The sequence below is a fragment of the Acinetobacter rudis genome (assembly GCF_031157835.1).
In the GTDB taxonomy this organism is placed as follows: Bacteria; Pseudomonadota; Gammaproteobacteria; order Pseudomonadales; family Moraxellaceae; genus Acinetobacter; species Acinetobacter rudis_A.
Window position 1 is genome coordinate 230,685 of the sequence record NZ_JAVIDR010000003.1, and the last position, 57,671, is coordinate 288,355.

Annotated in this window: 50 protein-coding genes (2 of these 50 cut by a window edge); 18 read left to right on the top strand and 32 right to left on the bottom strand. The window is 37.9% G+C overall.

Translation table 11 applies throughout. From position 1 onward, the window contains the following. The 3 genes from miaA to tsaE all read right to left on the bottom strand — a co-directional run. Window positions 1-270 carry the start of a tRNA (adenosine(37)-N6)-dimethylallyltransferase MiaA gene (gene miaA / locus RFH42_RS05015; RefSeq protein ID WP_308974489.1) on the bottom strand. The gene continues 675 nt to the left of window position 1, outside the view, so the window shows 270 of its 945 coding nt (coding positions 1-270); the start codon lies at window positions 268-270; its stop codon lies off the left edge, out of view. Window positions 271-276: 6 nt separating this feature from the next. Further along, window positions 277-2,244, bottom strand: coding sequence for a DNA mismatch repair endonuclease MutL (mutL, locus tag RFH42_RS05020; RefSeq protein WP_308974490.1), 1,968 nt, complete (start codon window positions 2,242-2,244; stop codon window positions 277-279). A gap of 61 nt (window positions 2,245-2,305) precedes the next feature. Beyond that, window positions 2,306-2,773: a tRNA (adenosine(37)-N6)-threonylcarbamoyltransferase complex ATPase subunit type 1 TsaE gene (gene tsaE, locus RFH42_RS05025; protein ID WP_308974491.1), complete on the bottom strand. Its 468-nt coding sequence runs from the start codon at window positions 2,771-2,773 to the stop codon at window positions 2,306-2,308. A 132-nt stretch (window positions 2,774-2,905) separates the two neighbouring features. On the opposite strand from tsaE, the gene RFH42_RS05030 reads away from it, so the two are divergent. From RFH42_RS05030 to RFH42_RS05040, 3 genes are all read left to right on the top strand, one after another. Further along, on the top strand, window positions 2,906-3,820 hold the full coding sequence (locus tag RFH42_RS05030; protein WP_308974492.1) for a pseudouridine synthase: 915 nt from the start codon (window positions 2,906-2,908) through the stop codon (window positions 3,818-3,820). Between the two features lie 110 nt (window positions 3,821-3,930). Continuing rightward, on the top strand, window positions 3,931-4,245 hold the full coding sequence (locus RFH42_RS05035; RefSeq protein ID WP_308974493.1) for a type II toxin-antitoxin system RelB/DinJ family antitoxin: 315 nt from the start codon (window positions 3,931-3,933) through the stop codon (window positions 4,243-4,245). Between the two features lie 144 nt (window positions 4,246-4,389). After that, the gene (locus RFH42_RS05040; protein WP_308974494.1) at window positions 4,390-4,869 is read left to right on the top strand and encodes a GNAT family N-acetyltransferase; all 480 of its coding nucleotides are present in this window, start codon (window positions 4,390-4,392) and stop codon (window positions 4,867-4,869) included. A gap of 4 nt (window positions 4,870-4,873) precedes the next feature. On the opposite strand, the gene RFH42_RS05045 is transcribed toward RFH42_RS05040, so the two are convergent. Beyond that, window positions 4,874-5,593 carry a pseudouridine synthase gene (locus RFH42_RS05045; RefSeq protein WP_308974495.1) on the bottom strand — a complete coding sequence of 240 codons (720 nt, stop codon included), beginning with the start codon at window positions 5,591-5,593 and terminating at the stop codon, window positions 4,874-4,876. A 187-nt stretch (window positions 5,594-5,780) separates the two neighbouring features. Between RFH42_RS05045 and RFH42_RS05050 the strand changes: the two genes are divergently transcribed. Further along, a complete protein-coding gene (locus RFH42_RS05050) occupies window positions 5,781-6,239 on the top strand; it encodes a DUF441 domain-containing protein (protein ID WP_308974496.1) in 459 nt (152 codons plus the stop codon). On the opposite strand, the gene RFH42_RS05055 is transcribed toward RFH42_RS05050, so the two are convergent. Beyond that, the gene (locus RFH42_RS05055; protein ID WP_308974629.1) at window positions 6,236-7,156 is read right to left on the bottom strand and encodes a LysR family transcriptional regulator; all 921 of its coding nucleotides are present in this window, start codon (window positions 7,154-7,156) and stop codon (window positions 6,236-6,238) included. The two genes, RFH42_RS05050 and RFH42_RS05055, sit on opposite strands and share 4 nt — an antisense overlap. A gap of 139 nt (window positions 7,157-7,295) precedes the next feature. Continuing rightward, window positions 7,296-8,303, bottom strand: coding sequence for an ion transporter (locus tag RFH42_RS05060; RefSeq protein ID WP_308974497.1), 1,008 nt, complete (start codon window positions 8,301-8,303; stop codon window positions 7,296-7,298). Window positions 8,304-8,545: 242 nt separating this feature from the next. Between RFH42_RS05060 and RFH42_RS05065 the strand changes: the two genes are divergently transcribed. Both RFH42_RS05065 and RFH42_RS05070 read left to right on the top strand, forming a co-directional pair. After that, entirely contained in the window at window positions 8,546-9,901 is a 1,356-nt protein-coding gene (locus RFH42_RS05065; protein ID WP_308974498.1) for an amino acid permease, read from the top strand. Between the two features lie 426 nt (window positions 9,902-10,327). Beyond that, entirely contained in the window at window positions 10,328-11,209 is an 882-nt protein-coding gene (locus RFH42_RS05070; protein ID WP_308974499.1) for a hypothetical protein, read from the top strand. A 200-nt stretch (window positions 11,210-11,409) separates the two neighbouring features. Here the strand turns inward: RFH42_RS05070 and RFH42_RS05075 are convergent, their stop codons facing one another. The 3 genes from RFH42_RS05075 to RFH42_RS05085 all read right to left on the bottom strand — a co-directional run bounded on the left by RFH42_RS05075 (window position 11,410) and on the right by RFH42_RS05085 (window position 14,636). Then, window positions 11,410-11,604 carry a heavy-metal-associated domain-containing protein gene (locus tag RFH42_RS05075; protein WP_308974500.1) on the bottom strand — a complete coding sequence of 65 codons (195 nt, stop codon included), beginning with the start codon at window positions 11,602-11,604 and terminating at the stop codon, window positions 11,410-11,412. Between the two features lie 118 nt (window positions 11,605-11,722). Continuing rightward, the gene (gene cueR / locus RFH42_RS05080; RefSeq protein WP_308974501.1) at window positions 11,723-12,121 is read right to left on the bottom strand and encodes a Cu(I)-responsive transcriptional regulator; all 399 of its coding nucleotides are present in this window, start codon (window positions 12,119-12,121) and stop codon (window positions 11,723-11,725) included. Between the two features lie 37 nt (window positions 12,122-12,158). Then, window positions 12,159-14,636 (bottom strand): heavy metal translocating P-type ATPase, encoded by a 2,478-nt coding sequence (locus RFH42_RS05085; RefSeq protein WP_308974502.1) that lies wholly within the window; start codon window positions 14,634-14,636, stop codon window positions 12,159-12,161. A 260-nt stretch (window positions 14,637-14,896) separates the two neighbouring features. Here RFH42_RS05085 and RFH42_RS05090 point away from each other — a divergent pair, with 260 nt between their 5' ends. Continuing rightward, window positions 14,897-15,274 (top strand): copper resistance CopC family protein, encoded by a 378-nt coding sequence (locus RFH42_RS05090; RefSeq protein ID WP_308974503.1) that lies wholly within the window; start codon window positions 14,897-14,899, stop codon window positions 15,272-15,274. 81 nt (window positions 15,275-15,355) lie between these two features. On the opposite strand, the gene RFH42_RS05095 is transcribed toward RFH42_RS05090, so the two are convergent. The 3 genes from RFH42_RS05095 to RFH42_RS05105 all read right to left on the bottom strand — a co-directional run bounded on the left by RFH42_RS05095 (window position 15,356) and on the right by RFH42_RS05105 (window position 17,359). Beyond that, window positions 15,356-16,039, bottom strand: a complete 684-nt coding sequence (locus tag RFH42_RS05095) for an LrgB family protein (RefSeq protein WP_308974504.1) — start codon at window positions 16,037-16,039, stop codon at window positions 15,356-15,358. Then, entirely contained in the window at window positions 16,036-16,419 is a 384-nt protein-coding gene (locus RFH42_RS05100) for a CidA/LrgA family protein (RefSeq protein ID WP_308974505.1), read from the bottom strand. The genes RFH42_RS05095 and RFH42_RS05100 overlap by 4 nt, the downstream gene beginning before the upstream one ends. Before the next feature lie 112 nt (window positions 16,420-16,531). Next, window positions 16,532-17,359 (bottom strand): hypothetical protein, encoded by an 828-nt coding sequence (locus tag RFH42_RS05105; protein WP_308974506.1) that lies wholly within the window; start codon window positions 17,357-17,359, stop codon window positions 16,532-16,534. Between the two features lie 330 nt (window positions 17,360-17,689). Between RFH42_RS05105 and RFH42_RS05110 the strand changes: the two genes are divergently transcribed. The 5 genes from RFH42_RS05110 to yddG all read left to right on the top strand — a co-directional run bounded on the left by RFH42_RS05110 (window position 17,690) and on the right by yddG (window position 22,796). After that, complete coding sequence (locus RFH42_RS05110; RefSeq protein ID WP_308974507.1) at window positions 17,690-19,144, top strand: cytochrome ubiquinol oxidase subunit I; 1,455 nt, start codon at window positions 17,690-17,692, stop codon at window positions 19,142-19,144. Further along, a complete protein-coding gene (gene cydB, locus RFH42_RS05115; protein WP_308974508.1) occupies window positions 19,137-20,141 on the top strand; it encodes a cytochrome d ubiquinol oxidase subunit II in 1,005 nt (334 codons plus the stop codon). The genes RFH42_RS05110 and cydB overlap by 8 nt, the downstream gene beginning before the upstream one ends. A 32-nt stretch (window positions 20,142-20,173) precedes the next feature. Continuing rightward, window positions 20,174-20,299, top strand: coding sequence for a DUF2474 domain-containing protein (locus RFH42_RS05120; protein ID WP_308974509.1), 126 nt, complete (start codon window positions 20,174-20,176; stop codon window positions 20,297-20,299). 67 nt (window positions 20,300-20,366) lie between these two features. Then, window positions 20,367-21,761, top strand: a complete 1,395-nt coding sequence (locus RFH42_RS05125) for an aminotransferase-like domain-containing protein (protein WP_308974510.1) — start codon at window positions 20,367-20,369, stop codon at window positions 21,759-21,761. Window positions 21,762-21,911: 150 nt separating this feature from the next. Continuing rightward, complete coding sequence (yddG, locus tag RFH42_RS05130) at window positions 21,912-22,796, top strand: aromatic amino acid DMT transporter YddG (RefSeq protein WP_308974511.1); 885 nt, start codon at window positions 21,912-21,914, stop codon at window positions 22,794-22,796. Window positions 22,797-22,895: 99 nt separating this feature from the next. Here the strand turns inward: yddG and RFH42_RS05135 are convergent, their stop codons facing one another. Next, the gene (locus RFH42_RS05135) at window positions 22,896-24,737 is read right to left on the bottom strand and encodes a glycerophosphodiester phosphodiesterase (protein WP_308974512.1); all 1,842 of its coding nucleotides are present in this window, start codon (window positions 24,735-24,737) and stop codon (window positions 22,896-22,898) included. A gap of 279 nt (window positions 24,738-25,016) precedes the next feature. After that, entirely contained in the window at window positions 25,017-27,446 is a 2,430-nt protein-coding gene (locus RFH42_RS05140) for a glycerophosphodiester phosphodiesterase family protein (protein WP_308974513.1), read from the bottom strand. Between the two features lie 353 nt (window positions 27,447-27,799). Between RFH42_RS05140 and RFH42_RS05145 the strand changes: the two genes are divergently transcribed. From RFH42_RS05145 to RFH42_RS05160, 4 genes are all read left to right on the top strand, one after another. Beyond that, window positions 27,800-28,309 carry a sigma-70 family RNA polymerase sigma factor gene (locus RFH42_RS05145; RefSeq protein ID WP_308974514.1) on the top strand — a complete coding sequence of 170 codons (510 nt, stop codon included), beginning with the start codon at window positions 27,800-27,802 and terminating at the stop codon, window positions 28,307-28,309. A 37-nt stretch (window positions 28,310-28,346) separates the two neighbouring features. After that, window positions 28,347-29,315 carry a FecR domain-containing protein gene (locus RFH42_RS05150; RefSeq protein WP_308974515.1) on the top strand — a complete coding sequence of 323 codons (969 nt, stop codon included), beginning with the start codon at window positions 28,347-28,349 and terminating at the stop codon, window positions 29,313-29,315. 174 nt (window positions 29,316-29,489) lie between these two features. Next, on the top strand, window positions 29,490-29,657 hold the full coding sequence (locus RFH42_RS05155; RefSeq protein WP_308974516.1) for a hypothetical protein: 168 nt from the start codon (window positions 29,490-29,492) through the stop codon (window positions 29,655-29,657). 170 nt (window positions 29,658-29,827) lie between these two features. Beyond that, window positions 29,828-30,490: an epoxyqueuosine reductase QueH gene (locus RFH42_RS05160; RefSeq protein ID WP_308974517.1), complete on the top strand. Its 663-nt coding sequence runs from the start codon at window positions 29,828-29,830 to the stop codon at window positions 30,488-30,490. A gap of 57 nt (window positions 30,491-30,547) precedes the next feature. Here the strand turns inward: RFH42_RS05160 and RFH42_RS05165 are convergent, their stop codons facing one another. From RFH42_RS05165 to RFH42_RS05200, 8 genes are all read right to left on the bottom strand, one after another. Further along, window positions 30,548-31,948, bottom strand: coding sequence for a methylenetetrahydrofolate reductase C-terminal domain-containing protein (locus RFH42_RS05165; protein ID WP_308974518.1), 1,401 nt, complete (start codon window positions 31,946-31,948; stop codon window positions 30,548-30,550). 158 nt (window positions 31,949-32,106) lie between these two features. Next, a complete protein-coding gene (locus tag RFH42_RS05170; protein ID WP_308974519.1) occupies window positions 32,107-34,323 on the bottom strand; it encodes a TonB-dependent receptor in 2,217 nt (738 codons plus the stop codon). A 154-nt stretch (window positions 34,324-34,477) separates the two neighbouring features. Beyond that, window positions 34,478-35,449, bottom strand: a complete 972-nt coding sequence (locus RFH42_RS05175) for a siderophore ABC transporter substrate-binding protein (protein ID WP_374990815.1) — start codon at window positions 35,447-35,449, stop codon at window positions 34,478-34,480. A 15-nt stretch (window positions 35,450-35,464) separates the two neighbouring features. Then, window positions 35,465-36,223, bottom strand: a complete 759-nt coding sequence (locus tag RFH42_RS05180; RefSeq protein WP_308974520.1) for an iron ABC transporter ATP-binding protein — start codon at window positions 36,221-36,223, stop codon at window positions 35,465-35,467. Beyond that, entirely contained in the window at window positions 36,220-37,212 is a 993-nt protein-coding gene (locus tag RFH42_RS05185; protein ID WP_308974521.1) for an iron chelate uptake ABC transporter family permease subunit, read from the bottom strand. Before RFH42_RS05185 ends, RFH42_RS05180 begins: the two co-directional genes overlap by 4 nt. Then, window positions 37,209-38,153 (bottom strand): ABC transporter permease, encoded by a 945-nt coding sequence (locus RFH42_RS05190; protein ID WP_308974522.1) that lies wholly within the window; start codon window positions 38,151-38,153, stop codon window positions 37,209-37,211. Before RFH42_RS05190 ends, RFH42_RS05185 begins: the two co-directional genes overlap by 4 nt. After that, complete coding sequence (locus tag RFH42_RS05195) at window positions 38,153-39,919, bottom strand: ABC transporter ATP-binding protein (protein ID WP_308974523.1); 1,767 nt, start codon at window positions 39,917-39,919, stop codon at window positions 38,153-38,155. Before RFH42_RS05195 ends, RFH42_RS05190 begins: the two co-directional genes overlap by 1 nt. Beyond that, window positions 39,912-41,693, bottom strand: coding sequence for an ABC transporter ATP-binding protein (locus RFH42_RS05200; protein WP_308974524.1), 1,782 nt, complete (start codon window positions 41,691-41,693; stop codon window positions 39,912-39,914). Before RFH42_RS05200 ends, RFH42_RS05195 begins: the two co-directional genes overlap by 8 nt. Before the next feature lie 214 nt (window positions 41,694-41,907). Between RFH42_RS05200 and RFH42_RS05205 the strand changes: the two genes are divergently transcribed. Then, a complete protein-coding gene (locus tag RFH42_RS05205) occupies window positions 41,908-42,531 on the top strand; it encodes a TetR/AcrR family transcriptional regulator (protein WP_308974525.1) in 624 nt (207 codons plus the stop codon). 93 nt (window positions 42,532-42,624) lie between these two features. Here RFH42_RS05205 and RFH42_RS05210 read toward each other — a convergent pair whose 3' ends face one another. The 8 genes from RFH42_RS05210 to RFH42_RS05245 all read right to left on the bottom strand — a co-directional run bounded on the left by RFH42_RS05210 (window position 42,625) and on the right by RFH42_RS05245 (window position 53,249). Further along, a complete protein-coding gene (locus RFH42_RS05210; protein ID WP_308974631.1) occupies window positions 42,625-43,083 on the bottom strand; it encodes a GNAT family N-acetyltransferase in 459 nt (152 codons plus the stop codon). A gap of 172 nt (window positions 43,084-43,255) precedes the next feature. After that, window positions 43,256-44,089, bottom strand: coding sequence for a siderophore-interacting protein (locus RFH42_RS05215; RefSeq protein WP_308974526.1), 834 nt, complete (start codon window positions 44,087-44,089; stop codon window positions 43,256-43,258). Between the two features lie 392 nt (window positions 44,090-44,481). Continuing rightward, complete coding sequence (locus tag RFH42_RS05220) at window positions 44,482-46,083, bottom strand: Na/Pi cotransporter family protein (RefSeq protein WP_308974527.1); 1,602 nt, start codon at window positions 46,081-46,083, stop codon at window positions 44,482-44,484. A gap of 86 nt (window positions 46,084-46,169) precedes the next feature. Beyond that, window positions 46,170-47,294 (bottom strand): ABC transporter permease, encoded by a 1,125-nt coding sequence (locus RFH42_RS05225; protein ID WP_445596578.1) that lies wholly within the window; start codon window positions 47,292-47,294, stop codon window positions 46,170-46,172. A 4-nt stretch (window positions 47,295-47,298) separates the two neighbouring features. Then, window positions 47,299-50,055, bottom strand: a complete 2,757-nt coding sequence (gene rbbA, locus RFH42_RS05230) for a ribosome-associated ATPase/putative transporter RbbA (RefSeq protein WP_308974529.1) — start codon at window positions 50,053-50,055, stop codon at window positions 47,299-47,301. After that, on the bottom strand, window positions 50,052-51,110 hold the full coding sequence (locus RFH42_RS05235; protein ID WP_308974530.1) for an HlyD family secretion protein: 1,059 nt from the start codon (window positions 51,108-51,110) through the stop codon (window positions 50,052-50,054). The genes rbbA and RFH42_RS05235 overlap by 4 nt, the downstream gene beginning before the upstream one ends. A gap of 37 nt (window positions 51,111-51,147) precedes the next feature. Continuing rightward, a complete protein-coding gene (locus tag RFH42_RS05240) occupies window positions 51,148-52,518 on the bottom strand; it encodes an efflux transporter outer membrane subunit (RefSeq protein ID WP_308974632.1) in 1,371 nt (456 codons plus the stop codon). A gap of 35 nt (window positions 52,519-52,553) precedes the next feature. After that, window positions 52,554-53,249, bottom strand: coding sequence for a TetR/AcrR family transcriptional regulator (locus RFH42_RS05245; RefSeq protein WP_308974531.1), 696 nt, complete (start codon window positions 53,247-53,249; stop codon window positions 52,554-52,556). A 263-nt stretch (window positions 53,250-53,512) separates the two neighbouring features. On the opposite strand from RFH42_RS05245, the gene RFH42_RS05250 reads away from it, so the two are divergent. Continuing rightward, on the top strand, window positions 53,513-54,916 hold the full coding sequence (locus RFH42_RS05250) for a phosphate--AMP phosphotransferase (RefSeq protein WP_308974532.1): 1,404 nt from the start codon (window positions 53,513-53,515) through the stop codon (window positions 54,914-54,916). A 209-nt stretch (window positions 54,917-55,125) separates the two neighbouring features. On the opposite strand, the gene RFH42_RS05255 is transcribed toward RFH42_RS05250, so the two are convergent. Then, the gene (locus RFH42_RS05255) at window positions 55,126-55,851 is read right to left on the bottom strand and encodes a 4'-phosphopantetheinyl transferase family protein (protein WP_308974533.1); all 726 of its coding nucleotides are present in this window, start codon (window positions 55,849-55,851) and stop codon (window positions 55,126-55,128) included. Window positions 55,852-55,976: 125 nt separating this feature from the next. After that, window positions 55,977-57,671 carry the final stretch of a delta-poly-L-ornithine synthetase PosA gene (posA, locus tag RFH42_RS05260; RefSeq protein WP_308974534.1) on the bottom strand. 2,295 nt of this gene lie beyond the right edge of the window, so only the last 1,695 of its 3,990 coding nucleotides appear in the window; its start codon lies beyond the right edge, outside the window; it ends in the stop codon at window positions 55,977-55,979.

The window sequence follows — 57,671 nt, forward strand, 5'->3', positions numbered from 1 at the left end:
TATTTGGTCGATTAGCACTGTTGCATCTGTCACAAATTCAGCAGCTGAATAAACTTCAAGGGGAGTAATAATATCTATTAAATGATGAGGATAAAGCTCTTGCTCTTGCTTGGTCGGTTTGGCAGTACCAATGTCCATATCCTGATAAACCAATGCAGAGTCCACGGAAATCAATTCAAAATTTCCACGTGCATAAAGCTCACACGCCAAAGCTGTTTTACCACTGGCCGTTGGCCCCATCAAATTAATTACGGGCAATTGTGTCGCCATGCGCCGCTACTCTCCTCGTGCAAATAATTTATCTAATTGGCTAAGTGGGAAGGCACGCCAAGTTGGACGACCGTGATTGCACTGACTTGCAAATTCAGTCTGTTCCATCTGACGCAAAAGCGCATTCATTTCTGACAAACTCAACATCCGATGTGCTCGTACCGCACCATGACATGCCATTCCTGCTAAAATTTGATCGCGCTTCTGCTGTAAAGCAAGAACCTCATCATTAGGATCTAAATCTCCTAATAACTGTGCAATAAGTACGTTAAAGTCTGCTTTTTGCAAAATAGCTGGAACACCTCGAACAATCACCTGTTCCTCGCCATATGCATCAATATCCAAACCGAATCGCAGCAATTGAGCTTTTAAATCTTCAACTCGTGCAGCTTGCATTCGACTAATACTGATCACTTTAGGAATTAATAATTGCTGTGAAGTCCAAAACTCAGGTTTATCCCAAGCTGACTTCATCTGCTGTAATAAAATCCGTTCATGAGCTGCATGCATATCTACAATGATTAGCCCCTCATTGTTTTGCGCCAGTATATAGATGCCATGTAGTTGCGCAATAGCAATCCCCAAAGGAAATTCATCTACTTTTTCAACTGTAGTTTGATTGAGCACACCTTGATCAATTGCCTTCATTACGCCCGCAATCACAGGGTCTTCTCTGCTTGATGTTAAATAATGTTCTAAAGCTTGAGCTGAACGCTCTGTTTGCGTGTATGGCTTAGTTTGATGATATGCACTTTGTGCTGTTGCGCTACTAAAATCATTTAAACTTGCATCATCTTGTTGACTTGTTGATGAATCAGCAAATTGATCAGTTCGAGTATTTGTTTCATTGCCATGCAAATTAAACTGATTTTGATATCTTGGTTGTGGAGTTGGTTCAAGATTTTGTTCTGACGGTTTCATTGCTTGAGCAAGATCAGTACTTGCTGTTTGAAACTGAGCTAGCGTTGTTTTGGCATAATGGCGAACAAACTCATGAACTTCTCGTTGATTTAAAAAACGAATTTCATGTTTAGTCGGATGAACGTTAACATCAATTTGTTCAGGGTCAACCTCAAGAAACAATAAATAACCAGCATGCTGATGACCATGTAAAATTCCGTCATAAGCCATACGCAAAGCATGAGAAATCGTTTTATCTTTGACGATTCGACCATTCACATACACAAATTGCAAATCTGCTTGCGCCCTTGCATCGGATGGATGCCCCAACCAACCACTCAAGCGCATATTAATGCTCTCAGCATCTAACCAATAAGCATTTTCAGTAAACTGTCGACCAATTAACTGTTGAACACGCTGGAATCGCAACTCACCGCTATCTGCAATGGGTAAATTTAGACGAATTTGATCGTTATGCTCAAGTACAAATCGAATATCGAAATGAGTCAAAGCCATACGTCGAATAATTTCTTCAATATGTCCAAATTCAGTTGCAGGCTTTTTTAAAAACTTACGCCGCGCTGGAACATTAAAAAATAAATCTTGCACTCGAACGTGTGTACCACGTTGCATGGCCATCGCTTGTACTTGTTGATGATCAATTGCTGTACCATTTACCTCAACTTGATAACCCACACCCGTTTCATCTTGGCTACTACTTAAACTAAGCCGAGAAACTGCTGCAATTGAAGCTAGAGCCTCTCCACGAAATCCTAAACTTACGATTGCATGTAAATCCTCTGCACTTTGAATTTTACTGGTTGCATGTCTTGTTACAGCTAAGGCAAGGTCATCAACATGTATCCCACGACCATTATCCATAATCTCAATGAGGGTACTGCCACCTTGTGCAACACGAATCGTTAGTTCAGTTGCTCCTGCATCAATTGCATTTTCAACCAACTCCTTCACTACAGAAGCTGGGCGTTCAATCACCTCACCAGCTGCAATTTGGTTTGCTAACGCTGGATCTAGACTACGAATACGTCTTTGGCTCAATGCCTGTTCATTCATTACACAAACCTTTTAATAAGCTATTCATGTCTTTTTATCATCAAGTTTCGTATCAATCTTTTTATAACGTAGACTGCAATGCAGTTAATAATTCCTGAGAGTTAAAGTGTAAATTAACTACGCGTTGTTGCTCATGTTCAGATTTATTTATTTCAATAATCATATCCGCTGCTGGAATTTCATCTTCACCTTTAGAAGGCCATTCAAATATGAATAAAGCTCCAGCCACATCTAAATAATCTCGAATCCCCATTAACTCCAATTCATAAGGATCATTAAGACGATATAAATCGAAATGGAAGATAGATTGTTCAGCAACAGTATAAGGTTCAACTAATGTGTAAGTAGGACTTTTTACTGCACCTTTGTGTCCCATGCTCTGCAACCAGTAGCGAGTTAAAGTTGTTTTCCCTGCACCCAAATCGCCAATTAAATATACCACTCCTTGTTTCATATACTGAGCCAAAATTTGTGCAAGCTGCTGAGTACTTTGTTCATTTAACAAAGAATATTGAAAGGAGTATTGCATTGGATTCACTATATCAAACTAAACTATCGCTATAATAGCACCAGCAACTTTCAAAACCTACGCTACAGTAGTCTGCTGCCGCACTATTATTCAATTGATTGAAACCCTGAACAGACAAGACGAATTTAAACTATGCCTCAATCCCAATCTCAACGTTTTATCCCTCCTATGCGTGAAGGGGTTAGTGCCAGTCAAGTATTCTTACCCCAACTATCTTCTTTACCAACAAATCTATTTAGTTATCTCTGTGATACTTTCTCACATATAACAGTGGCAGAATGGCAACAACGTTTTACTGATGGGCTTATTATTGACAAACAAGGTCAAATATTAAAACTAGATAGCCCATATTTGGCAGAACAACACATTTATTATTATCGTTACTTAAACAATGAAATTCATATTCCATTTTATGAAACAATATTATTTGAAAATGATGACTTGCTTGTTGTCGATAAACCACATTTTTTAACTATCAGCCCAACTGGACAGTACCTACAAGAAACACTATTGGTTCGCCTGAAGCGGCAAAGCAACAATGCTGAGCTCAGCCCAATTCACCGATTAGATCGTGAGACAGCTGGCGTCGTTTTATTTGCTAAACGTGCAGCAACTCGCAGCTGCTATCAACAATTATTTGCAGAACGTTTGGTGGAAAAAAGCTACCATGCCATTGCGCCTTATCAAGCCCACCTTAATTTTCCAATGCAATTAGCGTTACGTATGGAAAAATCCGAGCCTTTCTATACCATGCGAGTCGCTGAAGGTCAGGCGAATACCGAAACTGAAATCGAGTTAATTGATCATAATAATATTTGGGCAAAGTACTTACTCAAGCCCAAAACAGGTAAACAACATCAATTACGAGTACATCTTAATCACTTAGGTATACCTATTCGTAATGACCATTTTTATCCAATAGTGCAACACCAAAGCGCTGATGATTTTTCACATCCGTTACAACTGCTTGCTCATCAAATTCAATTTACAGACCCACTCACCAAACAAAAGCAATGTTTTACCAGTCGACAACTGCTCGAAATATAGGAAAATAATTTCAACGTAATGACAAAAAATACACTTTGAGTATTTTTGACATTGAAATTACATGTTGTTTGTTTAAAATATGTTATCCAACGAAGTGCTATCTGATTAAAATGAGAAAAACTGAAGTTTACCAAGTACGCCTAGATTCACAAGAAAAAAAGCAGGCCTTTGCTGTGTTTAAGCAACTTGGAATTACCCCAGCCCAAGCAGTACGCTTGTTCTTCAAACAAGTTGTATTAACCAAATCTATTCCATTTGCGATTGAAAACCAAAGTATTAATATGGAGCAACTGGTTCGACTTAAAAAAAGTAAGCAAGATTCGGAATTACAAGATAAAAACATGGATCTTGAAAATGATGATGATTTATTCGCCGAACTTAATGCATTACTCGGTGAAAATGACTCCCCACAAGAACCGCTTTGATATTTTTTAGTTTACATAAACTCATTATTTTTACTGATTTTTTTTCGCTATATTCCATTTTAACTCTGCTAAATATTGACCGTACGAATGCTGCATCTGGTATCGGTTCAATCATCTAAAAGCGTAGATAAAATGGAGCATTGTATGATAGTAAGACGTGCCTGTAATGATGATTTAAGTGCTTTAACAGTACTCTTCAATGAATATCGTCAGTTTTATCAAATTCAATCTGAACCTCAGATCGCATATCAATATTTAAAACAGCGCTTAGAAAACCAACAAAGTGTAATCTTTATTCATATCAAAGATGAACAACTCACTGGCTTTGTAGTACTGTATTTGGGTTTTTCCTCTATAGCCTGTAAACACTTCTATATTTTAGATGATGTCTATGTAAGACCACAATTTAGACGCCAAGGTTCTGCACGCCAGCTTATAGATACTGCCATATTGTTTGCGCGACATAATGCCGCTTTTAAAATTAGCTTACGTACAGAACTCAACAATGTTCACTCACATCGTCTTTATGAAAGTATGGGGTTTATACGCGACAATGAATACCAAGAATACCATTACTATTTAAATCCACGGCCACTCAACCAAATTACACCCAATGGTCTTTAAATATTCATATCGTTAATATTGCTTCTGGGTCTTTGATTAAAGCAACTTGCTCATGGCTCAGGTATTGCCATTGCCCTTCAGCTAACTCCTGTAATTGTAAAGCACCCATTTGCGCACGATGTAAAGCTTCAACTTTATTTCCAACCGCGGCTAACATCCGTTTGACTTGATGATACACCCCTTGGTGAATAGTCAGCTGCAACTGAAATTCGGATAAGCGAAATACATGGCTGGCCGCAAAAATACCTTTCTCATTATGCAGTTCAACACCCTGCTCTAATGCTTGTATTTGTTGATCGGTGATTGGATCAGTACAATAAACTTGATAGACCTTAGGGACATGCTTCTTAGGATGTGTCAGTGCTTGTAATAACTGCCCATCATCGGTAAATAACAATAAGCCCGTAGTATCCTGATCTAAACGTCCAACACACTGTAAACCACGCTGTAATAAAATTGGATCAAACAAGTCAAACACACTTAAATGATGCGTTGCTTGGTGAGAGCACTCATATCCTTGTGGTTTATGTAAGGCTATATACACTTTCTCGCGATACTGATAATCCTGACCAAACACAGAAAAATTAAGATCAGATACGTTGAAACGCTGTTTGGCATCATTTAAAACAATACCATCTATGCTTACAGCGCCCTGCTTAATCAATTGTTGACAATGTTTTCTCGAACCAAATCCTTGAGACTGTAAAATTTTTTCTAAATACATATTCTAACCACACTAAATACTACAGGTAGTTTAACTGAAGCATCATGATGGGCACAGCCTTAAATATTATTTAAGAATCATTTATTAGCTTGAGTCTTGGTTGTTTTATATACACTCCTATATGCTTAGCTGCTTTTATTAAACTTGATCTCGTATAATAGCTTTGCCTTTTAAAAATGAGTTTGTTATGAGTATTTCCGCTTTAGATCTTAATCTAATGGTGCTTATTGTCTTGTTAGCATGTGGAGTATTAAGCCATAACAGTGCAATTACCATTGCCGCAGCTGTACTGATTATCTTTCGTTTAACCCCATTGCAAGTTTATTTCCCCTTCTTGCAAAACTATGCCTTACATATTGGTATTGTGGTACTCACGATTGGTGTACTCACTCCCATCGCCAGTGGGAAAATTCCAGGAGATGATATTTTAAAATCATTTTTTAATTGGAAATCTGTTTTGGCTATTCTTGTCGGTATTACTGTAGCTTGGTTAGGTGGCCGAGGGGTAAAACTCATGTCCAATCAGCCTAATATTGTTGCTGGGTTATTAATTGGCACAGTCGCAGGAGTTGCATTATTACGTGGTGTACCTGTAGGCCCACTGATTGCAGCGGGCATATTGTCACTGTTGATTGGGTACAATTAATTTTGGTAATACACAGGGCGTTTTTGAGAAAATTTTTCCAATTGCTTTAAGAAGCCCTCAAAATAACTTTTCTGTGTATCTTCTACTCGGTAACCTGCATATAAAGTACGACGCAGTCCCTCTGGTGCAACACAATCAAAACGACGTGAGGTTACCCAGCCTTTTTGCTCATATTCATTAACAACCCAATCTGGTAGTGCTGCGATACCACGTCCACTAGCAACCAACTGAATGAGCATTTGAGTTAAATCAGTCGTCCGAATGTTTTTAGGCTGTATATTCGCTGGTATAAACAAATGCGCCATAATATCCAAGCGATGCTTATCGACAGGATACGTAATTAAGGTTTCCTCGGCTAAATCAGCAAGTTCTACTCGCTCTTGACGTACCAAAGCATGCGTATTTGAAAGGACCAATCGTGATTCATATTCAAAGATAGGGAAATAGTCCACCCCTTTCATTGCAATTGGATCTGCGGTAATCAACAAATCAAATTCTGCATTTTGCAATAAGTCATGTGGGTTTGCTTGAAAGCCAGAGGTAAAATCTAAATCTACATCAGGGTATTGTTGACGATATTGATTCAATAAAGGCATTAACCAATCAAAACAGCTATGACATTCTGATGAGAAAATAATACGTCCAGTCTGGCCATGAACAATGCGCGTAATATCAGATTGAGTGACCTGAAACTGAGGTAAAACCTCGTCTGCTAGTTGTAATAAACGCAAACCTACATTAGAAAAAGTCACCGGACGACTTCGGCGATTAACCACTTCAACACCATACCAATGATCTAATTCTTTCAATTGGTGAGAAATAGCTGAAGGCGTTAAACATAGGTCATTAGCCGCCGCAACCAATGAACCATGTTCACGTAATGCAGATAAAGTTTTTAAATGACGAATTTCTAACATAATACAAACCATGTGAATTTCACTCAGTATACAGTGAAATTCATTAGTTTGCTTCATGTTAAAGACCTTTTGGTTCTATTTTAAATAGATGAATAGAACTAAAAATAGAACATTTAACTCTAAAGCTTATTTTACTTATTTAGTAATCACCTTCATGTGTACTGTCTTTAGGAAGTTTGTGACCACAATTTGGACAATAGCAATAATGGTGACGTTGTGCTTGTAAGGCTTGCTCTCTTTGCTCTCTAACCAGTTTACGGATGATATCTTCTGTCTGTTCCACCGTAAGCCCAACTTGTTTGCGAATCTCTTCTATTTGTTGATGATCCTTAACTAAATCTAGATCCTGATGATGCAATACTGTTTGAAATTTAAGCTCCAACTCATGTTTACGCATTTCCAACTCATTGGCTATACCTGTTGCTAAAATACCTGCTGGCAAAGCTGCAAGACCTAAGCCCAAAATAGTAATCAAGGCACCCAAAAATTTACCCAGTGGTGTAATCGGGGTCACATCACCATAACCGACTGTCGTTAAAGTCACGACTGCCCACCACATTGATGCAGGAATAGAACTATATACCTGCGGTTGTGCCTGATTCTCAACAATATAGACACCTGCTGCGGCCATAACAATTAAAATAGATAAAATAAACAATACCGCTTGGAATGAGCCCTTCTCACGTTCCAACACGCGCAATAAAATCTGCAATGATGTGAAATAGCGGGTAAGTTTCAATAAACGCAATAATCGTAAAGTTCTTAAAATACGTAAATCAAGATGAACAAAGAAGTTAAGATAAGCTGGTAGAATTGCAAGTAAATCAATAATCGCACCGCCACTGGTGACCCATTTCCAACGCATCTTCCACGCATTTTGTTCAGGGTTTTCTTCAGCTACGCTCCAAAAGCGTAACAAGTATTCTGCTGTAAAAATTGTAATTGAAATATTTTCAAACCAATCAAAAAGGCGCCTATGCTCAAAATATATACTATTTACTGTTTCAAGAATTACGGCAAATACGTTAGCAAGAATTAAAACAATTAACGCAATATTTATGGCGACACTTAAGCGAGAATGGTTATCCTCGTCATGTAAATAATCATAAACAAACTTTCGTAATGACATCCAGCTCTTTGTAATCATAGTGTGGGCTAAAATCTAAAATATGCTTTATGGTAAATAATTCATAAATTTTTGACAAACTACAAAGTATATTTGCCTAGTTTTTCCATCAAAAATCAAGAAAACACCCTAAAAAATTTATGTTTCAGTATTAATGCAAAAATAACATTTTATTATTGTGACAATATTCATTATATTGGTCGGATTTTTCCCCATTTGTAGAATGATATGGCTTCGGCGGTATCAACCTTATTGGTATATTTATGTCATCAGAACAGAGTAAATTGAAACATGGTTTAAGCAATCGACATATTCAGTTGATCGCTTTAGGTGGTTCAATCGGAACTGGTCTCTTCCTCGGTATCTCTCAGACCATTAAACTTGCAGGTCCATCAGTCATTCTTGGCTATGCAATTGCAGGTCTCATTGCATTTTTTATGATGCGTCAACTTGGAGAAATGGTCGTTGAAGAACCTGTAAGTGGATCTTTTAGCTATTTCGCTTACAAGTTTTGGAGTCCTTTCGCTGGCTTTATGTCAGGCTGGAACTACTGGGTACTCAACGTGCTGGTCTGTATGGCAGAACTAAGCGCTATTGGCCTTTATGTTCAATACTGGTGGCCTGAAATTCCCAATTGGGTTTCCGCACTTGGCTTTTTCATACTTATTAATATTATTAACTTAAGTCATGTAAAAATTTTTGGTGAAATGGAATTTTTATTTTCTATCATCAAAATCTTAGCCATTATTGGCATGATTGCTTTCGGTGCTTATTTACTTGCCAGTGGTCGCGCTGGTGATACTGCTTCTGTATCCAACCTTTGGGCATTGGGTGGCTTTTTCCCAAATGGATTTAGCGGATTAATTATGGCAATGGCCATTATTATGTTTTCTTTTGGTGGTATTGAATTAGTTGGTATTGCAGCAGCTGAGACTAAGAATCCAACCCAAACGATTCCAAAAGCAGTCAACCAAATTGTTTACCGTGTACTCTTGTTTTATGTTGGAACAATCTTCATCTTATTATCACTTTACCCTTGGAACCAAATTGCCGAAGGTGGAAGCCCATTTGTACTAATTTTTGATGCGCTGGGCAATGTTGGAGTTGCAGCTGTACTCAATTTCATTGTTTTAACTGCAGCAATATCGGTATATAACGGTACAAGCTATGGTACAAGCCGCATGTTATTAGGTCTTGCAGAGCAAGGGAATGCACCGCGTGTATTGAGCAAAATTAATAAGCGTGGTATTCCTTATGCTGCAATTTTATGCTCTGCTTTTGTAACAGCTATCTGTGTATTTTTAAACTACATTTTCCCCGAAGATGCATTTAAACTTCTTATGAGCCTTGTTGTTTCAGCCATTGTAATCAATTGGACTATGCTCTCATTGACCCATATCAAGTTTAAAAAATCGATGATTCAACAGAAGAAAGTAACACTCTTTCCGAGTATTGCTTATCCGATCACAAACTATATTTGTGTTGTATTCATGGTGGGAATATTGGTGATTATGTGGAATACACCAACAATGCGAATTGCAGTCATCTTGATTCCTGTTTGGTTGCTATGCTTAGGTACTGCCTACTTTTTTAAAAACCGTAAACGCAGTCCTAACTAATCATATTTTCATAGCCATATATGAATATAACCCAGTTAAATTCCTCAATTTAACTGGGTTTTTTTATTCAATCACTAATAGTAAATATCTCTACAATTTTTTTATAAATAAATATATAAAATATAAGTTACATCGCACATCCACGCCAAAGCAAACTATTACCATCACAAATCCCGCAACATCAGTATTATCATTATTTTTGATGAAATCAAATTGTATGTATTATTTATTCACTGCAACTTATTATAATAACAACAATATAAATAATATTATATTTTAAATTTAAAACACTATAATTATTTAAAACCCATATATAATAAATAAGAAAACAATGATGCACTTTAATATCCAGATATCCTAAATAGAGATATTAAAACCAACCGAATTACTCATATATAAACTACATATTAAATGGAGACATTCATCGTGCCAACTTCAGAAAAAAATAATTTAGCCATATTAGATATTTTCAACCAACAGATCATTACATTTGACAAAAATACAGGTCAAATTAAAACCATTATTGAAGATATTGGTTATGGAGATGGTATACAAGTTGACACTACAAACGGTTTTTTTTACTGGACTGATATGGGTGCATACCGCGAAGGTGAAGACTTTTTACATCCTGATGGTGCAATCTATAGAAGTAAACTCGATGGTAGTGACAAACTTAAAATTTTAGGCGATGGACAATTTTACACCCCTAAACAATTGCGACTTGATCATACAAATCAAAAACTATATTGGTGTGATCGAGAAGGTGGTGCCATTTTTCGTGCCAATACCGATGGCAGTGAACTTGAAAAACTAGTCGATCGAGGTATCCCCGGAATTTATCCCAAGCATAAATTAGACCAATGTGTAGGCATTGCTTTAGATAAACACCATAGTCATCTCTATTGGACCCAAAAAGGAACAGTAAAAGGTGGTCAAGGGAGAATATTTCGTGCTGATTTTAATTTCTCCTCCAACCCTCAGTTCCATAATATTTCCACACTACTTGACCACCTCCCTGAACCTATTGATTTAGAAATTGATCATCAAAATCAAATTCTGTATTGGACAGATCGAGGGGCTGAACCGAATGGCAACTCACTAAATGCTGCAAAAATAACAGCACATGGTTTGGAAGATCATCAAGTCTTAGTGCGTGGTTTTAAAGAAGCAATTGGAATGGTTTTAGATAAATCACATTTCTACGTTTCAGATTTATCAGGATGTGTTTATCGTATTGATATAAACACATTAGAAAAAGAATTATTTTATTCTGCAGGCCAAGGAATAACAGGGATGGTTATTTACTAATGAATAGAAGAACCGTCTTCACAGCAACATATTCATTTAGATATGCAACTGAATAATCTCAACCCTAGAGATTAAAACCACGTATTGTAAAATATTTGGTTTACTTTTCTTCTAAACATAAAGCCCTAGTGAAATATTATTTCACTAGGGCTTTGGTTTTATCATCTTCTATGTCGAAAACAATAAGTACTATATAATGCTTACTGTTCTACCGCTGGAAAACCATCTTCTGCTAAAGCAACAAGAATTTGGTTAAGATCGGCTGAACTGGTTAAATTTACTGTTTTAGTGCTGACATCAATGTCTACTTTTGCCTCTGGATCAATAGATTTAATTGTTGCAGTTACACCTCGTGCACAGCCACCACAAGTCATATTTTCAATCACTAATTGCATGGAATTACTCCTTCATAACATCATCATATCTTGATATTGCAAAGCTTAAACCTTGCCACAATGACAGAGTCAAGCCTGATCATCTCTCAATTCATTTATTTTTAGCCACGACACATAATTAGGTGCTCATGCCCTTTTCTAATTGATCTAAAATACTACATTCAGGATGCTCATTACCGGCACAACATGCAACGGATTGCTCCAATGCCTTAACCATATCTTGCATGGCCCGAATTTTGGCATTCAGTGTCGCAATATGCATAGAAGCCAATTGTTTAACCTCCGCACTGCTGCGCCCAGTATTACGCCAAAGTGAAATAAGTTCTTTCATTTGTTCAGAAGAAAAACCCAATTCACGTGAGTGTTTAATGAATGCCAATGTCTTTAGATCTTGATCAGCGTAAATTCGATATCCTGCATCTGATCGGCGTGCTGGCTCAATCAGACCAATCTCTTCATAATATCGGATCATCTTTGCAGAAATACCCGTATGTTTAGCCACTTGACCAATATTCATTGAAGTCCTCCAATCGGATAACACTATTGGTGATTAATTATTTTAATGCCACAGGTTTAAATGCCTTTAATCTTAAGGCGTTACTTAATACAAACACTGAAGATAAGGCCATTGCACCTGCAGCGAATATTGGTGAAAGTAATATACCAAAGCTTGGATATAATAAACCTGCTGCAATTGGAATTAATGCCACGTTGTATGCAAATGCCCAAAATAAATTCTGTTGAATATTTTTCATCGTTGCTTGGCTTAACGCAATTGCATTCGGAATCCCAACTAAGCTACCTGACATTAACACCACATCTGCAGCTTCAATCGCAACATCAGTCCCTGTGCCAATTGCCAAGCCCACATCTGCCTGTGCCAAAGCAGGAGCATCATTAATACCATCGCCTACATAAGCCACATAGCCATAGCGTTGTTGTAACTGCTGAATCGCTGCAACTTTACCCTCTGGTAGAACTTCTGCAATAACATCATCAATTTTAAGCTGTTTTGCAACTGCTTCTGCAGTGTGCTTATTGTCTCCAGTAATCATAGCAACGCTTAAGCCTAAACGGTGTAATTCACGAATAGCAGAAAATGTGGTCTCTTTAATTTGATCAGCAACTGCGACTACAGCAGCCAATTGATGATCAACAGCCACATATAAGGGTGTTTTCGCTGCATTGCCCAAACGTTGAGCAGTTTCACTAAATTGAGATAAATCTATACCAAGCTTTGTCATGAAACGATCAGCACCAATGTGAATTGTTTGCCCCTCCACCTCAGCTTCAATGCCATAACCAGTGATCGATTTAAAGTGATCTACTTTTGATAATACCAAACCACGTGCTTGAGCAGCTTCAACGATTGCTTGTGCAATAGGATGTTCTGATTTGGCTTCAACCGCTGCAACTTGCGCCAATACTTTATCATGATCAAAACCTGCGACCGTTTCAAAGTCACTCAAACTTGGCTTACCTTCCGTCAAGGTCCCTGTTTTATCTAATGCAACAACACGTGCATTTTTCAAGCCTTGTAGCGCATCACCTTTACGAAATAACACCCCTAGTTCAGCAGCACGTCCTGTCCCGACCATAATTGATGTAGGCGTCGCTAACCCCATTGCACATGGACAAGCAATAATAAGTACAGCAACTGCATTCACTAAGGCAAAACTTAAAGCAGGTTCAGGACCAAACCATAACCAAATGACAAAAGTTAATAATGCCAACAGCATTACTGCAGGCACAAACCACAATGTGATTTTATCTACAAGTGCTTGAATGGGGAGTTTCGTCCCTTGGGCTTGTTCTACCATACGGATGATTTGAGCCAAAACAGAGGAACCACCCACCGTTGTTGCTTGAATACGTAGGCTTCCTGTTTGATTGATTGTGCCACCAACAACCTGACTACCAACTGTTTTTTCTACTGCTAATGGTTCACCAGTCATCATTGATTCATCTATGTAACTTTGTCCTGATAACACCTCACCATCAACAGGAACACGCTCACCTGGCTTTAACTCTATCACCATGCCAGTGAGAACATCTTCGATCGGCAGCTCAACAAGTTCACCGTTCTGTTCAACTCTTGCTGTTTTAGGCTGCAACCCCAATAAATGTTGAATTGCTTGAGAAGTACGCCCCTTGGCTTTAGCCTCAAAATAGCGGCCCAATAAAATTAGGGCAACAATCACAGCTGCAGCTTCAAAATAAACATTGACTGTGCCTGTAGGCAACCACTGCGGTATAAATGTCGCAATAATAGAGTAACCATAGGCAGCCAAAGTGCCTACTGCCACCAAAGAATTCATGTCAGGAGCTAAACGCAACAATGCAGGAATGCCATGCCGATAGAAACGACGACCAGGTAAAATTAATATCAGTGTTGTCAACACAAACTGTATTAACCAGCTATTATGCATGCCTAAAGTTGTACTAATGAATTGATGGAATGTAGGTAGCAAATGCGACCCCATCTCTAAAATAAAAACAGGCAGTGCAAGTAGTGCAGCAATGTACAAATCACGTTTGAGTGACGTTTGTTCCTGCATTTTTTTATCGATTTGACTTAGATCATCTTGTTGATTCAACAAGTGTGCTTGATAACCAGCTCGAGCAATGGCTTGGATTAATTGTGGAACATGCACTGAAGATGAAGCTTCAATTGTTGCTTGTTCTGTTGCTAAATTTACTTGTGCTCGACGTACCCCTGGCACTTTGCTTATTGCCTTTTCAACACGTCCAACACATGAGGCACACGTCATCCCCTCTACATTTAATACAATAGCTGGTGGCACTTTCACAGCAAATCCTGCACGTTGTACAGCAGCTTCAATAACTGCTGGATCAAGCTCATGCTCACTTTCGATAAATGCAGTTTCAGTCGCAAGATTGACAGAAACCTTATTTACTCCTGGCACTTTTTTTAAAGTACGTTCAACTCGTCCTACACAAGACGCACAAGTCATACCTTCAATAAGGATACTGTCTTGATACTGTGTAGTCAGCTCTGGTTTATTGCTCATTCTGCATTCCTCAAATCATTGAGTAAGATCATGCTATTAGCTTAAAGATTACCCTCATGGTAAGGTCAAGCTTTGGACTGAAATTCTCCCAAATTGTTTACATAACTTTGAAATCGTAACAAGGATAAAGGGCGAAAAACAAATTTACACCTAGCCTTTATAAACATTAAAAACAAAAACACAGTATTCACTTTGAGCGAGCAAATAAAAGCTTTGAAAATGATTTTTCTTCTTTTCATCGTTTAGACGAGATGTTTCTTATGATTTTCACTCAACATAAAAGCTATATTCATTTTGCACTGGCACTCATACTGGGTTTGAGTAGTAGTCAACTCTACGCCCACAGCAAATTAATCAGCTCAACCCCTGCATCTGACAGCACTGTTTCACAGTCACCTAAACAAATAAAACTCAGTTTTAATGAAAAAACCACGTTAAAAAAGATAGAGATACACGATGAAAATCACAATGTAATTCCACTCAAATTTAAGGCGCAGGCTGCTGCAGCAAAAAACTACACCATTAATGTCCCAACCCTCAAAGATGGAAGTTATAGCGTACACTGGAAATTAAAAAGCAAGGATCAACATTTAACCGAAGGCTCTTATCCATTTAGCATTGCTAAAACTGCCCCTTAACCTTTAATTATTTATGTTTAGTTCGCCATTTTAGTCATATCATTTAACTATGGCGAACTTTACAGATGATTCACTTTCTTATTACAAAAATAGCCCGATGACAAATGGACCAAACAATACCATCATAATGCCTGAGAGAATCATAGATAAACTTGCAATGACGGCTTCTTGTGGATGTCTTTGTTGGGCACATGCAATCCCCATAGCATGAGCCGCATTCCCCCAAGCAGCTCCATTTGCAAGATAATGATTAAAACCAAGCATTAATAAGATAAAGTCCCCAATCACCATCCCCACTAAACCTGTAATTACAGTAAATAAAGGCACCAAACTAATCGATCCGCCAATTTGCTCTGTCAAAGCCAAAGCAAATGGAATCGAAATTGAGCGTGCAAGTAAACTATTCGTCAGTACAGTGTCAAAATCAAAATAAACAGCAAATATCCAACTGCTAAGCACACCTACAACCATAGCAATACAAGAACTCAAAATGAGCACTTTAAAATGCTGTCTAATGACTGCGCGAAAATTATACATCGGAATGGCAAAAGCAACTGTTACAGGTCCTAACATCGTTACTAAATATTGGTTATACATATGATATTCAGCATATGGCCGATCAAAAATAACTAAAACTGCAATACTCAGCAAAGACACCAAAATAATGGGAGATAGAATAATTTTCTGAGTATGTAAAAAGAGTTTTTTACACAGTATATAAAGTACTAAAGTTAAACCAAGAAATAATATACCCATTGTATTCATGACTGCGCCTTCTTCTGAGTTGATTTACGCAGTAACCATTGAATACTCCAAACACTACTCACCATAACGCATATTGTACTTATCGTTATTGCAAAAACCAGCTGACCACCACGTTGCAATAACAATTCTTGATACTGAATTAAGCCAACAACAGGGGGAATAAAAAACAACAGTAGATTAGCCAATAAAAATTGTGCTCCCTGCTCAACCATATTGATTTTAATCCACTTCAAATTTAGCAGTAACAGTAATAAAAATAAGCCGAGTATTCCTGAGGCTATAGGTAGCTGTAAACTGGTTTGAATAATATAGGCAATCACCCAAATGAAAATAATCAATGCCAGTTGCACAAGCACAGTGAGATGATGTTGGAACGTCATGAATCTTTAAACCTTGAAATTCAGTCTTGCAACTGATGCAAATCCTTTGCAGTAAGTCAGCTGATTATTCCCATAGAACTCAACTGAGAAATAGAGTCAAAGTATCACATCATTATGCTTTTAACTGCATTGGTTGTTGCTTAGACTGCAGATGATTTTGCAAACGAGTCTGCATAAACTCACCATATACCGAGAGTTTTTCATAAATATGTTCTGTGTAGAACATATCGTCAATGAGGTGTTGTAACTGTTGATCGCGATAATCAACGCAGCTTTGCAATAATTCAGCATTGAGTTTGGAGAATTGCTGACAAAGCTCGCTGTAACACGAATCTTTCTTTTTAAACAGCAGTTTTGCCAAATTCAATGGTTCATCAAGCAGCATGTTACCTAATGCCTCAGTAGAAAGTACTTGAATCTGAATTTGAAAAAACTTTTCTAATTCAGCACATTTTTGCAAATCTATGGCCAAAGGACTGATTAAAAATATGCTTGAAATATCAGAACGACATAGTGCTTTTACTAAAGCCAAGTGCAAAAAATCGCGGTCTGATAAATCATTAGGCATCAAGTCAATAACCAAGTTCAATGCATCTAAACTTTCAAAATCCTGTCTAAATGACTGAGCTTCAACTTGATAATAACGTTGAAATACATCCAATACTGCTGAGGTTGCCGGTGTACTATAAATTACCTTTTGATTAAGATTGGCTAAAACAAAAGGTGAAAATAAGTAGGCTAAACTTGCATGCCCCATTGGAATGGCAGATTGAATAATCGCATGAGTTTTGGCTTTAGAAAAATTACGTAAGACTTTGGAACGCAATAATGTCGCTTCGATATTAACATATTGCTGTTGTAATATACTGTGGGTTGAATTGGAAAAATGCTCTACGCCCAATATTTCAGCAATAGCATTCAACTGTGTCGTCACAAACATGTATTTACCCTTTGTTGTCAGTCCATTTTTAATCAATTATCTGAACGATGCACTGATCGAATGACTATTTTGCAGTAAATAATGCATCAGTTATAGCAACAAATATTGCAAAAAAAAATATAACAGATCAGCTCCACTCCTTAAAATCTGTTATAAATTTTCGCTAAATTTCTGTACCTACTCAAAGCCTATTTTACCCTGCACTATTTAAATAATATTTTAACTAGGTAGTGATAATGCACCAATCTGTGTATTAAAACGGATTACTGGATCTTAATTTTCTCAATATCGTACTCACTACTGTAGTAAAACTCGCTTGGGGAGTTGCACATGAGTTTAGGTTTAACAGCCTTAGAGTTGGCACGTATCCAATTCGCTTTCACCGTTTCTTTTCATATTATCTTCCCTGCCACCTCAATTGGTTTGGCATGTTTTCTCGCCTTATTAGAATGGAAATGGTTGCGCACGCAAAATCCAGTCTATCGTGATTTATTTAAATATTGGATTAAAATTTTTGCCATTGCCTTTGGCATGGGGGTTGTATCTGGCGTAGTCATGAGCTATCAGTTTGGTACGAACTGGAGTGAATTTTCTCGTATTGCGGGAAGCATAACAGGCCCATTATTAACCTATGAAGTACTCAGTGCCTTTTTCTTAGAGGCTGGATTCTTAGGTATTATGCTCTTTGGTTGGGGGCGCGTGAGTGCTAAAGCTCACTTTTTTGCAACACTTATGGTCGCTGTTGGTACCTGTATTTCGATGTTCTGGATCTTATCATCAAATAGTTGGATGCAAACACCTCAAGGTTTTAGCATAGTAAATGGTCTCATTGTACCTACTGATTGGTGGGCAATTGTCTTTAACCCTTCTTTTGCCTATCGCTTTGCTCACATGGCCACAGCTGCCTTTTTAGTGTCATCACTCTTAGTTGTTGCAACAGCAGCATGGCATTTGTTTAAAGGCCGCCGTGATGAGCTTGTTAAAAAATCATTTTCTCTAGGCTTATGGATGGTGCTTGCAACCTCCACAATGCAAATCATCTTAGGGGATTTACATGGTTTAAATACCTTAAAACATCAACCTGCAAAACTCGCTGCGATCGAGGGACATTGGGAAACCAATCATGACCACGGTATGCCACTGCTATTGTTTGCTATACCAGATATGCAAAATGAACGAAACCACGCTGAAATTGGCCTGCCCAATGTAGGAAGTTTGGTATTAACACATAGCCTTGAAGGTAAGGTTACTGGTTTAAAAGACTTTTCGGTAGCTGATCGACCTAATGTGCCTATTGTATTTTGGAGTTTTAGGGTTATGGTCGGCCTTGGTGTTTTGATGCTCTGTATGTCCATACTCGCACTTTGGCTTAGAAAAACTGGTCGTTTATACAATACCTCATGGTTTCATCGTTTTGCATTCATCATGGGACCAAGTGGTTATATCGCTTTACTTGCAGGTTGGATCACAACCGAAGTAGGTCGCCAACCGTGGTTAATTTATGGCGTACTGCGCACCAACCAAGGCTTATCTCATAGTGTGAGTGCCGATCAAGTCGGAATCAGTCTGATTATTTTCGTTCTTGTTTATAGCATCGTTTTTGGTACTGGTATTTACTACATGTTTAAAATCATGCGTACCGGCCCTGTATTTTTACATGAACTAGAAACCACAACAGACCGATTTAAAACAGCACGGCGTCCACTCAGTGCTGTCGATGATGCAATCGAATACAACGACGATCAAACAAATTCTAAACCACAAAAGGATAATTCACATGATTGATTTAGCTCTGGTTTGGGTGGGAATTATTGGCCTTGGTGTGCTCATATATGTCATTCTAGATGGTTTTGATTTAGGCATTGGAATTTTATTTCCACTGATTAAAGAACAACAACAGCGCGATGTAATGATGAATACTGTTGCCCCTGTTTGGGATGGTAATGAAACTTGGATGGTTCTTGGTGGAGCAGGTTTATATGCTGCTTTTCCACTTGTTTATGCAACTGTCCTTTCAGCCTTATATATGCCAATCATGCTCATGGTTGTCGCACTGATTTTTCGTGGTGTCGCATTTGAATTTCGATTTAAAGCTAACCGAAGTAAATATCTTTGGGACCATGCCTTTATATGGGGTTCTATCATCTCTAGTTTTTTACAAGGTGTTATTTTAGGTGCATATATTCAAGGCATTGAAACAACAAATGGAATATATACGGGTGCAGCATTTGATTGGTTAACCCCTTTTAGTTTGTTCACTGGACTAGGTGTTGTTGTTATGTATGCTGCCTTAGGTTGTGGATGGTTGATTTTAAAAACTGAGACAGCATTACAACTACGTATGTACCAACTTATGCCTAAATTAATTTTAGTGCTATTACTCATTTTTGCTGTAGTCAGTTTATATACACCTCTGACGCATGCAAATATTGCAGAACGTTGGTTTAGTTTGCCTCAACTCTATTACTTTAGCCCAGTACCTATATTAGTGATCATTTTCGTTGCACTGATTATATCTGCATGTAAAAACCGTCTTGAATATCAACCTTTTGTATATACATTAGCATTAGTCTTTCTCGCCTTTACTGGTTTTATCATTAGCTTATGGCCAATGATCATTCCACCTACAGTTACAATTTGGCAAGCAGCTGCACCTGCATCAAGTCTAAAGTTTACTTTAGTAGGCGCTGTTATTTTTATTCCCATTATTATTGCTTATACCATTATGGGTTATTGGGTATTTAGAGACAAAGTGCGCGTTGGTGATAGTGGCTATCATTAAATTTGTTATCTACACAATATATTGGAGACATTATGTTTCATAAACGTCAGCTTCATCTAAGCTCAATGCAATGGTTTATTTTATTGTGGCTAGTCGGTTTTTTAGGTTTAGCAATTATTGCTGGATTATTTAAAATTATGTTGTACTTTGCCTATTAACCTCTTATATCGTTAACCTATAGACCTCAAGTCTATAGGTTTTTCTATATTTCACCGTGGATTTTCTATGTATAAATCTGAACAATTAGCCAATAGCTTAAAACGACTGATTCAAAATGGCACTTGGAAATTTCACGAAAAACTGCCGTCTTTGCGTCAACAAGCCAGCCAATCAGGTTTTAGTTTAATTACAGTGATGAATGCGTATCAGTCATTGGAGGCACAAGGTCTAATTTATTCAAAAGAAAAGTCTGGTTATTTTGTTACTGGCCCAACTGCCTCTACCACTGAGCCATTAGACCTTACTATTAATGATCATATTGAGATTAACTCAATCGTATTTAAGTATTTAAAATCTATTCAATCTGATCAAATCATCCCCTTCGGCTCAGCATTTCCAGATAGTCAATTGCTCTACTCTCCGAAGTTAATTCAGACGATGGGACAACTAGCACGGCAAAAACGTAGTTATGATCAAACCCCCAGTTTACCGCCAGGACATTTTGCCCTCAGACAATGGATTGCCCAACGCTATTGTATGCAAGGTATACAAACTGATCCATCCGATATAGTCATTACCTCTGGTGGTTTAGATGCACTTAATCTTTCTTTACAAGCATTAACTCAACCAGGCGATTATATATTGCTTCAGGCTACAATTTTCTATGGCGCATGGCAGGCAGCAGAACGTCTAGGTCTAAAAGTGATAAGTATTCCTGAACACCCCGAACATGGTCTAGATTTAGAGGCTTTTGAACAAGCTGTACAAAACTATCCAATTAAAGTGTGTTTGTTAATGCTCAATAGTCAAAATCCAATTGGCTATACGCTCAGTGATGAAAATAAATATAAATTAGCTAAATTACTGCATGATTATCAGATTCAATTAATTGAGGATGATGTTTATGAAGAATTGTACTATGGCGCAAAAAAACCATTACCCATGAAATACTTTGACCAACAAAATCTTGTTTTGCATTGTTCTTCATTTTCCAAAACACTGGGTGCAGGTTTTCGTATAGGTTGGGTACATGCGGGTAAATTTTCTGAGTCAATTCAACATTTACAATTAATGAGTACCTTATCAGTCAATTCATTTATTCAAAATGCGCTCACTGAATACTTAAGCCACCGTCACTATGAGAAACATTTAAAAACTTTACGTAGCGCTTTACAGCGTTATAAAAAGCAATTTTACCAATATCTCAAAGCACGGCTACCAAGTGATTGTAAAATTCACTACTATCCATCAGGATATTTTTTATGGATTGAGTTACCACTACATATTAATAGTCTCAGTATTTATGATCATTTAATCCAAAAAAATATTGGTATTGCCCCAAGCATATTATTTAATACGCTTGAAGACCAACAACACCACATCCGTATTAATTGTTCTTTTGAACTCAATGAACAACTTAAGGCTGCCTTAGATCAGTTCATTGAACTGGTTACTCCATAAAGATAAAGCTATATAAATATCGCATGGCATGGACGCCATAAACATCAATCCACATTCAATCTACTGCAAATATATGTGATGATTATTTTAACTCTTGCTTAATTTTATCTACTATAACGCTTTACCCATTTTAGTTGGTCATTGAAATAAATGAATTCGTATAAAGCAACATGGATTGGTATGACTGCCATTATTTTATGGAGTTTTATCGTTGCTCTGATTAAAGCAATCAGTTTCTTTTTTGGCCCTATTGCTGGGGCAGCATTAATGTATAGCTTAGCCTCAATTATTTTACTTTTTTCATTTGGCTGGACATCTTTAAAAGCATTTCCAATTCAGTACTTAATATGGGGAAGCTTACTGTTTGTTAGTTATGAAATTTGTCTTGCTCTTTCTATTGGCTATACAAAAACAAATCATCAAGCCATAGAGGTTGGTTTAGTCAATTATTTATGGCCAACAATGACCATTTTATTTGCTGTTATATTTAATCATCAAAAAGTCAATTGGCTCATTATACCAGGTCTATGTTTATCTCTTTTGGGAATTAGCTGGGTATTAGGTGGAGAGCAAGGTTTAAACCTCCAAAACATACTGCTCAATATTCAAAGCAATCCCTTAAGCTATATATTGGCTGCTTTAGGAGTATTATTTTGGGCAGCTTATTGCACCATAACGACTCGCCTTGCAGATGGTAAAAATGGGGTTACTTTGTTTTTTATTTTGGTATCAATAGCCTTATGGGTTAAATGGTATCTTTCAGGTGACTACAACCTTCACTTTGAATTAGCGGCCCTTCCTTATTTACTCTTTGCTGCTTTTGCAATGAGTATTAGTTATGGCGCTTGGAATATTGGCATTATGCATGGGAATGTCACACTTCTGGCAGCCTCTTCTTATTTTGTTCCTGTACTCTCCACACTTGTTTCAGTATTTATGCTCAATACCACGCTAAGCTTTAGTTTTTGGCAAGGTGCACTGATGGTTTGTTTCGGTGCCTTATTATGTTGGCTCTCAACTCAAAAGAAAAACTAAAACCACCCTCTTTTCAAAGAGGGTAAGCTTTATTTAAATAGAGTAGAAAATGAACAATATTTAAGCCAAGTTCTAAAGCAGTAATACTTTGACTTGAGTTCAGGGAGCCACCTGTACCGATACTTCGGCAGGCACATCACTCACCTTCACCTTAATAGGTGCTGCAAAGATCGTATAATGATGGGTAGCATCAATACTATATTGATAGCCTGGCATCACATAGGCTGTGCCTGAGCCAATATAACGGATTGAGCCCGTATCACGATAAAGCGCTTGTTGACTAGACAATAATATTAATTGATTAGCTTCAGCTAAGACCTTTTGCCCATCTTGCTGGGTGAGTTGTATTGGAAAATGAAGTGTTTCACCCACTTGTATATGGCGCTCTGTATTATCCATAGTTTGGATATTCACCATATACTTTGAAGCAAATTGAGTGTAATCCGTTGTTAATCCATTTACACCTGTTAAATAGTAATGCTTAAACACTTTTTCATCACGGAACGTCCAAGGCCAAAAACTAATCCCTCGATGTTTAGCCACTTCAAGCAAGGCAGAAGTGATATTGCCATAGCTTGAATTAAATGTAGAAGCATGTCGCTGTGTTACATCCATTAAGCTTTTCACATCTTTATGCACATCATTGGTTTTAGGCACATTACCCGTTAATAACCCTGTCGTATAACCAGGAAGCTGATATTTCATACGTTTAATTTGCGCAGTATTAAACGATATAGCAACCACTTGATCCTCTATAGAATATTGTTCAATTTCTTTTTTTAATTCAGTAATCAGTTCAGGGTGACCACTTTTAATTTCAACAAAGTGCACCATATCTTTGTTGTCTCTAAAGGTTTGAAAATATTCAGCTAATGTGGGTACTTTATGTCCTCGATGTGTAGATAGCTGCTTCACTTCAGCCAAAGTCATTTGCTCAATATATCCTTTGCCATTGGTGGTTCGATCAACCATTGGATCATGCATAATGACTAAATGTTTATCTTTCGTTATATAAATATCGTTTTCTACAATATCAGCACCCAAAGCAACCGCTTTTTTTGCACTTTCTAATGTATTTTCATCTTCTAGACTAGGCACACCACGATGACCAATAATTAATGGTTTACGTAATAAGGTTGGTTTTGGCATTGTGCTTAATATATCCATATATGGATAGCTATTACTTGTAATAATGCCATTGAGTCCTGAAACTAAAGTACGTCCTGCTGCTGCAAAGTCCTGCCCTGTACTTTCCCCCCAAACCGTTAATAAGCGTTGTTGTAAAAAAGAGACATTATCTTTATTAATCATGTAGGATGGCAAAATAACAATTCGAGAATAGGCTGCATTGGTACGGTGCAAGATATCTGCCAAATCTTTGCGCTTACTTCCCAATTTTTTAGCCTGACTCAAGTCCAATACAGTACGGCTACTGGGTAACATGACATGAATTTTACGCAACAGCTGTTCATCATTTGATCTTAAACTTATATCTGAAAGATCAATCTGATTTGCAATCTGAACCAAAGCATTTAACGTCGCTTCATTTTGAATCGCTAATAAAGGAAGCGTACGACGGGAAGGATCATTAAGGAATTGCTGTAATGTTCCATGTTTTTTCCCCTGTTGATCCAAAAGGTTGAGTTTTGCATCCAAGCGAAAAGCCCATTGATTAGCACGATCCATCTCTAAATCGCTCTTTGCTGTCACAATTTGGATAATGCTTGGTGCTAACGCAACAGAAGTACTCTCATTTTGTACTGTAACAACAGGATTATCTGAAACATATTGTTTTCTCTCAATATGTGTCCCAGAAAGTTCTTCTACATAGTTGGGCAATGCCAATTTTGGTGTTTTACTATAACTATCGTGACAAGCACTTAAACCCAAAAGTGTTGTCAATGAGAGTGTTAAAATTGAAATTTTGCTATCAAAAATCATGTTCTAATTTTAAACCACTCTGTATCATTAATCTTAAATTTAACAAAATGTAGCTTTTGCTACTGATGTCATATTTAAAAATATACCTAAGAAAAACGGGCAAAACTAGAAAAATAACAATATTAATTGATAAAAATCTTTAGTAATAATCAAGATAATTAAAAATTTTGATTCGATGATTTAAACACTCTGCTTTTGCAAACAGAGTGCTTTTAACTTTATTGTAATTTTAACCAATTGATATATCAGTTAAATTTGAAATTAAAAAATGTAAGCAATTTAAGGTGCTGTCACAGTAATTTTCACAGGTTGTGTGAATATAGTATATGCATACTGACCATCAATACTGTACTTATAACCAGGGATCACATAAGCAGTCCCAGCGCTCTTATAGCTCAGCGTACCACTATTACGATGCTGAGCCTGTTGAGCGGAAAGGACGATTAATTGGTTTGCATTTACTTGGCGTTGTTGACCATTTTGTGTGATCAGCGTTGTAGGGAAGTTTAAGTGATCTCCTACTTTTACTTGCGCTGTGGTCGCGGTCTTTAAGTCCACCACATAATCACTGGCAAACTGGCTATAATCGGTGGTTAAGCCATTTATTCCAGCCACATAATGTCGCTTAAAGCTATCAGCATCACGATAAGTCCACGGCCAAAAAGTAATCCCTCGATGTTTTGCAGCTTCGAGCAGTGACGGCTGTAGATTGCCAAAACTTGGATTAAAAGTTGAAGCATAACTCTGTGTCACACCCATTAGTTTTTTTACATCTTTGAGTACATTATCTGTTTTGGGCACATTACCAGTTAAAAACCCGGTTGAATATTCAGGTAAAATATTCTTCATACGCTTTATTTGTGCTGTATCAAAAGATATGGTGACCACTTGATCTTGAATACCATATTCTTCAATTTCTTTTTTCAATTGTGGAACAATTTTTTCATTTCCACTTTTGAGCTCAATGAAATGTACAATTTTTTTATTATTTTTAAATGCCTTAAAATACTCAGCCATAGTAGGTACAGCATAACCTTTAACTTGAGTTTTTAACTGTTTTACCTCAGCCAAGGTCATATCTTCAATCAGCCCCTTACCATTGGTGGTTCGATCCACTGTAGCATCATGCATAATGACCAAGTGATTATCTTTGGTAATATAGATATCATTTTCAACAGCATCAGCACCCAATTCAACCGCTCTTTTGGCTCCCTCTAAAGTATTTTCGTCTTCCAAACTTGGTACACCTCGATGCCCTACAACTAAAGGCTTACGTAACAGTGTTGCATAAGGCATCGCAGCTAATATGTTGTTATATAAAACACTATGCTCAGTTAATATACCATTTAAGCCAGAAACCAGTATTTGGCCCGCAGCTTGCATCGAGTTGGCCTGACTTTGTCCCCATACGGTCAACAAACGCTGTTGTAGATAGGCAACATTCGCCTTATTAATCAAGTGCTCAGGTAATATTACAATTCGTGCAAATGAACGGTTGGTCTTAAATACTATAGACTGTAAATCTTCACGACGACTCCCCCATTGACTCGCTTGACTTAAATCTAGCACTGTACGTGCATTGGGTACTAAGCCATGTGCTTTACGTAATAAATCTTCATTGTCAGAATATAAACTAATATCAGTTAAATCAGACTGTTCAGAAATTGCAGCTAATGCGTTCAGTGTAGCTTCATCTTTAATCGCCAATAACGGAATAACACGGCGCTGCGTATCAGATAAAAACTGCTGTAAACGTCCATGTTTTTGACCATTTTGGTCGAGCAAATTTAACTCAGCATCCAATGTAAATGCCCACTGGCTTGCGCGATCTGTATATAAATTCGTGCTATTACTTACACGTTGAATAATCGTAGGTGCAACAGAAACCTGAGTTGCAGCATCTTGTACATTCACCGCAGCATTTTGCAAACTTGGTAATTTTTCTAATTGTTCTGTCACCTTAATTCGGTCAACACGCATTTCCAATCCAGCCGTGGATAGACCAATACCACCTTGTCGCTGCTGCGTTGACATTTCTGCATCATGCAACAAAGCACCGTTTAAATATTGACGTACTCGATTACCTTGTACGATGACTGTGGCGGTATAGGTTCGATTTGGATCTATATTTTCAGTGTATGCGGCTGTTTCCATTACATTCCACTGATTATTTTCACGCAGAGCAAACTCAGTACCATTACTTGCTGTAGCAGCAGAGCGAATGGCAAATTGGTAATATGGATTTGGTGTGTTATTTGCTTGAGCAGCATTGGCACGATAAATGATGCTGCCCCAACGGCTACTGTTGTTGGCATTTAAGTAGGTAAACTCTACATCAACACGATAATCAGTATATTGTTGAGTTTTTTCTGGCAACATTACTGTTGTCATCTGAGTACTATGATTACGACCATCAATATATAAATGACCATCACGTACTTGCACTGTTCCAGGATTATTATCTATGACTTTCCAATCCGCAGGCAATGCTGATAAATTTTTAAAATCTTCAGAAAACAATAGCTTTGCTTGAGGTATTACTTCATCTTCAGGAACTGCCTCACCTGTTTCAGTTTCACCAGTACCTGCCCCATCACCAGGTTTGCTCGGAATTTCTGTCTGATGTTCATTTTGATCACTATCGCTATTATTACAGGCGCTTAGTGCTAAAATACTGAAAATTGAAAGTGCTAAAATTGAATATTTCATAAACGTGATCTTAAGCTTAACTTGAAAGACCCTACACTGTAGATTGAAGCTATTTCATTCATATTGAATAATTTTTACAGTATTTTGACTAATCGTAATACCGTGATATTGCTCTCATTTTATAAACATTAAATAAATTCAGTTAAAAATACATAAGGCCTTAATCTTGTAATCATTACATAGAACACTGCTATCCCCTCAATCACTATTTTAAAATCCCTAAAACGATTCAAATGCTGGGTTAACATTTTTATTGTTTTTGCTAGTAATTCTCATTATTATTACCATTAAATAAATACTGCTACACCCCACCAGTAAATATCTACATATTTATTGGCCTAAAAGGCCCCATTATGGATGTAATACTTGAAAAACAACTTTGGTTCAACAAAGTCTATAAAACCCACCAAAGTATTCTTCTTTCTTGGTTTAAACATAAATTACAGCATCATCACCAATCTGAAGACTTGAGCCAAGAAGTGTTTTATCGTGCGCTAAGAAGCCAATACAATTTTCTTGATATCAAAGAACCACAGGCTTGGTTAATGGGGATTGCAAAACATGTCATTATTGATCACTGGCGTCATCAACATGTTGAGCGCCTTTATCTAGATGCCCTGAGTCAAATGCCAGAACAATATGCACCTTCTGCTGAAGATGAAATTTGTATTCGTGAAACCCTCTACCACGTTCAATTGGTACTAGAGCGCATTCCAACTCGTGCTGCACAGGTCTTTTTAATGTCTCAACTTGATGGTCAAAATTATCGTCAAATTGCAGAACATTTACACATATCTGAAGCTACGGTAAAACGTGATATGAAACTGGCTTTTTTAGCTTGTCTTCGCGTCTATCATATCTAAAACTTTTACCATTCCCCCAAACTGAGCTACGATTCAAATGAAGATTGATAACTCTCTGCCCCTTTCAGAAGATATTATCAATCAAGCATGTGATTGGTTAGTTATTTTGCATTCGGGTGAGGCAAGCCCTGAACAGCTGCAACAATTTAAACAGTGGCAAGCACAAGATCCACGTCACGATCAGGCCATTGCTCAATTTAATCAACTCAGTTTGGGTCTTACGCAACTACCACCGCCACTACAACAGAAACAGCTTATTAAAACGCATCACCATTTGGAGCGTAAACTTAAACAATATTCACTCTATGGTTTGCTTATTATTTGCGGCTTGGCAATATCTTCTCAACTACCTTGGGCAAACTGGCGAGCAGACCAACATAGTGCCCTAGGTGAAGTCAAAGGTATTCGTCTTGAGGATGGGACTCAACTTGTTCTAGCAAGTGATACTTATATCAATATTCATTATGATCAAAGCAAACGCCAAATCGAATTATTACAAGGTGAAATCTATATTGAAACAGCGAAAGACCCACAGCATCGCCCCTTTAAGGTCAAAACGAGTGAAGGTCAAATTGAAGCTTTGGGTACACGTTTTAACATTCGTCAACAACAACAAAACTCACAGGTTGATGTGTATCAAGATGCTGTTGCAGTGTATCCAAAAGCCTTTTCACAGCGCTATGTGATTGAACAAGGGCAAAGTAGCAACTTCACTACACAACAGGTCAAAACCTCACCCAATACTCAGCTACAACAACCTTTTTGGACTCAACACATACTATGGGTTGAAAATCGGCCTTTAAAAGAAGTTATTGCTGAGCTCTACCGTTACCGTTCAGGACAATATATTCTCGCTGATGATATTAAAGATATTAAAATTTCAGGTGTTTTCTCTTTAAAAAACACCCAACAAAGCCTTGAAGCAATAGCCTCTAGTCACCAATTGAAACTTGACTTTTATAGTGACTATTTACTGCATATCAATAAATCTACAACAGTCAAATGAAATCCCGCAATGTGTATAGCTCGACCACATCACAACATGCATTAAGCAGAAGACTATAACAGATGAATTTAGTCGGATTTATCTGTTATAGTTTTTTTCTTATTTTTTGTATCTACACTTAAGTTCTTGATAAGTAGATAATACTAAGATCAGTGATATTAAAGAGCATTCATCATGAACAACAGCGAACCACAAGAGCAAAAAAAATCCGCCAAATATGCAGACAGCTCAATCTCAGATAAGGCATTTAAACGTGCAATTATTTGGTTCTGTATCTATTGCACTTTGTTTATTGTTGGTGTGATCTTTATGGTTAATGCTGATGGTCTCTCTATGGGCTAGTAATCTCGCTATTGAGTCTAAGGTCAGTCTTCATACTGACCCTTTGAATCTTTGCATAGGGATAAGCTGAATTTAGATCAACTTAAGTTTAGAATTTTTCATCAAAATCATCGGCTTTATACCGTAAATCGCGATTAGACTATAGGGTCTAAAGGTATTACTGTAGTCCAATGTCAAAACTTGAGCGCCAAAAACTTTCTCTGCCGTCTGGTCACAATAAACTATTATTACATTCTTGCTGTGCGCCCTGCTCAGGTGAAGTTATGGAAACCCTGATGGAATCAGGTATTGAATATTCTATTTTTTTCTACAACCCTAATATTCATCCAGTTAAAGAGTACCTTATTCGTAAAGAAGAAAATATTCGTTTTGCTCAAAAGCATAATATTGAATTTATTGATGCCGATTATGATACGGAAAATTGGTTTGCACGTGCGAAAGGCATGGAAAATGAACCAGAAAAAGGAATTCGATGCACTATGTGTTTCGATATGCGTTTTGAACGTACAGCGCTGTATGCCAGCGAGCATGGTTTTAGCTTAATTAGTAGCTCTTTAGGTATTTCACGTTGGAAAAATATGCAGCAAATCAATGACTGTGGTCATCGTGCTGCCGCACATTATACAGGTATACAGTACTGGGATTATAACTGGCGTAAAAATGGTGGTGCGGTACGTATGCTGGAAATTAGTAAAAATGAAGAATTTTACCAACAGGAATATTGTGGCTGTGTATATTCACTACGTGATACTAACCGTTGGCGTATGAAAAATGGTCGTGACCGTATTCAGCTTGGGGTAAAGTTTTATAGCAATGCAATGGATGAAGAATAATCTAATTCTGCCAAAATCAGGGCGCTTTATAGACTCATCAATATTTGCAGAGGGCGATTAATGATGAGGCTCATCCTGCAAATACCAGTTTTTCCAAGAGCTACTACCACGCACTTCAACTGGCACAGCTTCAATTAACTGTGCTTTTAATACATCTGTCTGCTGTACTGCCTTGGCTAAACGAGCTTTGACTGAATGTATACATTCACGATCACCAAACTCACAACGATCTAAAGATGTACCACCACAAGGCCCATTAGCCAAACCTTTGGGGCAAGTTTCGGGGCAAATATATAATGTATCTGCTAAACGGCATTGCCCACAGTTATCACACCCAACCACACTATGCTTACTAAGTAATTCTGTTTTTAATAATGCCTTAGCAGCAGGTTTTTTATTCCAAAAACCTCGATTAAAAATCATATGGCCAATACCACGACCCAATTTGGAGTTAAAAACAGTATCATGCATAAGATGTAATTGTTGATACTTTACAATTTGCCCTAAACTGACTTGCTGCGCATATTGTTGAACAATTGGCCGAAAACGCTCACCCGCCTGATCTTGCCATAATGTATGCCACATCTGCTGGCAGGAGGCTAAATCTAAATTGCGGTATTGTTCGATATAACTTTGTAATAGTTGCTGTTCTTCCGGTTTATGACAAGCTGACAAGTGTACACCAGCAAAGCCCAAATGCTGACAAATCAATATCTGTAGAGCACAACGTGCATAAACTCGTTCACTTAATCCAGCGGCTTTTTCTTGTTCTAAGAGCTTAATCATCTGTGGGGTAATTACAATACCAGCGACTTGTTGTTGCAACATAAACTTAGCACGTGCCAAACTCAGTGGCATTACACAAGCCAATAGTTTTTGTGAATAACAATGCTGCTGCAAAAAAGTCTGTAATTGTTGTAATGCTGCCATATCATAGCCTAGCTGACTAATAATAAAGTCTGCACCAGCCTTAATTTTCTTATGTAACTTAAAATACTGAGCATCTATCTCTGCTTCAGTATATTTAAAAGGATTAAATGCAACGCCAATACAAAAACCACCGTGTTGTTTTGCAGCCATCACGGCATTGACCGATTCTAAATAACGTGTTCGAGGAATGCCGCCCCCACCATCCTGATGCTGTTTGAGTTTATCACCAGTCAATAATAATAAATTGCGTAAAGACTGTGCCTCTGCTTGATGTAGAAATTGCTTAAACTCTGCAATATCACGCCCTTTACCAGCAAAATGTAGCAGTTTATCTATTTCATCTGGATAGCCTTTTACGGCATCTAAGGGTGCAAGATCATTATCGGTATGAACTCGATCGGCTAAAGTCATCACACTCGGAAAACCTGCAAAAGATGTAGTTACAGGATAGGTTTCTTTCAGTGATGTCAAATACTCAATCAACACACAAAATTGATTTTGAGCAAAAAATTGTGATAATTGCGACATAGATCAGCGCGAAACCCAAGGGTTTTAAGGAGGATAACGCGCTATTGTACCTAAATCACATTTAATAAAAAACCAGCTATTTTTACAACTGGTCTATTATTACATCGTATCAACGAGTTGATTTCACTTTCAAAGCAATTAAAATCGGTGAGTTTAATTTAAAAATCAAATGATGCCGATAACATATAAGTTCTTGGCGCGCCTAAAGCTAAATTTGATAATTGTGGCATTCCCCAATAGGCTTTGTTCGTCAGATTATGAATACTTGCACGCAGTGTCACAGGTAATTTACCTGCATCTAAATGATAACGTGCACCCACATCATAAACTGTATGACCTGATGCATAGAGGCTGTTTTCTTGATTGAGATACTGCTTAGAAACTGCCGTCATATTGGCAGTCAAGGTTAAATTTGGAACCAGTACTGTATCCCATTCTAAACCTAACTTGGCTTGGTTTTTAGCAAAACCAGTTGGCACATTACCTTGGTTAATACCAGCTTTCGTCTTGCTTAATTCTGGATCAAGTAGGGTTACTCCGCCCAAGACACGAACATCATGTAAAATATTACCAGCAAAAGACCACTCTACTCCTCGATTGCGCTGTTCACCATCAGATTTATAGTAGTTATCACTGTCTAAATAGAGATTCGGCTGGGTAATTTCAAATACAGATAAACTATGTTGGAAACGATCATATTCTAATTTGAGCCCTACCTCTTTTTGCTTAGTTTTTTGTGGTGCAAAAACTGTATCTGAGTTAAAAGCTGTTGCTGGTGCTTGTCCACCTTTAGATAGACCCTCAATATAATTTACATATATCGACATATAATCTGTAACTTTAAACACAATTGCAGCACCAGGAGTTATCGCACTCTGATCATAATTTTTTGCTGTGGTCGATGCAGTCTTCACCCGTTGATGACGTAATCCTAAAGTCAATTGTAAACGATCTTCCAAGGTCGATAGCGTATCTGCAATACCATAACTCCGTGTCTCTAGACTTGAACTAAACAAATATGGCAAATTCAATTCTGCTGGTTTACCCCACACAGGGTGATAGATATTTGTGGTGTTTCCTGCACCATGCACCACACGTTGACCATAATCATTTTGATCGTGTTGGTAGTAAGTTGCATTCATTACCCACTGATGAGCAATCTGCCCTGTATTGAATGTACCCTTTAAACCCACATCTGCCGATGTCTTTGCTAAATCAAAAGCCAATTGACCAATCGTATTGTCCAGCGTTCCCTTGTTATCTGTTACAGTAGAGAGCATTGTACCGTTATATTGATAGTCGGTTTTACTCTGGCCATATGCTGCATATATCATAAACTGATCATTTACGTCATATTCAGCACGTAACATGGCTCCTTTATCTTTACTGCGTACAAATGACCAATCAGGGTTAAGTAAAGTAGTCGGTTTAGGTGGCTTAGGTACAGTAATACCTGTAGCCAAATTAATTCCACGAGTCACACCATCTATGCGATCTTCGGCTGTATACAAATCAGCTGAAATACGCGCACGCTCACCACGCCAATCTAAGCCTAAAGATAAAAGCTCAGTCTTTTTCTCCTGATCATCAACAGCCCCTTGACCATCACGATAAACGCCATTCAAACGTACACCAAAAGCATTATTCTCACCAAAGCGTCTAGAAACATCAATATGCCCACCAAATTGTGAATCTGACATATAACTAGCGGTAAAACGATTCAGTGGCTGATCTCCAGCACGTTTGGTTTTTAAATCGACAGTACCTCCTATTGAACCCGCAGGTGGCATTCCATTTAGTAAAGCCGATGGGCCTTTCAAAACCGTAATCTGTTCAAACATTTCAGGTGAAGTTCGATAAAAAGGACTGATACCAAACATGCCATTCATAGACATATCACCCGAACTGGATGCAAAACCACGAATATAATAATTTTCTGACCAAGCACCAGTTACACCATTACTAAAAACCGATGCATCTGTTGCAGCAATAACATCAGTAATCTCTTGAGCTTGACGATCAGCAATATATTTATCGGTATAGGCTTGAGTTTGAAAAGGTGTTTCACCATATTTTTTCTCTCCCAAAAAGCCTACATGACTGGTATTTGCCAACTGTCCTGCTAGTGGCTGTGCAGACTCCGCCTTTAAAATGATGGTTGGGAGTATAACTCGGTCTTGCTCCCCTCCATTGCTTGGTATAGTCACTATATCTGCATCAACTGGGTTTTGAGCAAATACAACTGAAATAGGTAAATACAACCCTAAACTTATCAGCAGTTGTGCAGCACCTAAACGACTTAACTTAAAGCCTTTTCCTGCTGATTTTTGCAGTGTTAGCTGCACTTGGTTTAAACAATTTTGACGATATTGCATCACGAAATTCCATTCCTTTAGGCACAGCTTTGCCCAGCATGCGATTTGTAAAAACAAAGCATGTGCGTATTTAATTCAATAAATTTATGTTTTTGGCTGGATTAGATCTGGCTATAAACGAACGATATTACAGATAATGAAAAGTTCAATTAATTCATTGCTGATACCCCTTCATGACATCGTCAATAATAATATGCATCGAGGTTGGGCTTGCTGCTGTCGTGTACCATGCATCGGCATCAACAAAAACCACTTTGCCACTTTTCCAAGCCTTCGTTTGACGAAGCAATGGATTACTTACTTGTTCTGCATTAATTGTGGCACGGCGCTCCATCACAGCAGTGCGATCAACAATAAATAAAATATCTGGATCAGCCTGTTGAATAAACTCACTAGTAATTGGCTGGCCATGCAAACTCGTATCAACTGCTGTACTTGCAGGCTTGACCCCAAATGAATTAAAAATAAAGCCATAACGTGACTGCACACCAAAATGACTAAAAGCACCATTATTATGTAACACCACTAATGCTTTCTCGCTTCGATTGGCTGTCATCTGTTGTACTTGACTGATTTTTTTATCCAATAGCGCTACCATTTCAACAGCACGTTGTTTACGATCAAAAATTGCTCCCAAACTAAGAAGGTGAGCCTTAATCATTTCAATATGATGTTGCTGACTATTATTAAAATTAATGTCGTAATGCACTGTTGGAGCTATTTCAGATAGGGTCTGATACTGATTTGCCTGTAAGGGGGTAATAAGTAGTAAATCTGGTTTAAGCGCATAAATACGTTCCATATTTGGCTGCACAATTGCACCTAAATCAATCACCGTAGCATCGTTTTTATACTGTGTTAAAAAATGAGGGACATAATCCTTTGGCATCCCTGCAATTTTCACTCCAAGTTGATCTAAAAAATCAGCCTCATTCATATCCAAAACTGCAACTCGCTGTGGACGTTGTTGAATAATCGTTGTGCCAAGTTGATGCTGAATTTTGACTGGCTGAGCCCATTGTTGTATCGCTTGTTGCTGTACTGCTGGTTGCTTTTCACACCCTAGCAACATCACAGTTGAAAGCGTAGTCATGACCCCGACTAGAAATTTAAGTTTCCTGTTCATTGCACTCTCTTTTTATCAATTAAAATAACTACAGTAATAACCGTGTTGCCCATGCTGAATGGTAAAATTCAGCTCGTATAAATCTCCTAACAGCTTTGCAGTAATAACCTGTTGAGTTGGTCCGCTAAAACATAATTTGCCATGTTTCAATGCAACAATATGGTCAGAATAATTTGCCGCAACATTAATATCGTGTATAACCAAAATCACTGTGCGGCCTTGCTCATCACATAATCGGCGCAATGCTCGCATCAATTGCACAGCATGTTTCATATCCAAGTTATTCAATGGTTCATCGAGCAATAACACATCCGTTTGTTGGGCAATGGTCATTGCTAAATATGCCATTTGACGTTGTCCACCACTAAGCTCATCCACATAAGCATGCCGCAATGGTTGTAAGTCTAAAAAGTCTAGGGATTCAGTAATGACCTGATGATCTTGTGCATTTAGGTGACCTTGACTATGTGGAAAACGACCGAATGCAACCAATTCTTCAACGGTCATGCGTAAATTCAGGCCGGGTGATTGTCTTAGAGTCGCCACCCGTTTGGCGTATTCAGCTTTACTGATGTGGGCAATATTGCGTTGTCCCAATGTGATCTGTCCCTGATCAGGAATTGATAAATGCGCTAACATCATCAATAAAGTTGATTTTCCTGCACCATTGGGTCCAATCAAAGAAGTGACCTGTCGTATTGGAAAATCAATATTAATTTCATCAAGTACAACTTGGCCTCGATATGCTTTGTAAATATGATGAGCAGAAATCATGTCATTCCCCGAGTACGTAGAGCCAACAGCAAAAAATACACTCCACAAACCAAATTAATTAAAATACTGATGGTCGTTTTATAATTAAAAATATGTTCAACCAAAATCTGCGCTAACAAAAACACAGTAATAGCCAGTAAACTTCCCATCAACAAAGTCCAATAATGTTGAAAACGACCAGCCAAGGCATAAGTAATGTTGGCAATAAATATCCCCATAAATGCAGTCGGCCCAATTAAACTGGTCGAGATAGCAACTAATATTGCAATAATCGCCAAACACCTACGCATTAACTTGTCATGATCAAGTCCTAAAGATTGTGCTTGTTCAGCCCCTAAGAGCAAAACATCAAGTAAAGAAAATGTATGGCGTCCCCAATATACAAACGCAGCTACAGCTAAGCTGGCGTAAAGCAAAGTCTCTGGTTGTGAACGATTGAATGAGGCATAACTTAAACCCTGAAAAATCGAAAACTCACCTGGGCTTATTTTTAGCTGCACAAATTGTGTGATTGTGCCAAAGAGCAAGGTCAAAACTAAGCCACATAACAGCAGTTGAAATACATTCTGCTTTACATGGGGCAATAACCAGTGTTGTATTGCCCATGAATACAACAACATCAAAAAGATGGATAAGAAAAAGTGACCATTTAGCCCTAACCAGAACAGTGTTTGAGTCCCAAATAGAAACAATAACAATACTTGCCATAGCAAATAAATCGCCTCATAGCCCATCACTGCTGGCGTTAAAATACGGTTTCCCATCAAGGTCTGAAAAATGATTGCTGAAAAAGCAATACAAATCCCTGCAAGTACAATAGTGGCTAAGCGTAATAATCGCCGTGGAATGACATAATCAAAATCCATATCAGCATTAAAAAAGACAAAAAATAGTGCTAACCCAACGACCAACGTAGAAATACCAATATACCGCGCGCGCAGATGCTTCTTGCTTTGTTGTAATGTTTGAAAAGTAATGTTCAGATTCATGTACGTATCCTTCTAAAAATGAGGATAAAGAACAGTAATCCACCAACACCACCTGCAGTTAATGCAATTGGAACCTCAAAAGGATAAAGAATTAAACGCCCAACAATGTCACAAAGCAAAAGTAAGCTCGCACCACCTAATGCCACAATCGGTAAGGTTTTTTTCAGGTTATCACCGTATTTCATTGCAACTAAATGCGGTACAACCAATCCAACGAATGGAATTGCCCCAACGCTGATCACACTAATAGCAACCGTTGTAGCCACAATGAGCAAACCTATAACAGCCATCGCGTTATAATTCACACCTAAACTAGAAGCAGTATCATTGCCCATACCAATCACAGTAAAACGCTGTGCGAAGATATAACTTAAAATCACCATCGGTACGATGATATACATCAATTCATAATGACCCTGGACGACTCTAGAGAAGTCCCCCAATAACCAGCCTTGCATACTCTGCAACATGTTATTTTGATAGGCATAAAACTCAGCTAATGCCGCCAAAATACTGCCATACATCAAACCAATTACAGGTATAAGTAAGCTATTGCGAAACTGAATGCGCTGCACAATAGCGATAAAAATTAAACTAGCAATAAAACAAAAAGTGAGTGCAAATAACATTCTGCCCATCATACTGACATCAGGTAATAGACTTAGCGCAACCAACACACCCAACCTTGCTGCATCTAATCCACCCGTTGTACCAGCCTCAACAAAACGGTTGCGTACAATCTGCTGTAAAATCACACCACAAATTGCTAGCCCAACTCCTGTTAAAATAATGGCAAATAACCGAGGCAAACGGCTTGCAGTTAGTATTAACCAAGTTTCACTTGAAAAATTAACCAACTCTGACCACTGTAATTGCTGAGCACCTAATATGAGTGACAACATACTCAATAAGACAAAGCCCAATAGAAATACAATCGGCATCAAGATGAACCCTCAGCAGCTAATGCCCCTATATGCCAACCTTGTAGCTGATGACTTTGTTGGACAAAATGCCAATAATCACCTTTGATTTGGCTGAGTTCTGTTGCCGTTCCTTGTTCTGTTATTTGGCCATTTTTGAGTACAACAATTTGGTCTGCATTAACAATTGTAGATAACTGATGAGCAATGACTAAAATTGTTTTTTGCCCACGTAACTGTTGGAGCAAATCACTAATCATGGCTTGATTTTCAGTATCTAAAGCAGCTGTGGCTTCATCAATAAGTAAAATAGGCGCATCTTTGATCAAAGCACGAGCGATGGTCATCCGCTGCCGCTCACCACCCGATAAGCGCCCACCACCCTCACCGACCATGCTATTCAAGCCCTCTGGTAATTGAGCAAGCAAGTCACCTAAACCCACCTGTGTTAATACATGCAACATCTCTGTTTCAGTTGCATCGGCTCTCCCAATACGCATGTTGTCTGCAATACTCCCCGCAAACAAATAGTTATCTTGGAAGATTTGACTCATCTGTGAACTTAATTGTGCAGAGGGGAATTGTTTAACATCTATGCCCCCCACTAGCACTTGCCCCTGATCCACATCGTAAAAACGAGCAACCAATTGAGCGATGGTACTTTTGCCAGCCCCTGAGGCACCAATAAGTGCTGTCATACTGCCTGAGGCAATATTTAAATTAATTCCTTCTAGAACAGGTGGGAGAGTTCTATCATAGGAAAAATATACATCTTTAAAGCAAATCGAATGATCAACAAGTCGTTGTGTCTTTACACCTTCTGCTAAGGCATGTTGGTCAAAAATAGCTTCAATACTGGCAAGTTGTGCAGCACCACCACGTAAAACCTCACTATAACTTGCGACCTCAGTCACAGCTTCAATAAAACGGCAAAGTAATAATAAAATGATCACTACACTAATGACATCAGCTAACACCAATTGATCACTCGGAATGAGTACCAAAGCCATCAGTGCCAATAGCAATAATCCTGCAAAAATAATTTGGATTACCCAAGTGTTTAATACAGCAGCACAAGAAGATAAAACAATTAATTTAAATGCAGATTGGCGTTGTGTATCAAAGGCTTGATCCAAAAACCGACGACTCGTGCCCTCGCCATTGAATGCACGGAAAATAGATTGTGCTTGGGCAAATTCAACAATACGTTGACTGGTAGATGCAAAATTATGCTGATAGCTGGCATCTGTATAACTGGAAATTTTTACAGTTAAATAAAACACCATACCCAATATAGGCAAAGCCAGTAAACTCATTAAACCCAACTGTGGGGAGTAAAAAAATAATGCAATCACCATTACCACTGGTGTGATTAAACTGGTCAATAACGGGGTAAAAACATGTGCTGGCAACTGAGCAATCGACATCATTCCCTGATTAACAATATGATTAAACTGCGTCTTATTCTGCTGATTAAACCAACCTACTGGTAAAGTAGCGACATGCTCCCCCAAACGTAAACGTGCACCAGCAAGTACAGCAATACCTACTTTTATACCTTGCTGTTCAACCACACGACGTAGCCACCAACACATGGTGATACAAATAATGATTAATAATAAAAATATTTCAATATACGAATATGCACTCTGTAGCACCTTTGCAAGTAATACAGCTAACAGCACCATACTCAATCCACAAAGCACAGCATACACGGCGGTAAGGACAAGATAACGATAGAAAATATAACAATCATTGCCTAATAATTTGGAAAATGTTTTAAACATTAGGCTTCTCCATTTGCTGTTGACTACGATGTATCCATAACTGAGCATAGCGCCCGTTTTGTATCAACAATTCATCATGTTTTCCTTGTTCAACAATATGACCTTGATCTAGCACTACAATCTGATCAGCATGTATGATCGTGTCTAAACGGTGAGCAATCACCAATAATGTTCGACCATGAGCAAATCGAGCCAGTGCCTGTTGAATAGCGATTTCATTTTCAATATCCGCTGCTGCTGTCGCCTCATCAAGAATCAATATTGGCGGATCAAGTAAAATTGCCCGAGCTATACTGATGCGTTGCCGTTCACCTCCAGACAGCGCAAGATCGGCCCCAAGCACAGATTGATATTGCTTAGGTAAAGACATAATACGCTCGTGAATATTGGCAGCCCGTGCAGCAGTTTCAATTTCTGACTGTGTTGCTCCAGCACGACCCAATGCAATGTTTTCAGCAATTGTGGCGTGAATAAGTTTTGTTTCTTGTAAAACAAAACCCAGATGTTGATATAAATAACAGCTATCAATGTGCCGAATATCAACACCGCCCAAACGAATTGTGCCTTCAGTTGGATCAAAAAAACGGAGCAACAACTGGGCAAGCGTTGATTTTCCTGCACCAGATGGCCCGACAATTGCGGTGACTGTACCTGGCCTTAAACATAGTTCAATCTTGTTTAAAACACTTTGTTCTGTATAGGCATAACTAACTTGCTCAAATTGCACAGTATAGTCCTGAACTAGTGCAGTTTGATTAGGCTGTAACTGCACTAATGAAGGTGTATCAAGCAAATCTAATATGCGCTGTGCCGCAGCTTGGCTCCCTTGTAGATCGTGTAAAAGCGTATGCAATAATAAAACAGGAGCGCAAATTGCAGGTGCAATCAACACAAAAGGTACAACCTCAATAGCTTGCATCCAGCCCATAGAGCTCATCACTGTTGCAAAGAAAATCACCACGCCAAGCACAGTAACAGGTGCAACCATTGCATGGGCATGCGCCATCGATTTTACTAATGGTCGAGTGAACTCACGAAATGCTTGTGCAAAGCCCTGCACAGCTTGCTGATAACCAATCGTTGCTTGCCCAGTTTGAGCAAATGTTTTTACAACAGGAATGGCTTGTGTCAATTCAACAGTTGCACTATTCATTTGCCCCAAATGTGCAGCAAAATCTCCCATATGAGCTGTACTACTTTTCATGGCATGTCGTAAAAATAATAAAAAACCCAGAAAAGGAAGAAATGACAGCAATGCCAAACGCCAATCCAACACAAACAAATAAAATGCAGCGATCAACAATGTGCCAAACGCACGTCCCACGGCAGGATAAAAATGTGCTGTTAAACTATGCAATGAACTAATATCGTCCTGCATTGCCTGTTTCACTTCACCAGCGCTTCGAGCGCTAAACCATCCCAATGGAACTTGTGTCAAACGCAAAGTAATTTGTTGTTGGAGCTGTGCTGTGATTCTATGATCTGCAAGATGTGCAAAGAACTCAGCTGCAGTAATTGCGAATACACCAAGCAATAAACTCCCAACTGCAACAACCATTAGCACCATGAGATTACTGTAGTGATCTACCCAATGAGTTGTCATTCCCATATATAAACCTTGAATCAACCACGCAATAAGTGCCAAAGGCAGCAGGCTAAGTATTGCGCCCAAAGCAGAAAGCAACGTAGATCCAACAAGTTGTTTTTGTATTGGAGCTAATATGCATCCCAATGCACTTTTGCGCTGCTGTTCCTTTAAACCTTGTTCACTCATATCACTCTGCTTCCTTTGGTTACTTATTCAAAGTTGAATCTCTGTACTTACCCTTATGGGCATCGCAAATGTTTACTTGACTATTTACGAATGGTAATGAGAATCTATATCAATAGAATTAGTTGCATTGTAGTAAACTAATTAAATAAAGTAAACGGATTTGACCCTCCATCAATGACATGGCAACATGCAAAAATTAAATTTAGGAGTAAATATGCCCACGCTCACCAAGCAGGTTTCTCGTGGACGACCTCGTACCATTACCCACGAACGCATCATGAATGCAGGCATTAACATTGGTTTATTAAATATTACTTTTGTGGGAGTCGCTGCTGCGCTTGGTGTCAGCCATATGGCCCTATACAAGCATATTTCCAGCTTAGAAGAATTAAAGTATTTAATTGCTGAAGAGATTTTTTTACGTTGGAAAATTCCACAACCAGAAAACAGTACAAAAGTTGCCCTCCATGATTATTTAATTATTTTTATGCATTCATTACGAGAGTTGGTTAAATCTAACGCAGGTCTAACGCCCTATTTAATCCGTCGTTTAGCCTCAACACCATCTATGGTGGCAAAAATTGAACATCATCATCAAACTGTTTCATCTGCCTATCATTTAACCATCGAGCAAGCACGTTGGCTCAATGCAACTATTGCCTTTCATTGTATTGCTGTTGCAGATACTATTTATTCTGTTGCAGGTAAAGAGCCGATTAAAGATGCTCAACGAGCAGATGAAGAAGCTGAAATGGAAGCTGAATTTGTACAAAGTATGCGAGCATTAATTATTGGTGCATTACACATGATTAACGATAAAAAACATGATGGCGAATAGATATTGAACAAAAAAAGGGGCGTGTTGCCATATACACGTACCCGAAATTACTTAAACGCTTAAAATACAGCTTAATAAGCTCAAATATGTAGTCTAGGTACTCTGAGTATCTGCCACATACATACGAATCAGCTCACCACCATCTTCTTGAACCATGGTTAAGAATTGCCAACCACATTTTTCATAAAAAGTTTCGTGATCTGTCACTAAATAAAGTTTGTCGATATTCATTGTTGCAACATCTTCACGAGCACAATCCAATAATTGGGTAGCAATGCTCTTGCCGCGGTATTTATCTTCGACAAATAGCGCACATAAATTAGGGGTCAAATCTGTGCGTTCATGAAAATCATTGTCAATAACACCACAGCCCGCTACGATATTTTGCATTGCATCAATCACAATATACCATTGTGGGACGCCATTTTTTTGTGCAATAGATTGTTGAATACTGTCTTGATACACCTCTACAGGCATTTGCCATTTTTGTGCAAACCAAACTGCTGCCTGAGATAAATACTGCGGAAAATCTGCTAACTTCACTATTTCCATGACCACTGAACTCACTATGTACCACACGACTTTTATTCGGCATAAAGCATAATCAAGTTTTATGGAGATTTGATTTGTTGATTGTGGAGTTTTGATGGATTGTAAATAAAATCACAATGTTAGCCCTTTCAGTCAGATATTATCTCCCCCATGATCATGTATGAAATATTTATTAGATCTGTACGTCTAGATCATCAAATGCTTCTAGCCCCTGACCTTGAGCAACAAGTTCTGTATAGTGTTTCACCCGTGCTTCATCAATCACTGAACTACTCATCCCTGCTTTCCAATAGCCAAATACTCGGACGTCTGTTCTAGCAAGTTGCAGTTGTTTAAGAGCATACTCACGAATTTGACGTGCTTGTTGTCGTTCACATGCAGCCCAAAGTGTAATTTCCTCTGAAGCTTTAAATTGTGTCAATGCGATTAACAATTCGGATTGAACGCTATTTTCTTGCAGTAACACATGATAATTTACATCTTGAAGTATTGGAAACTCTTGTATTAACGTTACTTCTGCCGTTGCGACAAAAATCTCTGCTCTCACATGCTTAGGCCACTGCTTTAACATGGCATAAACCGCAGGTAGTGCAGTATCATCAGCTAAAATAATACAGGTCTTTTGGCTTTCCCAATGAGGATTAACATGTATTCGAGGGCCTGTTAGCGAAACAATCGACCCAACAGACAATGTATTCAGCCATCGCATTGCTGGGCTTTGACCACCATGTAATACAATATCAACCTCTATCTGCTGGCTTTGTGGATCAAAATGACGAACTGTATATATTCTTGATAATGGACGACCATTATGTTGTTGTTCAACATCAATGCGTATTGCAAGATTCGGTAAACACCACTGTGCAATCTGTTTCGTATCTATTTTCCCATACACACGTACAATGGAATCATAGGGTTGTGTGATTGCAGTTATTGTCATTACAGTATGCTGCATACCATTCATATGATCATCTTGTTGCAATAATTCTGTGTCTTGTTGACGCATAAGTTACTCGCTTACTCTTTTTTACAGACTTGATAGCAAAATACCCATGTATCCAAGCATAACATATTTATTAAATGATTATCATTTACTTTTAATTTTTGGTTTTTCTCATGGGTTTATACCATTCGGCTTGTGAAGACAATACGACTCAACACTTGCGGACTTAGCACTATTGCCCACTTTAAAACAGGTTCAACACCTTGGGGAATCAAATCAGTTGAAAAGTTAAAGTAAGATTAAAATAGACAAAAAAAAAGCCACACTCTGGGAAGTGTGGCTGAAAGTTTAGCTCTTCATGTTCTGCATTGTAATGCAAATAAGTTCAATTATTCCTTTAGTTTTTAGAACACTTTATCCCAAATATCAAACGACGAATTAAACATGTTCAATGTTTAATTCTGTGAATCTGGTTTATCCAAACTTTCATATAGTACATTGGATAATCGATAACTATGTGCGATCAAACGATCCATCCAACGTTGCGCTGCCAATAATTCCAAGCCTTTTGCAGCATTCAATTGATGCAATTCACTATATTCCATTAACTTAGAACGAATCTCTGCACGGTGATTACTGGTCCATTTTTTCAGGTTATTGAGTTCATCTTTTAGATGGGTAATCTGCTCAGGATCGGTAAGATGTCTACCATCTTCAATATAAGACTCAACAATATGAACATAATCTAGGGCAAGTTGATAAACCATTGGCTGGGTACGAAGTAAAATGCCATTTTCTGTATGTTCTAAATCACTACGTAATACCCGAACATATATCATAACTCTTAAAAGTGCTAAGAAACTGGTTTTCAGCTCAGAATGTCCAACTAAAACAACTTTCTCCAGATACTCCTCAACCTGAGCAATCACATGATCAAGTTCATCTAATTGTTTTTGCTTAGGAACAATCCCTTCTTTGAGTAAGTGTATAAATATATACAATATTTCAAAGAGACAATAATGTACCACTGTCCTTGCCGATTGTAATGCTGCACTAGGCACTTGCAAACTTGCCTCATCTAAACAGGCTAAAATTGAAGGTGAATCATCTGGCAATAAATGAATAATCAATACTTCTAGTTGTTTAATCAACGGCATAAAAATCATCGCACCAACCACACTAAAAGCGGTATGAAATATTGCCAGTAAAACAACTAAATCAAAATCGTGAAAAAATGAGACCTTCTCAGTCAGGCCAATAAACAATGGGGCAACAACAATAAAAGCAACAAGTGCACTAACAATGTTAAAAATAACATTAACAGCCACAGTACGCTTTGCGTTAATTGATGCTCCAATTACTGATAATACCGTTATGCTTACTGAACCAACGTTTTGCCCAATAACCATAAAGATCGCTTGTGGAAAATCAATTGCGCCACTGGCAAGTGCGGCCATGGTTGCGGTAATGGCAGCGCTTGACGACTGTAGAACCATCGCCATCACAATACCAATAAAAACCAACACAATTTTTGACCAAAACCCAGTATAAGCAAGCAAGCTAAAATCGCTCTGCTGAGAAAAACCAGCCATTGCCACTTGTAAAACATCAATACCGTAAAAAATTAAACCAAAACCAGCAACCACCAAACCAAATAACGCCATACGATCTTTATAGAGCAATTTAATAATTGCCCCGAAAGCAATAAGGGGTAAGGCAAACATCGAGATGGAAAACTTTAATCCAATGAAGGCAACAATCCAGCCTGTACTGGTTGTACCAATATTAGCACCAATAATGATGCCAATCGCCTGTGCGAAAGTCAGTACACCCGCACTAACAAAACCAATCGTTGCCACTGTGGTTGCGGTAGATGAGTTTACGAGTATTGTTAAACCAATACCCGATAACATTGCTTTAAATTTATTTGCAGTAAACTTGGTTAATAATGCTTTTAATGTATTTCCAGCAAGTGATTTAAGGCTATCCGTCAATAATGTCATGCCGATTAAAAATAAACCAACACCCCCACATAACTCTGCCAAAATTTGCAGCATGTTATATCCTCTACATCAATTTATCTTCATTTTTTTATTAAATAAAAAGCAAGCTATAAATATCACAGCTTGCTTTATAAAATCGATCAAGCCATGGTATGAATCGTGTCTTTAAAGCGTTTCCATGCCACGTAGAAAAATACTGAAGCAATGGCAATTAAACAAAGAAACGACGGCCATACAACATCAAATCCAGCATTACGGTAAAGAATAGCTTGAGCCAAAGAAACGAAGTGTGTTGTTGGTGCAAGTAACATAACGTGTTGAACAAACTCAGGCATACTTTCTCTTGGCGTTAATCCACCTGATAACATTTGCATTGGGATTAAAACCAACATCATTAACAAACCAAATTGAGGCATCGATTTTGACACGGTTGCCATATAAATACCCATTGATGTTGTTGCAAATAAGGTTAATAAAGCTCCAAAGAAAAATAACAGCAAACTACCATCAATCGGAACATGTAGTACGCCCTGTACTACAACTTTAATACCGACAAAGGCCGCAATCATCACCACCAAACTCATTGACCAAACTTTAGCCAACATAATTTCAAATACAGTAACGGGCATAACCATCAAATGTTCAATCGTGCCATGCTCACGCTCACGAATGAGGGCAGCTCCGGTTAAAATAATCGATAGCATGGCAACATTATTAATAATCTGCATAACGCTACCAAACCACTGTGCATTTAATGTGGGGTTAAAACGCGCACGGAGTTCTAAATCTACGGGTAATACAGTAACTTGACGATGACGCTGCAAATATTCATTCACTTCCGACAGTACAATCTGCTGAATATATCCAGCACCAGACAATGCTTGAGACATACGTGTTGCATCGACATTGACTTGCACAGATGCAGGATTACCTGCCAACAAATCTTTTTGAAAGTCGACAGGTATATTTAAAGCGAAGGTAAATTGTCCTGCATCCATACCAGAATCCATTGCATTGAGTTCTGTACTCTGCGCAATAAAGTAAGGTGGAACAAATGCAGAAGAAATCCGTTCAGATAAAATCGAGTGATCTTCATCTACAATTGCGATTGGTGCTTTGTTCAGACCATCAGGTACGGCTGTGGCTGCTGTATATACCGATATAGTAAAGGTATATAAAATCAGCACCAACATGATCGGATCACGCCACAGACTCCAAAGCTCTTTACAACCGAGTTGATAAATATTTTGTAGTTTTGCTCTAATCATGTTAACGCTCCTGTTTCTTTAATAAGGCAATCGCAGCAAACATAATCACAGGCACCGATAAACTCATCAGCCCTATTACTCTGTGCAAATCATCAAAAGATAAGCCCTTATTAAAAATTCCTCGGCTAATATTTACCATGAATGTTGCAGGATAGATTTCACCAAACCAACGTCCGAAGCCATCAAGTGACGAAACTGGGTTAATAATACCTGCAAACTGCATTACAGGAATTAAAGTACCAATCATGACCAAGAACATTGCTGCAATCTGACTTTTTGTAATCGTAGATGCCAATAACCCCATACCTGTTGCAAAAATAACAAAGATTAATGAAGCAAAGGCTAAGGTTAAGAAACTGCCTTTAATTGGAACATCAAATAAGGTGACAATAATGCCGCACATGAGCAAATAGTTCAGCATGGCCAAGACCACATAGGGCAATTGTTTACCAAGTAAAAATTCACTACGTGTTACGGGTGTCACATAAAGGTTAACAATCGAACCTAATTCTTTTTCACGGACCACCGATAAAGCCGTTAACATTGCTGGAATAAGCAATAATAACAATGGAAAAACAGCGGGTGCCATTGCTGGAAGACTTTTAATATCTGGGTTATAGCGAAAACGGGTTTCCACATTCACTTTTGGCGTCAGTTTATAACCACTTTTCTCTAAAGCTTGTTGCATTAACCAATAAGTATGAATACCTTGTACATAGCCTTTAATGGTCTCGGCACGTGTTGGCATTGCACCATCAATCCATACCCCAATTTTGACATTTTCACCACGATAAACATTGCGTGCAAAATCTGGTGGTATTTCAATCGCTAAGGTAATATCCCCACTCCGCATCCGTTGGTCAATTTCATCGTAATTATGTAAGGGGGCTTTCTCAATAAAGTAACGTGAACCCGCAAGCCCCATACTATAATTTTGACTCAATCCACTATGGTCTCGGTCTAACACTGCATAAGTCAGATCTTCAACGTCTAAGGTGATCCCATAGCCCATAACTAAAAGCAGAATAATCGAACCCAGTAATGCCATAGTGGCACGAATTGGATCTCGAGCAAGCTCCAAAGACTCACGCCATGCATAACTAAATAACCGTTGGAAACTAAAGCTTTTTAGTTTTTCAGTCTCTCGTTCGCTCGGATCTTTTAAGGTCATGCTTTCTGAAATATCGTCTGTTTCACCTTGTGTCCCAGCACCCGCATCAATTAGATAACCAATGAAAGCTTGTTCAAGATTTTCTGCATGACGGTTTTTAATTAACTGCGCAGGTGCAGCGCTATCAAGTACACGCCCTGCATGCATCATGGACATACGATCACAACGCATTGCTTCATTCATGAAATGCGTTGAAATAAAAATCGTTACCCCATCATGACGAGATAAATTGATCAAATGCCGCCAAAAATTATCACGTGCTATCGGGTCAACCCCAGAAGTGGGTTCATCTAAAATCAGAATTTCAGGATTATGCACCAAAGCGACAGCTAAAGATAAACGTTGACGTATACCCAATGGTAAATCATCTGGTAAGTTATCTTGTACATCAATGAGATCAAATCGCTCTAACATTAACTGAACACGTTCCTCAATGTGTTCAACTGGCACATGAAATAACTTGGCATGTAAAACCAAGTTTTGCATGATGGTCAATTCCCGATAAAGTGAGAAAGCCTGTGACATATACCCAACACGACGCCGTGTTTCAATGTTACTGCCTTCTACAGGCTGACCAAACAACCATGCTTGACCCTCTGAAGCCTCTAACAAACCTGTGAGCACTTTCATTGTGGTTGATTTACCACAACCATTGGAGCCTAAAAAGCCAAATATTTCACCACGTTTAATCTTAAAGTTAACATGATCTACTGCTGTAAAATCACCAAATTTAACAGTCAGATTTTCAGCTTCAAGCGCATATTTTTCGTCGTCAGAGGTTTCAAGTTTTGGAATAACAACTGGCTCATAACCCTGCTTTTTTTCATCTGGCAATAATTTAATAAAGGCATCTTCAAGATTATCACTCTGCGTTTGAGTCAATAATTCTTGCGGTGTACCCGTTTTTAAAATATTGCCATCGTCCATCATGGCCAACCAATCAAAACCCTGAGCCTCATCCATATAGGCCGTAGCAACAATCACACTCATCTGTGGCCGAACCTGACGAATACGATTGATCAACTCCCAAAATTGGGCACGAGCCAAAGGGTCTACCCCAGTCGTAGGTTCATCCAAAATAAGAAAATCAGGATCATGAATTAAAGAGCAACAAAGACTCAATTTTTGTTTCATCCCGCCCGATAACTTCCCAGCAGGACGGTCTAAAAACCCACTCAGCCCAGTGCTTTTCGTTAATTCATCAATTCGTTTACGTCGTTCTTCGGCATCATGACCAAATAGACGAGCAACAAATTGTAGATTTTCTTCAACGGATAAAGTTTTATATAAATTTTTTCCTAAACCTTGCGGCATATAAGCAATATATGGGCACACCTTTTTGCGATGCTTTTTATTGGCAATATCGCCACCTAAAACCATCAATGTGCCTTGCTGTACAATTTTCGCACCGGACAACAGTGCCAGTAGGCTAGATTTACCTACTCCATCTGGACCAATTAAGCCAATCATGCAACCCGCAGGCAGCGTTAAACTAATATTCTTTAACGCTTCTGTTTTGCCATATTTCAGGCTGACATTTGTAATTTCTGCAACAATCGATCCAGGCATAGATTGTTGTTTTATCATTGGACTTTATTCTCTAAAAAAGCAGGCCATGCAGCTTTGTCATCAATTTTAATATAAGCCATACCTGGTAAACCTGTTTTTACCTGTTCAATATGTTTATTTAATAAGGCTGGGTCAATTTTAGCTTTAACACGGAACATCAGTTTCTGTCTTTCACTAGCTGTTTCTACAGATTTAGGTGTGAACTGTGCTGTATCCGCAACCATAGACACTTTGGCAGGTATAACTATATTTTTAGCCGCATCTAAAACAATACGTACCTCAGTACCAATTGCAACGCGACCAGCAACTGTTTCAGGCAAGAAGAATGTCATATACACATCTGATAAATCGATAAGATTTAATACACGGCCACCTGCTGCTAACATTTCACCAGGCTGAGCAACTCTAAACTGGACACGTGCTTTTAATGGTGCTTTTAGCTGTGCATCTTCAATATCAAAGTTAATGCGTTCGATACTCGCTTTAACTGCATCTACTTTTGAACGTGCACTCAAGACTTGACTGCGAGAAGCGACTACCGCGCCCTCAGCACTTTGTACTTGTGCTTGTGATGCAGCAAGAACAGCACTGTACTGTTGAACAGCTGCTCGTTCGTCATCAAGTTGTTGCTTAGATGAAGCCCCTTCTTTAGCCAAAACCTCAGTACGTGCTAAACGATTTTTAGCAGCCATTAACTCAGTTTTACGCTGTAAGACCATTGCCTCAGCTGCTGCTTTTTCACTTATACGCATTGCCACTTGTGCATCGGCAGTTAAGACTGCTTCCTCAGCTTGTCGCTGTTGCGCCTCTGTTTCACGTAATTGTGCTTCTAAAGTTGAAATTTTAATTCGTGCCAACACCTGACCAGGCTCTACAAAATCACCTTCTTTTACCAGCACATCTTCAAGCTGCCCTGCAAATTTACTGGCAACATTAATTTCAGTCGCTTCAATTCGACCATTACCACTAACCAAGCCGTCATTGTCAGATTTATGCGTATATTGCCAAATAAAATAAGCTGCAATACCAATGACTACAACTGCCGCCGCAATAGATATTTTGTTAATTTTCATATTTGTCTAACCATGTATATTTTTAAAGATCAACAATTTAAGATTGTTGGGCAACAGTCGTATCACCACCAAGGGCAAAATATAAATTGACATAGGACTGCATGAGTGCACTTTGAGTTTCAATCCACTGTTGTTCCGCTGAAAGTAGATTTCGCTGAGCATCAATCACATCTAAATAACCCACTGAACCATGGTCATAACGTAATTGAGCAAGACGTGCTGTTTCTCTAAAAGCATTCAAACCTTGTTGTTGAATATTTAATTGCTGACTTAAACCACGTCGCTGGGCCAAAGCATCTGAAACTTCACGAAACGCTTTTTGTACCACTTTCTCATATTCAGCAACTGCAATATCAGTACGTACTTCAGCTAAATTCAAATTATTTTTTAGGCGTCCAGCTGTAAAAATTGGAACACTAATACTCGGCGTAAACGACCACAGCGCACTACCTGATTTAAATAAGCCATCCAAGTCAGCACTCGCTGTACCATAACTACCAGTCAAAGCAATACGTGGGAAAAAAGCAGCACGTGCAGCATAAATATTGGCGTGTTTGGCTTGTAACATTGCTTCTTGAGCACGGATATCCGCACGATTTAACAATAAATCTGAAGGTACACCAGTTTGTAAGACACCAGTTTTAAAAGCTATTTTATCTAGTTCTGGCTTGGGCACGCTGATTGGTTTTCCGACCAGCTGAATCAAATAGTTTGCTGTTAATTCACGTGATTTTTGTAATTGTACGAGCAGACTCTGACCATTAGACAACATCGTTTGCGCTTGCATATATTCAACTTTTGAACCAGCACCAACTTCATAACGACGTTTAAAAATATGTACAGAATTTTCATAGTTCACAACTGAACGCTGTGCATAATAAATTCTTTTTTCCAATTCAGATAAGGTCAAGTAATTTAAGACAGCTTGTTGAATAATACTGTTACGTACAGCAGTTTGATTATACTGCGTTGCGAAAAACTGTTGTAAAGCAGCATCATTTAAACTACGAATACGCCCCCACAAATCTAGTTCCCATTGGTTCATACCTAAACCAATAAAATACTGATCGGTAGTCATGGCACGTCCCAAAGGCGATAAATCTGCAGGTATACGACTACGCTCATACTGACCATTTCCACCCAATGTTGGAAATAATTCTGAACGTTGAATGCCGTATGCCGCCTGAGCTTCTAAAATTCGCAGTGCGGAAATTTTTAAATCATGGTTATGCGCTAAAGCTGACTCAACAACCTCTATCAGCACAGGGTCTTTAATGTATTCGGACCAAGATAATGCCTTGTATTGTTGTGTTGAGCGATCAGGATATGTTTCTGCTAACGCAACTTTTGGTTGTTGATATTGTTCAATATTCTGGCATGCACTTACAAATAAAGTTGCAGCCATCATCAAAAACACTTTTGAATACTGTGATGAAATCACATTTATTCTCCCCAATAATTCACTGAATAAAATAAATGTGAGTTAGCAAACATGGTTCTTAATTGAATATTTACCAATTGTTTCAATCTCAGTTCAATATCAAATGCCATATCGAACATCCATTTATGTATTAGACCAATAATTGATGTCATTACAAAATCAGAAAGCATGCTTAAATCTGATTTTCTAGACAACTGTTTTAGCTTCTGTGCTTGTTTCAACCACTTAAGACATCTTTGTTCTCTGAAGTTTCTTACTTGCATTAAATACTGGTTAAATTCACCTGTACTTTCCAAACCATAAAACCACAGGAAGAAATAGGCTCGATATTTTTCTACATGCAAATTGATATTATTCGAAATATCTAAAATAAATGCATTAATAGCATCAATCCCATCAATATCTTGCGTTGCTCGCTTACTGCTATCTTCAATCCAGTCTTCTAAGAATTTAAATACACGTATAAACAACCCATCTTTAGAACCATAATGCCGTGAAACCAATCCACGACTATAACCTGCTCTAACACCTACAGCCTCTAAAGTTACAGACGAAATACCACCGTCAGATAATAAAATAATTGTTTGTTCAACCATTTTATTATCAGACTCAATTACTCGGATTTGCTGCTTCTTCCCCTGGAAAATATGTTCAACCTGAACAGGCTGACCGTGTTTATATATATTTTGCTGATTCACACCCACACCTCAACAAATTCATTTAAATGTTGTTATTAACAACTTTACATATTTTATTAATATATATTTAAATAAAATAAAGGTCAAAATAAATAGAAGAACTCCTCAGTAAAATTTCTAATGAAATCAAAGTAATTTAATAGGGATTCTAATCGATATAATGAATGTAGCTTTTAAAATTTAATTAAAAATATTATTTGACTAAAATATTTATTTATCTTACGGTTTAATTTTTAATAAAACACTCAAAGAAACATTAAATTATGAATTTTGACCAACTTTCTCTCGATTTGATCGAAGCTCAATATATTTTAAAAAACTCAAAAAATGATAAAAACTCTAAGAGTGTCTTGATTTTAATTGGTGGTATTGAGCTAACAAATAAAGGAAAATCAATAAAAAAATTAACAGAATTAATGGACCCAAGATATTTAAAAATTAGAGCAGATATTCCAAATAAAGTAAGCTCTGACAAAATAATATGGCAACCCTATGTCAATAATATTCCTAAAAATGGTGAAATTATTATATTTTATGGTAACTGGTACACAGATTTATTAGCTTCAACACTTTATGGTGATCAGAAAATATCTGAAAATGAATTTCAAAAGCAATTACATAGCATTCATGAATATGAAAAATATCTTAAAAATAATGGCATAGATATAATTAAAGTTTGGTTTGATGTTTCATGGGAAAAAGTAAAAGGACGTTTAAATCATTTTGATTTAAGTAAAACTGTACAACGGGTACCTAATTTTTCTTGGGATAACTTTCCTATAGATAATTGGAAAAATATAGAGCTCTATAATAATATCCAAAACATTAAAGACCGTTTTATTGATGATTGGCACATTATTGATAGTGAAGACAACAAAGAACGAAATTTTCAATTTGCTCGACTGGTTTTAGACCATTTAAGTATTCATCCTAAAATCATTAAAAGTCGTTTACGTTATAAAGCAGCACCTATTCATCCTGCACTTACACAAATTCAAGCAGATACTATCGACCAAACTCAATACACCAAAGCGATTAAAAAGCTTCAACATAAAGTTGCTGAGGCATTACGTTATTCTTCAAAAAACGTAGTCTTGGTCTTTGAAGGTATGGATGCGGCTGGTAAAGGAAGCTCTATTCGCCGAGTAATTAAATATCTAGACCCCCACGAATATAATATTCATGGTATTTCTGCTCCAGAACGCTTTGAACAGCATCACCCCTATTTATGGCGATTTTGGACTAAGCATGCAAACAATGGTGCAATTAACATTTTTGACCGTAGTTGGTATGGTCGAGTCTTGGTTGAACGTGTTGAAAACTTAATTAGCCCAGCAGAGTGGCAGAACTCATATGAAGAAATAAACCAATATGAAAAACAACTGAGCCAAACCAATACCATTGTAATTAAATTTTGGTTAGCCATTTCTAAAGAGGAGCAATTGAAACGTTTTGAGAAACGTCTCAATACCCCACAAAAACATTTTAAAATTACCGATGAAGACTGGCGCAACCGTGAGAAGTGGGAACAATACTTACAAGCGGCATCAGACATGTTGAAATACACAGATACCCCTACTGCTGCATGGCATATCATTGCCAATGACAATAAATTAGCAGCACGTAAACAAATTTTAGAGAGTATTCTAAAGCGTCTAAAAGCCTAATTTCACACACATAGATTTTAATTATAACTGCTCGATGTAAATCGGGCAGTTATAATTACAGATATAAATTTGACCACAGCCCAGCATGTAGGTTTTGATCAAATTAAAATTGTGGCAAGCCCCAATGCAGATGCCCAAACATTATGGCGTCTTGAACAGGCAGAAAAGCATAAAAATCTCTAGGGAAATATTCATAATAAACTGAAAAGTTATTTTTTGCCCTGTAATACAAAAGTAAATCCCCAATCATTCAAATCTAGCCATTGAACTAAATAATCACTCGATAACGCATATTTTTTTTGAATATTGGTGCAAAATTGAAAATGAGCACGGCGCTGATTCATATTGACTTCAATCATTTCCACTTCCAAAAAATCAATATAATTCATAGCAATAGGATATACAGCCTTGTAAAGGCTCTCTTTCATAGAAAAAAGTAAACTGACATATTGAGTATAACTAATATATTGTTTAGCTTCTTGGAGACAATATTGTTGTTCTTTCCTCGTCAGAATTAAGTCAGCAATTTGCTCCGCTGTTTGTTGCGAAATATGCTCTTTTAAATCGACACCCACATATGAATATTCAGCACTCACCATCACCAATAGTTGCTGTTGATTATGACTAATCGACCCTGAATATGTATGAGGCCATTGTGGTAAATATTGCGATTTAGAACTGATCATCGCTTTAGATGCAAAATGATGTCTCAATATTGCCTCTGCCACCACACGTCCTGAGAAAAACTCCTCTAGCCGAGATGGCAATGCATCTTTTAAAAAAGCTGGCGCAACCAATTGATACGAGCGGATTAATTTACACACCTGTTCAATCTTAAAAATATAAGCAATTGTTTGCTCTGATACTTTTAGTAACTGTCCTGACTGTAAAACACAATCCAATAGCGAATCAGGAAATTGTATAAATTGACCCATAATAACTCTGTTCATCTTTAGCAGACCGTAAACGATCTCGTAAATAAATCAAAACAGGGATAAGAAGAAACGCTTATCCCTGTTTATTATGTAGCATTCAATATATTTAAATTGATATACCCAATTTACTTATAGTGCCAAGGCACTGCTGGAGAACCAATCCACGCTGACTTCGCAGGAATATTTTCACCCTTCATCACTAAGCTCAATGGACCTAATACCGCATGATGGCTCACCGTTGCATTGTATAAAATAATACTTCTGGCATTCACTACAACATCATTTTCAATATTTACCTGACCAATTTTCATAATACGATCTTCAAATAGATGTGTCTGAGGACCAGAAAAACTATTGAACTCGGCACGATCACCAATGCTGACACAGTCAAATTCAGTTAAATCTGCAGTATCCATATATACATCTTTACCAATTTTTGCACCTAAAATACGCAAGAAGAACGGTAACATAGGTGTGCCTCTTAGGTAATTTAAGAAATTAGGAATTGCTACCGACTCATATAAACTGGTAATCCCTTCACTCAACCACACAAACATTGTCCACATCGGTACTGAACGCGGCTCATAACGACCAATCAATAACCACTTTAACAAGGCAACAATAGCAAAACAGCCCACACCATATAATAATCCCGCGACTGTAAGTGCTAATAGACCAACACTGATGCTATAAAGATTAATAACATCAATCACCTCTAGTACAATGGTATAACCAACACCAATCGCTAATGCTGCAGGTAATACAATGCGTAACCCCTCAATGAAACCTCGCATTAGCCGACGTTTAGCGCTAGGTTTAAAGGTTAAATGATCTGGGTATGACTGTGCTGCCTCACGTGCTGGTAATAATAAAGCAGGTGATCCAAACCATGTTTGTCCTGGATACATTTCCTGATTTTTTGGAGTTTTCGACTGTACCCCAATCAAAACATTATCAGGTATTACTGTACCATCACTAATATAAGCACTATTTCCGACAAAGCTTCGATGACCAATTTGAGTTGATTTTAAGGTCATCCATCCACCTTTTATTTCCTCATCACCGAGCATTACTGCATCGGCAATAAAGCATTCTTCACCTAAATTCAACATTTCAGGAATTACGCCTGTTGCAGTTGAAATCTCAGTATTTTTACCAACCTTTGCTCCCAACAAACGAAACCATGTTGGTGCGTAAAGTGTTGCAAACAAACCATGTAATGTTTGTAGGCTAGTTTCTAAAATTTGTGATGCAAACCATTTACGATAATAAACCCCTCCATGCACAGGATAACTGCCTGTTTCTAAGTGAGGTAATGCCAATTTTCGTAATCCAGCTGAAATAAATGCTGTAATCAACATCATCATCGCACTTGCTGGAATAGCCAAGCTAAAATAATACAACGCAATTTGTAGATGATTATTTGGATCAATATTAAACACATTGACATCTAACCAATCTACTAATATAAAACTTGGGAAAATAGGAATGAAGAAAATACAAGCGATGACTAAAGCACTCAGTGCGTAATATACATACTCAGCATATTTTCGTGTTATTGATAATTTTGGTCGCTGTAATTGTGCTTCTTGCTCACTCACAAGACCAATTTTTTTTGCAGGTGTCCCATCCCATATTTCACCTGCAGGAATAACACTGTCATATTCTATAGAGGTTAATGCATTCACTTGAGCCCCTTCACCAATAACGGTATTTTCCTCAAGTACAGCATATGAGCCTACATAACTGTCTTTCTTCAAATGGATCGAACCTAGAACCAAATGACCATGTTCAACTTTGGCATTTTCTAAATTGACATT

Excerpts from the sequence above, each read along its gene's own strand:
- RFH42_RS05100 (WP_308974505.1), bottom strand. The coding sequence starts at position 16,419 with ATGACGTTCCAACATCATCTCACTGTGCTTGTGCAACTGGCATTGATT.
- RFH42_RS05150 (WP_308974515.1), top strand. The coding sequence starts at position 28,347 with ATGAAGATTGATAACTCTCTGCCCCTTTCAGAAGATATTATCAATCAA.
- cueR (WP_308974501.1), bottom strand. The coding sequence starts at position 12,121 with ATGAATATTGGTCAAGTGGCTAAACATACGGGTATTTCTGCAAAGATG.
- RFH42_RS05170 (WP_308974519.1), bottom strand. The coding sequence starts at position 34,323 with ATGCAATATCGTCAAAATTGTTTAAACCAAGTGCAGCTAACACTGCAA.
- RFH42_RS05180 (WP_308974520.1), bottom strand. The coding sequence starts at position 36,223 with ATGATTTCTGCTCATCATATTTACAAAGCATATCGAGGCCAAGTTGTA.
- RFH42_RS05055 (WP_308974629.1), bottom strand. The coding sequence starts at position 7,156 with ATGTTAGAAATTCGTCATTTAAAAACTTTATCTGCATTACGTGAACAT.
- RFH42_RS05185 (WP_308974521.1), bottom strand. The coding sequence starts at position 37,212 with ATGAATCTGAACATTACTTTTCAAACATTACAACAAAGCAAGAAGCAT.
- RFH42_RS05110 (WP_308974507.1), top strand. The coding sequence starts at position 17,690 with ATGAGTTTAGGTTTAACAGCCTTAGAGTTGGCACGTATCCAATTCGCT.
- RFH42_RS05140 (WP_308974513.1), bottom strand. The coding sequence starts at position 27,446 with ATGAAATATTCAATTTTAGCACTTTCAATTTTCAGTATTTTAGCACTA.
- RFH42_RS05175 (WP_374990815.1), bottom strand. The coding sequence starts at position 35,449 with ATGAACAGGAAACTTAAATTTCTAGTCGGGGTCATGACTACGCTTTCA.
- RFH42_RS05255 (WP_308974533.1), bottom strand. The coding sequence starts at position 55,851 with ATGGGTCAATTTATACAATTTCCTGATTCGCTATTGGATTGTGTTTTA.
- RFH42_RS05165 (WP_308974518.1), bottom strand. The coding sequence starts at position 31,948 with ATGTCGCAATTATCACAATTTTTTGCTCAAAATCAATTTTGTGTGTTG.
- RFH42_RS05085 (WP_308974502.1), bottom strand. The coding sequence starts at position 14,636 with ATGAGCAATAAACCAGAGCTGACTACACAGTATCAAGACAGTATCCTT.
- mutL (WP_308974490.1), bottom strand. The coding sequence starts at position 2,244 with ATGAATGAACAGGCATTGAGCCAAAGACGTATTCGTAGTCTAGATCCA.
- RFH42_RS05160 (WP_308974517.1), top strand. The coding sequence starts at position 29,828 with ATGTCAAAACTTGAGCGCCAAAAACTTTCTCTGCCGTCTGGTCACAAT.
- RFH42_RS05105 (WP_308974506.1), bottom strand. The coding sequence starts at position 17,359 with ATGTTTGTGACGACACAGTTGAATGCTATTGCTGAAATATTGGGCGTA.
- RFH42_RS05030 (WP_308974492.1), top strand. The coding sequence starts at position 2,906 with ATGCCTCAATCCCAATCTCAACGTTTTATCCCTCCTATGCGTGAAGGG.
- RFH42_RS05155 (WP_308974516.1), top strand. The coding sequence starts at position 29,490 with ATGAACAACAGCGAACCACAAGAGCAAAAAAAATCCGCCAAATATGCA.
- RFH42_RS05235 (WP_308974530.1), bottom strand. The coding sequence starts at position 51,110 with ATGAAAATTAACAAAATATCTATTGCGGCGGCAGTTGTAGTCATTGGT.
- RFH42_RS05120 (WP_308974509.1), top strand. The coding sequence starts at position 20,174 with ATGTTTCATAAACGTCAGCTTCATCTAAGCTCAATGCAATGGTTTATT.
- cydB (WP_308974508.1), top strand. The coding sequence starts at position 19,137 with ATGATTGATTTAGCTCTGGTTTGGGTGGGAATTATTGGCCTTGGTGTG.
- rbbA (WP_308974529.1), bottom strand. The coding sequence starts at position 50,055 with ATGATAAAACAACAATCTATGCCTGGATCGATTGTTGCAGAAATTACA.
- RFH42_RS05090 (WP_308974503.1), top strand. The coding sequence starts at position 14,897 with ATGATTTTCACTCAACATAAAAGCTATATTCATTTTGCACTGGCACTC.
- RFH42_RS05220 (WP_308974527.1), bottom strand. The coding sequence starts at position 46,083 with ATGCTGCAAATTTTGGCAGAGTTATGTGGGGGTGTTGGTTTATTTTTA.
- RFH42_RS05195 (WP_308974523.1), bottom strand. The coding sequence starts at position 39,919 with ATGTTTAAAACATTTTCCAAATTATTAGGCAATGATTGTTATATTTTC.
- RFH42_RS05205 (WP_308974525.1), top strand. The coding sequence starts at position 41,908 with ATGCCCACGCTCACCAAGCAGGTTTCTCGTGGACGACCTCGTACCATT.
- RFH42_RS05215 (WP_308974526.1), bottom strand. The coding sequence starts at position 44,089 with ATGCGTCAACAAGACACAGAATTATTGCAACAAGATGATCATATGAAT.
- RFH42_RS05240 (WP_308974632.1), bottom strand. The coding sequence starts at position 52,518 with ATGATGGCTGCAACTTTATTTGTAAGTGCATGCCAGAATATTGAACAA.
- RFH42_RS05135 (WP_308974512.1), bottom strand. The coding sequence starts at position 24,737 with ATGATTTTTGATAGCAAAATTTCAATTTTAACACTCTCATTGACAACA.
- yddG (WP_308974511.1), top strand. The coding sequence starts at position 21,912 with ATGAATTCGTATAAAGCAACATGGATTGGTATGACTGCCATTATTTTA.
- RFH42_RS05075 (WP_308974500.1), bottom strand. The coding sequence starts at position 11,604 with ATGCAATTAGTGATTGAAAATATGACTTGTGGTGGCTGTGCACGAGGT.
- RFH42_RS05210 (WP_308974631.1), bottom strand. The coding sequence starts at position 43,083 with ATGGAAATAGTGAAGTTAGCAGATTTTCCGCAGTATTTATCTCAGGCA.
- RFH42_RS05250 (WP_308974532.1), top strand. The coding sequence starts at position 53,513 with ATGAATTTTGACCAACTTTCTCTCGATTTGATCGAAGCTCAATATATT.
- tsaE (WP_308974491.1), bottom strand. The coding sequence starts at position 2,773 with ATGCAATACTCCTTTCAATATTCTTTGTTAAATGAACAAAGTACTCAG.
- RFH42_RS05060 (WP_308974497.1), bottom strand. The coding sequence starts at position 8,303 with ATGATTACAAAGAGCTGGATGTCATTACGAAAGTTTGTTTATGATTAT.
- RFH42_RS05095 (WP_308974504.1), bottom strand. The coding sequence starts at position 16,039 with ATGAATACAATGGGTATATTATTTCTTGGTTTAACTTTAGTACTTTAT.
- RFH42_RS05145 (WP_308974514.1), top strand. The coding sequence starts at position 27,800 with ATGGATGTAATACTTGAAAAACAACTTTGGTTCAACAAAGTCTATAAA.
- RFH42_RS05045 (WP_308974495.1), bottom strand. The coding sequence starts at position 5,593 with ATGTATTTAGAAAAAATTTTACAGTCTCAAGGATTTGGTTCGAGAAAA.
- RFH42_RS05065 (WP_308974498.1), top strand. The coding sequence starts at position 8,546 with ATGTCATCAGAACAGAGTAAATTGAAACATGGTTTAAGCAATCGACAT.
- RFH42_RS05050 (WP_308974496.1), top strand. The coding sequence starts at position 5,781 with ATGAGTATTTCCGCTTTAGATCTTAATCTAATGGTGCTTATTGTCTTG.
- RFH42_RS05035 (WP_308974493.1), top strand. The coding sequence starts at position 3,931 with ATGAGAAAAACTGAAGTTTACCAAGTACGCCTAGATTCACAAGAAAAA.
- RFH42_RS05125 (WP_308974510.1), top strand. The coding sequence starts at position 20,367 with ATGTATAAATCTGAACAATTAGCCAATAGCTTAAAACGACTGATTCAA.
- RFH42_RS05190 (WP_308974522.1), bottom strand. The coding sequence starts at position 38,153 with ATGCCGATTGTATTTCTATTGGGCTTTGTCTTATTGAGTATGTTGTCA.
- RFH42_RS05040 (WP_308974494.1), top strand. The coding sequence starts at position 4,390 with ATGATAGTAAGACGTGCCTGTAATGATGATTTAAGTGCTTTAACAGTA.
- RFH42_RS05200 (WP_308974524.1), bottom strand. The coding sequence starts at position 41,693 with ATGAGTGAACAAGGTTTAAAGGAACAGCAGCGCAAAAGTGCATTGGGA.